Origin of the sequence: Flavobacterium polysaccharolyticum, from assembly GCF_038739875.1 — a bacterium.
Classification (GTDB): domain Bacteria; phylum Bacteroidota; class Bacteroidia; order Flavobacteriales; family Flavobacteriaceae; genus Flavobacterium; species Flavobacterium polysaccharolyticum.
In genome coordinates, this window is sequence record NZ_JBCGDP010000012.1 from 115,343 (window position 1) to 158,301 (window position 42,959).

The following is a 42,959-nucleotide window of genomic DNA, read 5'->3' on the forward strand; positions in this document are numbered from 1 at the left end:
GCCATACGATTCGATTTTTGGTCTAGCCAAGAAGAATAATTACCTTTCCAAGGAATTCCTTCTCCACGATCTAATTCTAAAATCCAACCTGCAACATTATCCAAGAAATAACGGTCGTGTGTCACGGCAATTACGGTTCCAGCATATTGTGCCAAATGTTGCTCTAACCACAATACCGATTCAGCATCTAAGTGGTTGGTTGGCTCATCTAAAAGTAATACGTCAGGTTGTTGCAATAACAAACGACATAAAGCTACACGACGACGCTCTCCACCCGAAAGGTTTTTAATTGGTGTATCACCTTCTGGAGTACGCAAAGCATCCATCGCTATCTCTAATTTGGTATCGATTTCCCAAGCGCCTAAAGCATCAATTTTGTCTTGTAAGGCCGCTTGACGATCCATTAACTTGTCCATTTTGTCTGGATCAGAATAGTTTTCTTCAAGACCAAACAAGTCATTGATTTGGTTGTATTCTTCAAGAACTGCCATAGTTTCTGCAACTCCTTCACGAACAATTTCGATTACTGTTTTGGAATCATCTAAAATTGGTTCTTGCTCTAAATAACCAACCGTATAGCCAGGTTGAAAAACAACATCCCCTTGATAATTTTTATCAACTCCAGCAATAATTTTTAAAAGAGAAGATTTACCAGAGCCATTAAGACCCAAAATACCAATTTTGGCTCCATAAAAGAAACTCAAATAGATGTTTTTTAATACCGGTTTATCCGCACCTTGATAGGTTTTGCTCAATTTCTGCATCGAGAAAATGACCTTCTTATCGTCTGACATATTTTTAGTTTATTTGTTTACTGTTTGTCGTTAATGGTTTGTTGTTTATAATTTGAATTTTAGATATTTTATTGGTAATTCATAAATAATGCTTTAGCTAGATTTTGCTCTTACAATCGACTATAAACAATCAAGAAAAATCTATACTCGCCCCTTTAACGAGCTAAAAACCCAAGCGTTGGCTAAAAAACCTATTCCAACTGCTGCAAATCCCCATCCAGATACATCTCTGTAGCGAAAAGCACCAAGGCCAATTAATAATAATCCCATCAAACCCATTATAAATGCCGCCCATCCCAAGATGGTATTTTTATTCATTCCCATATCGTGGTATTTTTTAATTTTTTTCGGAATTGCAAATATCGTTATTTTTTATAAAATTATTTTAGAAAATCAAAGTATAAATCCTAATTAAGGCTTTAGTTAAAGATATGAAACAACATTTCTTTCAACAAATCTCCATTCGAAAGCGCATTAACTCCTACTCCTTTACTCTTGACGTCGATATCTCGCAAAGCACCAACAATTTGGCTAACTTTCCTCATCGGATAATTTTTAACAGCCACATCATAGTCTTTTAAGAAATAAGGATTAACACCCAACACTGTGGCAACATTTTTTGGATTTTTATCTTTCAACCCGTGATATTTTAGCAATTGCACAAAAAAACTAAAAACCAATCCTGTAGTCATGACCAAAGGATTATCTTTTGGGTTTTGAGCAAAATTCTCAGCAATAGTATACGCTTTTAATTGATTGCGTTCTCCAATGGCTTTTCGCAATTCAAAAACATTAAAATCTTTACTAAAACCAATATTTTCTTCAATATGATGAGCTGTAATGCTACTTCCTGGGGGTAAAATTATCTTGAGCTTTTCTAATTCATTGTTGATTCGGCTCAAATCAGTTCCCAAAAATTCGACTAACATTGCTGAGGCTTTGGGTTCGATAGTGTATTTTTTTCCTGCCAATACTCTTTTGATCCAATCTCCAACTTGATTTTCATACAATTTTTTGCTCTCGTAAACCAAACCATTTTTAGCCAAAACTTTGGTCACTTTTTTTCGTTTATCCAACGTTTTGTACTTGTAGCAAAACACCAAAACGGTTGTTGGCATTGGATTTTCAGCATAGGTTTCTAATTTATCTATGGTTCTCGAAAGTTCTTGAGCTTCTTTTACAATCACTACTTGACGTTCGGCCATCATTGGATAACGTTTGGCGGTGCTTACAATATCATCTATAGAAACATCACGACCGTACAAAACGGTTTGATTGAATCCTTTTTCCTCTTCGGTTAAAATTGTTTCCTCAATATAATCAGATAATTTATCAATATAATAAGGTTCTTCACCCATCAAAAAATAAATAGGTTTAATAGTACCTGCTTTTATATCGTTTACAATCTTAATTACTTCGTCCATTCTAATTTTATTGGAGTTTCTAATTTCTGGTCTTGTTTCAACAACATGAAACTTTAAACTCAAAACCTAAAACAATTTTATATTTTTGCAATATGCAAGAACTTAATTTTCCTTCTTACTCTTTTCGATTCAAAAATAGCGAAAATAAAGTGTCTATTTTTGATGAAATTCGGAAAAAATTTATCATCCTCACTCCTGAGGAATGGGTACGTCAGCATGTAGTTCAATTTTTAATGAAAGAAAAAAAATACCCAAAATCCTTAATAAATGTAGAAAAGGTGCTACATGTTAATGGTTTACGAAAGCGCTATGATATTGTAATTTTTAATCCTAATGGAGCTATTTTTGCATTAATAGAGTGTAAAGCACCACATATTTCTATCAGCCAAGCTACTTTTGATCAAATTGCACAATATAATATGACATTGCAATCCAAATATTTGATGGTGACCAATGGCTTAAACCATTATTATTGTACAATGGATTTCGAAAATGAAAAATACGAATTCCTTCGATCAATCCCGGAATATGGTCCTATATCTCAACAAACTTCTTAAATACACCAATGAAACTAGCCGTAGTTATACTGAATTGGAATGGTAAAAATCTTTTAGAACAATTTCTTCCAACTATTATTCAATATTCACCTGAAGCAACGATTTATGTAGCTGATAATGCCTCAACAGACGATTCTGTGGTCTATATAAAAGCAAATTTTCCTTCAGTTAAAATCATTATCAATAAAGCTAATTATGGATTTGCTGGGGGGTACAACGAGGCTTTACAACAAGTAGATGCTGATGTATATGCTTTAGTAAATTCAGATATAGAAGTCACAGAAAATTGGCTTCAACCAATCATAACAACTTTTGAAAACGAGCTCAATACAGTAATAATTCAACCCAAAATAGTAGACTTTAAAAATAAAGAATACTTTGAATATGCAGGTGCCGCAGGTGGATTCATCGATAAATATGGTTATCCTTTTTGTAGAGGACGCATCTTTGATACCATTGAAAAAGATAACAGCCAATATGATGATAGTATCGAAATCTTTTGGGCTTCGGGTGCTTGTTTTTTTATCAAAGCTACAGTTTATCATGATTTAAAAGGATTTGATGCAGATTTTTTTGCCCATCAGGAAGAAATCGACTTGTGCTGGAGAGCTATTAATTTAGGTCATGTTATAAAATATGTCCCTAATTCAGTTGTCTATCATGTAGGAGGAGCTACATTACAACAAGGAAACCCTAAAAAAACCGAATTGAATTTCCGAAATTCCTTGTTTATGCTAACTAAAAACCTACCAAAATCGGTTTTGTTTCGTCGTCTATTCATCAGAATGATACTTGATGGTGTAGCAGGAATACAATTTTTAACAAAAGGCAAACCCAAACATTTTTTAGCTATTTTGAAAGCACATTTAGCTTTTTATCAGAATTTTAACAAGCATTTTAAAAAGAGAAGTGATTTTCAAAAAGAGTCATATTACAAAGTAAAAAGCATCGTATTTACTTATTTTGTTAAGAGTGGCACCATTTTTGAAAAGCTAGTTTAACAATATTTTATACCTAGGTATCCATATTAAGATTTAACTTTGTAAAACATCATTAAAATAAAGATTATGAGAAAAATAGTAATTGTTTTGTCCGTTTTAACTTTGCTTACTTCCTGTGTTTCCAAAAAGAAATATGCTGATTTGGAGGCTAAAAACAAAGAAACCCAAGATTTATTGAATACTGCTACAGTAAAATTGAACTCTTGCTTAGAAGAAAAGGCTGGTTTAGCAGCAACTGTTGAAGGATTAAAAGAGAAAAATCAATTATTGATAAACACTTCAAAAGATATGACAGTTCTTACCACAAAAGGAGCTGAAAACATTGAAAAAGCCTTAGAAACAATCAAAGAAAAAGATTTAAAGATTAGTAGAATGCAAGACGCTTTAACCAAAAAGGATAGTGTTACTCTTGCTTTAGTAACTAGTCTTAAAAGTTCTGTAGGTATCTCTGATCCAGATATTGAAATTAATGTAGAAAAAGGAGTTGTTTTTATATCTATTGCTGATAAGTTATTATTTAAAAGTGGTAGCTACGAAGTAACTGATAAAGCTAAAGCCGTTTTAGCTAAAGTTGCCAAAGTAGTGAATGACAAACCTGATTTTGAATGTATGGTAGAAGGTCACACCGATAATGTTCCTTACAGAAGTAACGGAGTATTGTTAGACAACTGGGATTTAAGTGTAAAACGTTCTACTTCTATTATTCGAGTATTAACAAATGATTTGGGTGTTAAACCTGCTCAATTAATAGCAGCTGGTAGAAGTTCATATATACCATTGGTAGAAAATGATACACCAGAAAATCGTTCTAAAAACAGAAGAACTCGAATTGTAGTATTGCCAAAAATTGACCAATTCTACGATATGATCGAAAAAGAAATGAAGAAACAACAACAGTAAATTCAATTCTTTATCAAAATTTTTAAAGCGTCTTTAAAAGGCGCTTTTTTTATACAAAAAAGACTGGTCTTTCGACCTGTCATCATATTAATCATACTACCTCTTTTAAAATTTGATTTTATAAAAAAAAAGAATGTTTTTTATAAAATATCTAAACTACCTTTACCTTCCCTTACAACAACTGGCTCATAATCTGATAAATCAACAATAGTTGATCCAATATTATCGCCATATCCACCATCAATCACAACATCTACTAAATTCTGCCATTTTTCAAAAATCAATTCAGGATCTGTGGTATACTCAATTACATCATCCTCATCACGAATAGAAGTAGAAACTATGGGATTCCCAAGTTGACGAACCATTTCCAAAATAATAGAATTATCCGGTATCCTGATTCCCACAGTTGTTTTTTTCTTGAATTCTTTAGGGAGATTATTGTTTCCGGGTAAAATAAAGGTATATGGCCCTGGCAATGCTCTTTTTAAAATTTTAAAAGTAGCCGTATCAATTTGTCGAACATAATCTGAAAGATTACTTAAGTCATGACAAATAAAGGACCAATTGGCTTTTTCTAATTTGATCCCTTTGATTTTCGCAATCTTTTCTAACGCCCTAGAATTGGTAATATCACACCCCAAACCATACACCGTATCGGTTGGATAAATGACTAATCCTCCATCTTTTAAAACCTTGACCACTTTAGCAATAGCAGCTTCACTGGGTTTATCTTCGTATATTTTAATAAATTGTGCCATCTCGGATTATGTTTTTATTTGAAAAATCGAATTTACACCAGTAAGTTACAGATTTAATAAGTAAAAAAAGTACAAATCCCTCGAAACTTATACTGTTTTAACCAATAACTTCCAATTTTGCAAAACGCAATAATAATTTTTTAATTCCTCCAACTTCAAACTTAATTTCTGCTTTTTTATCGGCTCCTACCCCTTCTAAATTAAGGATTTGTCCCTTTCCAAAGCGTTCATGCATCACTACATTTCCTACTACTAATTGATTGTCAAATAAATTGGTACTTCCTGAGGAACTAGTATTTCCCATTGGCTTTAACTTACGAATAACAGCTTCAGGTTTTGGTTCATTATTAGTAATATACTTAGGAGGAGTCCCAGCAACTGGTTTTGCTAATCTTAATTTTGACTTATCTACATCACCAAAAATATCACTGTCTATTTGAGGTTTATAGCGATAATTGCTTTCTGCGGGAGTTAAATATTCCAGATACTGTCCTTCTATTTCTTCAATAAATCTAGACGGTTCGCTATCAGTTAATTTTCCCCATCGGTAACGAGATTGCGCATAGGTCAAATAGGCTTGATGCTCCGCACGAGTTAAAGCAACATAAAACAATCTTCGCTCTTCTTCTAATTCACTTCGAGTACTCATACTCATGGCTGATGGGAACAGATCTTCTTCCATTCCTACTACGAAAACATGAGGAAACTCCAATCCTTTTGCTAAGTGAATCGTCATTAAAGCTACACGATCTTCATCGCTGGTATCTTTATCTAGGTCGGTGGCTAAGGCTACATCTTCCATGAATTCTGATAACGCTCCTCGAGCACCATCAATTTCTTTCTGTCCTTCAGTAAAATCTTTAATACCGTTCAAGAGTTCTTCAATATTCTGAATTTTTGCCATTCCTTCTGGAGTAGCATCTTTTTTCAATTCTTGAACCAAGCCTGTTTTTTTCGCCACATGATCTGTAATGTAAAAAGCATCTTGATTTTCATTAATGACTTGAAAACTCTGAATCATGGTCACAAAATCGGCTAATTTTTGTTTTGTACCCGAGTTTAATTTCAAATCAATTTTATCTACATTCTGCATGACTTCCCAAATCGAACGCTTATAGTGATTCGCAGCAATAGTCAATTTTTCGATAGTAGTATCCCCTATCCCTCTTGCCGGATAATTAATGACACGAATCAAGGCTTCTTCATCTTTAGGATTAATTACTAAGCGTAAATAACACAAGACATCTTTGATTTCTTTCCTTTGATAAAAAGATAATCCACCGTAAATACGATACGGAATATCTCTTTTTCTCAAAGCATCTTCCATGGCTCTAGATTGCGCATTGGTTCTATACAAAATAGCAAAAGCACCATTATGCAACTGATTTTGCATTTTTTGCTCAAAAATAGTACTCGCTACAAATCGACCTTCTTCTGCATCGGTTAAACTGCGGTGTACTTTTATTTTTGGACCAAAGTCATTGGCTGTCCAAACCACTTTGTCCAACTTGGTTTTATTTTTATCAATAATAGTGTTAGCAGCCTCTACAATATTTCGGGTAGAACGATAATTTTGTTCCAAACGAAATGTTTTTACTCCTTCGTAATCTTTTTGAAAATTCAAAATATTGTTAATATTAGCACCTCGAAAAGCATAAATACTCTGTGCATCATCACCAACCACGCATATATTTTGAAAACGATCTGAAAGTGCTCGAACAATTAAATACTGAGAATGATTAGTATCTTGATACTCATCAACTAGAATGTATCGAAAGCGATTTTGATATTTGGCCAAAATTTCTGGAAATCGAGTCAACAACTCATTGGTTTTTAGCAATAAATCATCGAAATCCATAGCACCAGCTTTGAAACATCGTTCTACATATTGCTGATATATTTCTCCCAAACGTGGTTTTTTAGCCATAGCATCGGCCTCTATCAATTCAGGATTATTGAAATACGCTTTAACTGTAATCAAACTATTTTTATAACTCGAAATACGACTCAAAACCTGTTTGGGTTTGTATATGTCACGATCCAATTGCATTTCTTTGATAATTGACGAAATCAATCGGGCTGAATCTTGAGAATCATAAATCGTAAAGTTGGAAGGGTAACCCAAATGATCCGACTCAGCTCTTAAAATTCGAGCAAAAACAGAATGAAACGTTCCCATCCATAAATTCTTAGCTTCCCCAGAACCAACAATTTGGGAAATACGATTTTTCATCTCCCTCGCGGCTTTATTGGTAAAAGTTAAGGATAAAATATTGAAAGCATCAATGCCTTGATGCATCAAATAAGCAATACGAATAGTAAGAACCCTTGTTTTTCCTGAGCCTGCACCAGCGATAATAATCATTGGTCCATCTTTTTGAAGTACGGGTTCTCGTTGTGCTTCGTTGAGCTGATCGATATATTGGTGCATGTTGTTTTTATTAAAGGTAGGCAAAAATAAGGATTTAAGTAGGAATTCCGAATGCCTGTTTCTAATTTACGAAATTAAAAAGAAATGCTTTTGATTGTCATATTCATTATAATAAACCATAAGTGAAATAGTAAAAAATTTTAATAGAAATAGTAGTGAATAGTGCATTTGAAATAAAGAATAGAGTGGATTTGTAGTTTGATCAAAAAAACACCATCCATTGAATATCAAAAAATAACTCTAAATCAAACACAATTAATAATAAAAAGCCTATCTTTCATATTAAATTAATTGCCCCCTAAATCTAATTTTAACAAACCTATTAAAAAATGTTTATGAAAAAAACTACCGTACGGGATCTATATCCCGTCATTTCTGCGTTGTTTATTTTTTTCTCTGGCTTACTTTACGGCCAAGGCTCCATCCCTTTTACCATTCAAAACACGTCTACATTTAATGACAACGAGTTGTATGTAGCGATTGTCGGAGAAGATTATACTACTGGTAATTATGTTTGGGTAAATGCAAAAACTAGTCAAGTACTCCCAATGAATCCTTCCTATAACACAGTGGTTGGACCAACAATTGGAGGAAACACTGGACCTGGATTAAACTCGAAGTATGCCAATTGTTTTGTGAAGTTGAGTGAAATCCCAAACAAGACTTTTACTTTACCACAAATTGCTGGTTGTCGTATTTTTATTTCAAAAGGGTCACAATTGTATTTTTATTTTTTTGGAGCATCAGGACCTATTAAAGGATATACCTCACCAAATCCTTTGAATGCAACCGATCCCAATCAAGGAATTTTATATGAGATAATAGAAGTAACAAACAACCAATTTGGTTTCTTTGGTAATCCATCAAGAGTTGATTCATATAAATATCCCATGGGACTAGAATTGTTTGGTGCAAATGGTTATCAAAAACGTGTTGGAGAACTATTAAAACACGAGGACATAATTACTTCGTTTAAAAACAATGTCCCAGCCGAATTTCAGGGTTGTGTAAACAATAGCACGGGAGAAATTACTGCACCATCAAAAACACCCGCATTTGCTGACGGAACTGGAGGAACTACTGTTGGTCCACAAGCCAATTATTTAAAATCATACATAGATGCTATTTGGAACAAATATAAAAATGAGGATTTGATATTCTATGCTGGTGACGCAGGAGTCTTTAAAGGACGAATCATTGGCGAACAGCTCGTAATGGTTGGACAATCAGGAGGATTTGTAGGTCGAACTGGAAGAGTACAAAATAGACCTTCAACACAAGAAGCACTTGAAGGAAAAGGTGTTTTGGACAGGAGAATAAATGATGGTGATTTAGATCTTGTCATACAAGCACAATTGACCGCTGCCATAAATCGACATATGGTAAATGTAACTACACCAAACCCTGGGCAACAAAATTGGTATGATGCTACTAAATTCTACCAAAGCAATCCAACGAATCATTATGCGAAATTTTGGCATTTACCTGGCATCAGTGTAGACAATTTATCTTATGGTTTTGCATATGATGATGTAGCCGATCAATCCCCATCACTACATTCTCCAAAACCAACAAAAGTTATAGCGAGTTTTGGTGGCTATGCTAATTCAGCTCCAGCAATTCCTTCCACTACAGATGTGATAACGGTGTATAAGGATTGTAATTACGCTGGTTTTTCTGGTGGATTATCATTGGGTGAATACAATTTGGCGGCATTAAAAACGCTGGGGATTGATGAAAATGTAATATCCTCAATACGAGTAACTGAAGGCTTTCAAGCAATTCTTTTTCAAGAAGATAATTTTGCGGGTAGTTCTACATTGATAAATGCAAACAACACTTGTCTAAACTCCACTTGGAATGACAAAGTAAAATCGATACGAATTATTTCCAACGGAACAGATACTTTGGGCAATACTACTTATTATTTACAAAACAGACATAGTGGTTTATATATGGAAGTAACAGCTGCTAGTACTTCAAATAATGCAAATATTGCCCAAGCCACTCTCAACAATGGAGACCATCAAAAATTTGTCTTTACTCATTTAGGAAATGGAACATACAAAATTATTGCTAAACATAGTGGTTTATCAATGGATGTAAAAGCCTTTGACAAAGCTAATGGTGCCAATGTTGAACAATATGCCTATGGAGGAACCACCAATCAAAAATTTATCTTAGTTCCTACTGGAGATGGTTATTACAAAATTATTGCAGGTCACAGCGGTAAATTAGTCGAAGTCTCCGCTTTTAGCACTGCAAATGGTGGTAATATTCAACAATGGGAAAGTGCAAATCAAACTAGTGGTCAATGGAAATTGATTCCATACGTTGCTACACCTTCAGTATTGGTGCAAGCAGAATCGTTTTCGAGCATGAATGGTATACAAACCGAAGCTACTACGGATACCGATGGAGGTCTTAATGTAGGCTATACAGATACTGGAGATTGGATGGCTTACAATAATATAAATTTCCCAACAACGGGTTCTTATTTAATTGAATATCGAGTGGCAAGCGCCGTAAATGGAGCAAAAATATCGTCAGATTTAAATGCTGGTTCGATCGTATTAGGAAGTGTGACCATTCCAAACACAGGAGGTTGGCAAAAATGGCAAACCATTTCGCAGACAGTAACTGTAAACGCAGGTACTTACAACTTTGGAATTTACATACAAAATTCAGGAGTAAACCTCAACTGGTTTAAAATTACTCAGCTGGTGACTACTAAAACATCTGAAGAAAAAGAAAATCAAAAAGAAATAGCAATTACAGTTTACCCAAATCCTACAAAAGATATACTTTATTTTAAAACGGATTTGACAGACGCTAATTTAACTGTGATTTCTTCTTCAGGAAATGTTATGGTAAATCAAAAACTTGTAAACAATAGTATTGATGTTTCCAACTTTACTGCTGGATTGTATTTTATCACTATCCAAAAGAATGACGGAACCAAACAAGTAATAAAATTCCTAAAAGAATAAAATAAAATTCATGACCATCCCTTACATTCATTACAAATAGGGATCAAATTGCATTGATCCTGAGCAAAAAATGATTTATTTATTGGGCAATTAATTGTTTTACAAATCATGTTTGTAATGGATGGTCATAATTGTATTAAAAAGCAAAACCATAATAGTTAAGTAGAATTGTTTAAATTTATCCAAAACAATTATTATTTAACAACTATGACTAAAAAAAGCTTTCATTTTCTTGTTGTAATACTCATGGTCCTTTCTGTCCAAGCGCAAAACAGCAACAAAACACTTACCTCAACCGATTATGAACAAGCGGTAAAATATTTAGGATTCAATACCAACAAATTAGTTTTCAATAGTAACGTAAACCCAAATTGGTTGCCCAATGGTGATTTTTGGTACAACATCACCACTTCCAAAGGAAAAGAAATAGTAGTGATCCATACAGTTGATGGCACTCGAAAAACAGGGTCAGATTTAAAATCGTTGCTCCCTGAAAACAATACAGTTACTACCCCAACTTATACAGTTACTCCTTTTGAAGTAAAATCTCCAGACGGTAAAAAAGCCGCTTTTATCAAAGACTGGAATCTATGGATCAAAGATTTGGCTTCACAAAAAGAAACCCAACTGACTTACGATGGCGTAAAAGATTACGGCTATGCCACCGATAATGCGGGATGGAAACACAGTAATAAAGCCATTTTATTATGGTCTCCCGATTCTAAAAAAATTGCGACCTTTCAACAAGATCAACGTCACGTAAAAGATATGTATTTGGTTTCAACCAATGTAGGAACTCCTAAATTAGAAGCTTGGAAATATCCGCTACCTGGTGATGAAAAAATAATTCAAATTGAGCGTGTAATTATCGAAGTCGAAACGCCAAAAGTTATTCGTTTCAATATGGCTCCCGATCCGCGAAGAGGAACCTTGTGCGATGATATTTCGTGTTCTGGTTCTTTTGATGATAACGAATGGAATGCTGATGGAACGAAATTAGCCTTTGTTTCTACTTCACGAGATCATAAAGAAGCCAAAGTCAGAATTTCCGATGCGCTAACAGGAGCTGTAAAGGACATTTTTGAAGAAAAAGTGGCCACACAATACGAAAGTGGTCAAGGAAAAGTAAATTGGCATTATTTAGAAAGTTCCAATGAAATCATTTGGTACAGTGAACGTGACGATTGGGGACATTTATATTTGTATGATGCCAAAACTGGTAAATTAAAATCACAAATTACCAAAGGGAATTTTGTAGTAACCCAACTTTTAAAAGTAGACGAAAAAAATCGAGTACTTTATTTTGAAGCTAATGGAAGAGAAACGGGTCGTGATCCTTATTTCAGTCATTTTTACCGAATTGATTTCAACGGAAAAAATCTTCAATTACTTACTCCAGAAGATGGGAACCACAACATCTCATTATCACCCAATGGAGACTATTTTGTTGATACTTATTCGCAACCCAATGTAGAACCAGTTTCGGTTTTGAGAGCTACAAATGGAAAACTAATTGCAACACTTGAAAAAGCGGATATCTCAAAACTAGAGGCAACAGGTTGGAAAGCACCAGAACCCATCAAAGTAAAATCAAGAGATGGAAAATGGGATTTATACGGATTACTCTTTACGCCTACTCATTTGGATCCAACTAAAAAATATCCTGTAGTTAATTATATTTATCCCGGACCTCAAGGTGGCGGTGTAGGCAGTCGTAATTTTTTCTCAGCACGAAGTGATCATCAGGCTTTAGCCGAATTAGGTTTTGTAGTTGTTATCATTGATGGAACTTGTAATCCAGACCGTTCTAAATCATTTCACGATGCTTGTTATGGCAATATGGCGGATAACACTTTAGAAGATCAAATTTCGGGAATTAAACAATTAGCCACTAAATACCCATTTATGGATTTGGACAAAGTGGGGATTTGGGGGCATTCAGGTGGTGGTTATGCTACAGCTGCAGCCTTGTTCCGATATCCAGAGTTTTACAAAGTGGGTATCTCCGAATCTGGTAATCATGAAAACCGAAATTATGAAGACGATTGGGGAGAACGATATATAGGGCTTTTGACCAAAGATGCCAATGGGAAATCAAACTATGAAGATCAAGCCAATGCTAATTTTGCTGCAAATCTAAAAGGAAAATTATTATTAGCGCATGGCGGAATGGATGACAATGTACCTCCTTACAACACTTATCTAGTGATTCAAGCTTTACAAAAAGCCAATAAAGATTTTGATTTCATCCTTTTCCCTAATGCACGTCATGGTTTTGGTGGAGACACTTTTTATATGATGCGCAAACGATGGGATTATTTCGTAACCCATTTGCTGCAAGCACAACCTCCGAAAGAATTTTTGATTCAACCTAAATAACTAAAAAAGCAATGTGAGAACATTGCTTTCTTTTGTTTACAAAAATGTATTTTTAAAACTATTTTTTTAGCTCAAATACTAAATAAGCGTTTATACCTAAAAAAATAACTCTTGTCACACTAATATTGCTTCTCATACCATTTAATTAAATCGCTACAGCAAGTCGATGTATTTTTAGTATTGAAAACAAACTATGGTTTTCATTCAAATAAAAAAATATGGACACTACAAATGATATTATCGTTGGATTTGCTCTCTATCAAGGATGCACTCTTGTCGATTTTGCTGGAGCAACTCAAGTTTTCAGTTCTTGTGATGGTTTTAAAACCATTTGGTTGGCCACAGAAGAAACCATTACTACAACCGAGGGAGTTAGCGTTGTATCTAATTATACTTTTTCTAACGCTCCAAAAGTAGACATTCTTTTTGTACCTGGCGGTGGACCAGATGGCGTAGTTGGCACCATGCAAAATGAAACGTATCTAAACTACATTAGAAAAATTGCCGAAACCACAATTTGGAATGGTTCTGTATGCACTGGCGCTTTTATACTTGCAGCGGCAGGAATCTTAAAAAACTGTTTGGCCACCACTTATTGGTCACAAATTCCAACATTAGGATTACTATCTGATTACTTACAATTAAAAATTCCTCCAAGCTATCCTCGTTTTTCGATAGATATGGAACGTAAAATATTTACTGGTGGTGGTATTTCTTCTTCATTAGATCTTGCCTTAGAAATGGTACTAATTCTTAAAGGACTTGAGGCTGCTCAAACCACACAATTGTTCATACAATACCAACCCAATCCCCCAATAGATGCAGGTGATCCAGATCATGCACCTCAATACATTACTGACAAAATGAGGAAAGAGGACGAAGGTTTTTCTGAGGCTTTAACACTTCAAATAGAGAAAATTATTAACTAACCCGATAGAATTATGACACAAAAAATCACTCCCACATTAGGCTCTGGAGTATGGACTTACAGAAGTCTACTCAACAATCCTGATTTATCTGTGGCTTTTGATACCCTTGAATTTGGAAGAGGTAACCTTCAAATAATCACAACCGAAGACGGAAATTTAACAGGTAAAATATACGATACTGGTTGGGAACTTGAATTGAAAGGTTCCTTTCAATACGGCAATCCAGCTTGTCTTTGGTTTCAAGGAAGCGGAATCGTTGGTGGATCACTTTGGGTCTATGACTACCTCTGTTATGTAGTACCTCAAATTCCAAACGGAGTAAACCAAATTCCAGCCTTGGTAGGAAGTGTTACGCGAGCCATTCCACATCCAGACGGCCAAGGAGGTACAAGCCCAGCAGGAGTCGTTTGTTCTTTTTATGCTGTATTGCAACCTGAAAACAAATAGCAACTATAACTTAAAAAAAGAGATTATGAACGATACATTTTCAAATACGAATAACTGCTGTTGCCATCATAAAAAAACAGAGGAGTTAAAAAAAGAAATACTTGAGCAAGACAAACCCAACTTTAGATTCAAATCCTTATCCTCTGTTGCTCTGAGTGTTCTTATTGCTTTCTTTCCAAAATGTCCACTATGTTGGGCTGCCTACATGAGCTTATTTGGCTTTCTAGGTTTATCACAGTTGCCTTATATGTCTTGGTTACTTCCGGTATTACTAGTATTCTTGGGAATCTATCTGGTTATTCTATATAGAAAATCTCATAAAAATGGATACATCCCTTTTCAATTAAGTCTTACTGGTGCGATTCTTCTACTCATAGGAAAACTTTTTTTTCCCCTCGAAAAATGGATTGCAGTACTAGGAATGATTTTTATAATCTCTAGTTCATTATGGCTAAGCTTTGGTGTACAAGTAATTGGCTATTTACTCTCTAGACAAAACAATAAACTTAAATCAATAAACTAACCTCAAATAAAATGTCAGCAACAAATCAAATACGAGTACGAAAATCGATTCTAGAAATCCAAAGAGATTACGAGAACGGTTTCACTACAGAATTAGAAAACTTAATGACGGCTTGGGCTGGAATTAAAGCTTTAGATCCAAGTGATCTTAACTCCTTTTTTGTAATCGGAGGTTATCACGGAGAACCTTTTAGAGGAGCGGGTTACGGAAATAGTCAATGGTGGGGCGGATGGTGCAATCATGGTAATGTATTGTTCCCAACTTGGCACAGGATGTACTTGGTACGTTTAGAAGAAGCCTTGCAAAGTATTCCAGGTTGCGAAAATGTAATGTTACCGTACTGGGACGAAACAGATGAGTATTCCTTAAAACATGGAATCCCAAGTTGTTTGACCGATGACACCTTTAAATATGCTGATGGAACTGTAATCCCTAATCCATTGGTTTCCTTTACTTTTCCAGTAACCATTACAGATAATGTTTCCTCAGATCAAGCCAATGGCGGTGGATTATATACCAAAGAGGTAGGCTACACTACTGTAAGATATCCTTACTCTGGTTTGGTGGGTACTCCTGAAGATCAAAAACAAACTGCCATTCATAATGCCCAATGGCCGACATCGGCTGAAGGAAATGCGGTATTGAATCAAAATGTAGTGAATTGGCTTAATCTTTCTGTAGTGCCTATTGCACCAGATGGCGTAAACAATACCCAACCCACAACTTTTCCAGCTGGTGTTCATCAAGCCTATAAAGATTGCTTAAACGCACCAAACTATACTGTTTTCTCTAACACCACCTCAAGTCAAGCTTATAATGATTTACTACCCACTGGTGCAGTTTCTGTAGTACCATTAGAGCAACCACACAATGACATTCATTTGGCTGTTGGTGGAGCAGACATAACGACTGTTCCTGGTCAAAATTTTGATGCATCACCAATTGTTGGAGCAAATGGAGATATGGGCGAAAATGATACAGCAGGGCTAGATCCTATTTTCTTTTTCCATCATTGTAATGTGGATCGTATGTTTTGGGTTTGGCAGAAAAAAACCGGAAATCTTGACACTTTAGAGGTGATCCCAGAATATCCAGGAACCAATTCTGTAGATAGTCAAGGGCCAACACCAGGTGTATCAGGGAACGTATGGCTTTCTATGGATTCCCCATTAATGCCATTCACAGATGCTAACGGAAATCCTTATAATTCCACTCATGTGGTGAATATTGAAAAGCAACTCAACTACACCTACTCCATTGGTTCTTTGGATCAGCCGTTCTGGCCTGAAAGCTCAACAAATGAAGTACAGTTCATGAAAGTTTCTGAAACCTATAGCAATAAAACATTAATTGTTTCTGGTGCCAATAAAGCTGCCATTAGTGGATCTTTTATTATTGCTGCACACGCTACCGTAAATGGTGAAAAACATTTGGTTGGAGTAAAATCAGTATTGAGCAGAAATGCTATTCAAGGGTGTGCCAATTGCCAAACGCATTTGGGTGTCAAAGCGCATTTTAGTCTCAACCATTTATCGCCTGAGATCGTTTCAAATGAAACAATAGAATTCACTGCAGAAGTTATTGGACACAAACCATCTAATGCTGGTAAAACTCTAAAAGAGGCAATGGAAACTGTACCAAATAAAACTTTAAAAACAAGCATTAGATAAAACTAAAAAACTAAATTTTGCTACAAATGAAAACTTCAAAAACAAAAATAGCAGTCGGACTTTTTATAACCACTGGATTAATCCTTTTGGGATGTAAAAAAGATGCCGACATCGAAGCCAGTTACCTACCATTGGACGTAGAAAAAACATGTACCGTTTCTAAAACTGATTTTGATAGTTGGTTTGCCAGTGGTAAAGCCACCGAAAACGGATTAGTTTCTCCCGCCAATAGCGTAACTTTTCCACATCAAAACAATTGCGATTTTTACAAATGGTCACACCAAATGTTCCTTTGGATTACCTCTCCTTCTTCAGGAGGTTATGGAAACAGTGGAACAGTTATGGAATCTCCAGTATTTTACAACGTTTCACCTCCTTTTGATGTAAGCAAACAAAATCCTCACGGCATTCGAAAATTAGTACCACATACTCCTGGAGAGTTATTGAGAGTAACCCCTCACATTAGTCAAAATGGTCCGAACAAACTTCCAGTAATTATGGACAAGCAAGGAAGAATGTTTGAAGTGGAAACTAGTCAAGACAACGAAGTAACTTTTCTTAAAAATGCCAAAAACGAATTGGTAGCTATCAAAAGTTTGGTCAATAACGAAAAAAGAGGCATTGATTTTTTAGATGCAAAAGGAAAAGTTATTGAAGGGCCTAAAGCCGTGATAAAAAGCAAAATCAATCCTAATCGTGTGGTGCATAGCTTCAAACTCGGAAAAAAACAAATTTTCCTAGACGCCTCAGGAAATCAAATCGAAACCGAGCAAGGACAAGCAGGTTCCAATGGAGCATTAATGGCCGAAAACAAATCACTGGTGTACTACATTACTATGGTAAACGATGTATATGCGTATTACCTAAGTGGTGTCAACGAAGGAAAATTGAATAATTCTCAATTTCCAACGACACAAAAAGAGCTCAACAGTATTTTGGCTTACGCTAAAGCAAAAGGATTACCCAATCCTCCAGATGCCGATGCCTTGGCAATGGAATTGAAAACCTCTTGGGTAGAAACCACCAACCTGCCTAATGCCAAAAGTTATGTTACCATCAAAGCAATCATTCCAACCTACAACAAATCCAATCCAAATAAATGGGTGGTAAACGGCGAAAGAACCGCTACGTTGGCTTTGGTAGGAATGCACGTTGTAGGTAGTGTCGCTGGACATCCAGAAATGATTTGGGCTACTTTTGAACATCAAAAAAATACACCAAACGAGGCGTATTCTTATAAAGACACCAAAGGACAAATCAAAGAAGTACCAGCTGATAAAGGAACAGGATGGTTGTTTAATGCGAATGCTTCTGACCAAGGTGCACAACAAAACTTCCAAAATATGACCGTAAGTGGTGATACCATTTTAATTACTAACCCAGAAGTTTATAGTCCTGGTGCTAGAAGAATCATGGCTTGGGGAAGTGCTTCCAACACTGTACCTAATCCAGAAGACAAAACTCCTGCTGATGCCAATAGTCAGGTTATTTCTATCAACAACGACATTCGTAGTTTATTGGTAGGTAACGACATTCGAAAAAATTATCTTTTGATTGGTGCTACTTGGACTTTTGGTGGCAATGCGCCCAATGGTGCTAGTTATCCTTATGCGCCACAAGTGAATAATCAAACACCGATCGATTCTATACCTACACCAACTCCGCTTGGAGATGCCATTGGTACGGCGCAATTGTCTAACAGTACGATGGAAACATATGTACAATCGCCCTCCTCAGCATCGACTTCGGCGAATTCTATTTCTTGTTTTTCTTGTCACAACAACAATAATGGCTTAGCGCCTAGCGACCTTAGTCACGTTTTTGGAGAAACGAAAACCATTTTACCTATCGTAAACACCAAAGGAAAAAAATAAACAAAACCTAAACTAAACCAAAAAAACGCGCTACTCGACTCAAACTTCTGAGTGTGTAGCGCGTTTTGTTATTGTTGGAGAATTTCGAAAGCTAGTTACTTTCCTACTTCTTTCTGAGCGTTAAGACTAAAATAACTGGTCAAGTTCAACATAAAACCAATAGCGGTAATGCCGCCAGCAATTACTCCCATTCTTTCTGAATCTAGATATTCGGACAATAAAAAAAAGGCAACGCCTACTAACAGTAAACTTACGATGTAACTGATTGTTCTCATATATTATTTTTTGGTTGTTTATTAAATCATATTTTGTGATTTAACTATTAAAAAGAATCCATATAAAATACAACATCGCTTGCAACCATTTCAAATTCGTCTGTTTCTTTATTATAGACAAATTCAACAGACTTATTATTATGCAAATGTATATTATCTGAACTTCTAGAGCCTTCTGTAAACTTAACCCAAACTCTTGCAGAAGCAATGATTTTGGTAACGATTATTTTATCACGATCTTCATTTTCCTTATCAATTTCAAAATCTAATATGTTTAAGGTCTCAACAGAATCGATTACTAGTCCATTCTGATTCTTATAATTGTCTAATAATTTTCCTGTAATGACTTCTATTAAATCACTAACGATTTTTTCTGAATCTTTTTTTCTCATAATATTACTTTTTGGTTGGTACTTAGCACAATTTTTCAGCATTGCCTTAACGTTACTGGGATTCACGAAGTGGCGAACTTCGTAAGCGATTATTTTTTTATTATGATAAAATTTCTTGGAGGAAATAAACGTGAATTTATAATAAATTTCGCCATTTTGATCTTGCTGTTAGTGGAAGTTTTTTTCTATACTAAATTCCAACTGGTAAATCCTCATCGTTATCGGGGAATAAGTTACTCAATGTTTCAAGTTTCAAATCTTCTGTATAAAAATCTTTTGCCCTTTTATTGAATACCTTTATCTGTCCAACATCAATTAGAAGTTTATCTGAAATTTCTTTTTGAATTTCTTTATCATTTTTTCCGTCATCAAAGACATTAACAACTAACCTTTTATTTTTGTTTTCAGCAAAACCGTGTTTGATAACATCGTTAATATGACCGTCGAAAAAACCATATCCTGAACAAATCACAAGTTCTGCTTTAATACAATGAATTCTAAATTCATAGAAATAAAACAAGTATGGGTCGTAGGATTGCAATTTATTGCTAATACCAAATATTATTGCTAAATCTTCTGGACTTATTTCGCCATTAAATTGAGTAAGTTGTTCTTCTTTCTTCTTTTTCCAATCAATTGAACCGTGAAGTTTATAAAGATAATAATCACTTTGAGTATTTTCATAGTCATAGCGTTTGGAATTCCATTTGTCAAATTCATCAAATCCGCATTCAATTTTTTCTTCTTTTAAGTTTTGCTCAACACATTTATCATAATTTAAAGTGAAAATTTTTAATGAATTACCATCATATTCTTTTTTAAAATCAATGAGCTTTTTAAAATATATGGAGTTTTCAATCCAATTATTTGGCATAAGCCAATCACCACGCAAAGATTTAATAATACGTTCTCTAAAATTTGTGGCTAAATGTTTTGATTTTTCTTCAGTAATAAAAGGTTGCAAATCTTTTTCCCAACTACCAACAAATGAGTAAATATCTAATTTTTTGTCTTTTATTGAAATTATGATATTTAATAAACTTACAAGGCTCTCAATATTGAAGTTTACTTCATATACTGAAGATCCTTTATGTAGTTGTTTTTGATAGTACACACTTTTAATATAATTATATAGTTCGGCATATATTTTCCAATCTTCATTTGTTTTTAACTGGTTTTCTATATCTGTAATAATTTGGTTAGAATTCTTTATACCTGCATCGCAACTTGTACCTGCACCTAACAAAACCAGTATTTCATCTTCCTTAAAACTTCTCATAAAAACCAAGGCTTTAAATTATCAATGCTAATATTGTCATAATTGTACTCTTCAAATTTAGTTAAAAATTCAGATATTTTTTGGCAGTAAAAAATTGAAACTGGCAATTGCTTTGCTTTAAATCCACGCCAGTTTGCACCTGATAAATTAATGCAATCTTGTAAAAGTTTGTTTCTGAAATTCAAATTTTTCAAATTAGCCATATTGTTTGAATACCAAAAATTTATGTAAATAGGGCTTCCTATTGGTTTTGTAAATGCAGAATTATTAAACTGTAATCCTTCAAACCAAACTAAATATTCAAACTCTGATATAGCAACACAGCTACTTTCATATGGAACTAATGAGTTCTTAGTTAAATCGAAACCAAAGTATTTATGCTTATCGTTAATTATTATGATAGATATTAAAATATCATTTGGAATATTCTTAAATACTTTATCCCAAACTTTTTCTTTACTAATTCTATGCGGCGTATGAACTACAATATTTTTATTGCCTTCCGTTATTGCTATCTCAACAATTGATTTTAGTTTTTGAACTAATTTAGAATAATAATTTTCTTCTTGTTCGTCTTCACTTAAAATTTGTATTTCTTTAAATATTCCACTACTGTCTGTTAATACTGAATAAGTAAAATATTTTTCAATTTTCTTTATCCATTTCTTTTCGTCAATTTCAATGAAAGTTTCTTTGTTCTTATTTCCAATGCCGATTATTAAACAATCATTTATTGCTGGTTTAATCTTCCAAGGTTTCCCACCAGATTTAGCGAAAATTTGAAGTCCAATATTACTTAATGAATACTTAAGAGTGTATGAATTATTTACAAGTTCTTTTGTAACAACTTGACAAGCAATATTATTAGAGGTGAAACAATGTTTTATTTTGTAGTAAAGTTTTTCATCAAGCTCACTTGTTTTGGAATTGGTCAAAATTATCGGAAGTAAATTGATGGAACTTTCCTTAATTTCCTTAACCAAGTCATTCAATACTTCATCATTTATCTCATTTACTTTTTTTCCCGTAATATTGTTGTTGTTAAATTTAATTCTAAACAATTTTTCAATTCCTGCAAATTGTTGAGGAAAACTCTCGCCTTTTAAACCTTTTAATAAATCAATAGCAATATTTCTATCGCTATCTTTAAATACAAAAATGAAATTTGTATCATTCAAAGGTTTTTGAAGAGGTGGAAATGCTTGAAGTCCAAAATAGGGTGATTTATTTTCTCTTTCATTTTCAAATTGATAGATTTTTGCATCTAACAAAAAAGAGTTCAATTCTAATAATTTGTTTGAAATAGCAAAACTTGAATTAAACCCAAATTGATTAATCAAAGAATAAAACTTAGTTAAGAATTGTTTTATTTTTTCTTGTTTAAAGATATAAAACTCTTTGTTTGACTTTCCATAATTATCAAGTGTGCCTGATAATTGTAAAATTCTTCTATCTACAGGACTTGCTATACTTTTTTTATATTCTTCGTCTACAAAGAACTTAAAGTCCAACAAAAATCCAAAAGAATTAGTTTTAGATAAAAAGTAAGGTTCAAGCCAAATAGTTTCTGTGCCTTCTTTGTGTTTATTGAGGATAAAATATAATCTGTTGTATTTGTCTTTGTTTGTTTCAAACAAGTCGTCGTTTTTGCATTTTTGAAAAATTGCTTTAAACAAAAATTGCTTTGTAATATCTAAATTGAAATTTTGAGAACAAATTTTTTCTTTAAAACTTTCTTGCGGTTCAAAAACGATAGCCACTTTCTCATACTTTTCGTCTTCTTCTTTAAGTTTAATATTTCGGATATAAAAAGTCTTGTGTTGATCTTCGGGAATTTCACTTAATTTTTTCCAATGAAATTTGACTTCAAACTCCATTGGTTCAATTTCTAAAAAGTTAAGTGAAATATTTGAGTTAGTCATATCTTTATGTTTCGTTGTTTCTCTGTTTTGAATTGTTTCGGTTAAATTACCACTAACTAATACAAATACGAAACAAACTTTCGCATATAGGTTCATTATGCAGTTAGATAATCGAAGGCTTGTTATGTATTACTTATTTTCAAATATATTCATTTCTCTTCAAAAAACATACAATTTTTCTGAATTTTACCTAAGAAATAAATTCTAAATAGTAACTAACAAAAAACCAAAAAAACACGCTACTCCATTCAAACTTCTGAGTGTGTAGTGCGTTGTTCTCTTTAAGAGTTTGTCTTAAGGGCTATATTGTATGGAAATAAAAATCACCCATTGCGTTCTATCAATAACTTGATATTATTTTGTAATTTAGGACTAAATTTAAATAACAAAAAATAGAAAACATGAAAAACAATTTTTGGATTTACATGATTATTTCATGTTTGGGATTAACAAGCTGCAAAAAAGAGGGAGACAATTCAAAAGCAATTGAGCAAAAACCTTTACAAGTAACCTGTTACCAAGCAGTCTATGAAAAAGACACAGTTTCGTTAAAACTTAGCACCTTAAAAGATGGAACCATCACTGGCAATTTGGTGATGAAAGAATTTGATGCTCCCGTTAAAAATGGCGAAATCATTGGGAAGTTTAGTGGAGACACCTTACTGGTTGATTACAGTTATGTTGAAGGTGTAACTGATAAAACAACCTTTAAAAACCCATTGGCCTTACTCAAAAAAGGAAAGGAACTCATCCTCGGTAATGGCAAAATAGAAACGTATTTAGGGAAAACCTATTTTGTCAAAGGTCAACCTATCGATTATGAAAACGTAAAATACAAATTCTCTGAAACGGATTGTAAAGAATAATTAGCACAAAAAAGGAGATAAATTTCTCCTTTTTTTATTTATAAAAAACGTCATAGGCAAATCGGACTAACGTGCCAATGACTACCACCAGAAAAAAGATTCGGATAAAACCATTGCCTTTGTTGATGGCCAATTTGGCGCCCAACCATCCACCGAGTGCATTGCTAGCCGCCATAGGAATCGCAATCGCCCAAATGATTTTGCCTTTGAGTATAAACAAGCAAATCGAACCAAAATTGGTCGCTAGGTTGACCATTTTCGCATTCGCAGAAGCGTGCAAAAAATCGAAACCCATAATGGCAATAAACGCCACAACCAAAAAACTTCCTGTGCCTGGACCAATAAATCCGTCATACAGACCCACTACAAAACTGATGGCAACAGCGTTGATTACTTGGCGTTGAGCAGAAATATTTTTTTCTATATGTTGGCCAAAATTTTTCTTGGCATAGGTATAGATTACCAAAAACGACAGCACAACCAACAAAAGCGGTTTCATAAAATCATTGCTCACATACGTCAGCAAAGTCGACCCCAAAAACGCGGACGGAAATGCCAAAAGCATCATAATTCCGAGTAATTTCCAGTTTAAATCCACTTTTTTCAAGTATTGAAAAGCTGCAAAAGAGGTACCACTGAAGGCAGGTACTTTTAAGGTTCCAATTACCGTTGCTACCGGAAGACTGGGCAACAAAATAAGTCCAACGGGGGTCTGTATGAGTCCACCTCCTCCTACTATAGCATCTATAAATCCCGCGGCAAAAGCGGCTAAACAAAGTAAAAGTAAGATGGTAACGTCCATTGAGCGGTGGTTTTGTATTGGTTGCGGCAAAAATAGGAGTATCGAATGATTTTGAGTATCAATTGATGAAGAAAATTTAATTTTTAACCGTTAGATATAAACATATAAGTAATAACAGTTTTTTCATTTAACTCTTTTTTTGAACCATATAAGACAAATAAGGACATAGAAGTAGCTATCTATGGAATTTGTGTATAGTACTTAACCGCAAAGAGCGCAAAAGGTTTACGTAAGGGTCGCAAAGAAAGCTATATAACTTTGTATTGCTTCGTGGTAAAAAATTTAACCGCAAAGAGCGCAAAGGTTTACGCAAAGGTCGCTAAGAGAATTATAAAATTTTGTGTTTCTTGGTGCGTTCTTTGTGTTCTTAGTGGTTAAAAATTTAACCGCAAAGGACGCAAGGATTTACGCAAGGGTCGCAAAGAGAATTATAAAACTTTGGGTTGCTTGGTGCCTTCTTTGTGTTCTTAGTGGTAAAAAAATTAACAGCAAAGGTCTCTAAGAGAATTATAAAACTTTGTGTTTCTTAGTGTCTTCTTTGTGTTTCTTTGTGGTGAAAAAATTTAACCGCAAGGGGCGAAAAGTTTAACCAAATTTATAACTGTAAAAATCCGTAGCATCCGTAAAATCCGTGGCTGAATTTACTACAAAGTTTAACCAATTAACCAATAATTCAGCTAAGCAACTAAACAATTCTAATCCAAAAAAGTTTATTTTTGTGCCCCAAACCCAATTATACTTATGGACGCAACAAGAATTATTGAACTAGCTAGTTACACTTTACCCTCGCTAATTACTGGAGTGGTGGCCTATCAATTTTTTAATTTACATACGAAAGACGAGGCTGGACGCCGTCGTTTTTTATTGCATAGAGAAGCTCAAAAAACAGCTTTACCCATCCGTTTGCAGGCGTATGAGCGTATGACTTTGTTTTTGGAGCGCATTAGTTTGAATCAGTTATTGATTCGCATTGCTCCTATTTCGACCATAAAAACGGATTACGAACAATTGGTTATCGCGCATATCGAACAAGAATTTGAACACAATTTAACCCAACAAGTGTATATGTCCGATGAATGCTGGAGTATCATTTTAACGGCTAAAAACGCTACTATTCAAATGATTCGAATGGCGGCTCAAAAAGAAACTGTAGAAAACGCCAATCAAATGCGTGAGTTAATATTGAATGATTTGTTAGAAAAACAATCGCCTAGTAACGCGGCTTTGGCATTTATCAAACAAGAAGTAAGTGATTTATGGTAAAATGATTTCACTGTAGTTTTCATTTTTACTTTTGGCATAATCAAAACCTATTTTCCACCATTTTTGCATTTCAGTCCGATCAAATACTAATGCATTGTCGGTAAGTTGTATAGGTGTATAATACAAGTTGAGTTGTACATTTTTGATGGAAGCCATCATTTTACCTAAAGTAATGTCATAGCGTTCTATTTGGTCGAGTGTCACTCTAAATATATCTATCAACAACGAAAAAGGGTTTCTCCCGATACCAATTCGATTGCATTGATGTTCAGACTCCAAGATGATTACATCAATTTCTGTAGCTCCTCTTGCAATAGCTTCGTTAATAGGTACCAAATTAGAAAAACCACCGTCACCATACTCACAACCGTTTTTCTTCACCAAACTCATAAAAGGAATATAATTACAAGAAATCCAAATCCATTCACAGTATTCTTCATAAGTACATTCGTGGATGGATTTGTATTCTGAGGTGTTAGTCGAAATATTCGTCACGGTAATAACCACATCTGCCTCTCGAACTTGAAGGGCCTGAAATTCTTCGCGAGTTAAATTATTTTGAATAAAATGCAATAGGTTTTTACTTTCTCCAAAAGTTCGTCTTCTTTTAAGAAATTGAAGCAAAACATTAAAGTGATTGATTGAAACGGAGGTAAAACCTCTTTCTTTTTTGATTTTAAAAGGATTGATATTAAAAATATCACTCATTCCAACATTAGTATAAATCTCTTTGATTTTGTCCACTTTTCCAACAGCCAAATGAGAAATCAGCAAACTACCCGTTGAAGTACCAATGTACATATCGTAGTGCTGCTTTTTAATATTCAATAAAAACTCGGCAACTCCTCCTGCGAATGCCCCTTTACTTCCACCTCCAGAAATCACTAGTGCCCTCATATTGGCTTATTACTCGTTCAACAATCTATTGATAATTTCTTGTTCTTTTGGTGGCAAATCCAAAGCCACTTCTTGTAAAGCCTTCCTTTTATTTTCTTGTTTGATTTGCTTTCGGATGGCATCTCTAGCGAATTTAGAAAATTGCCATAAATGATGCGTAGTAGCATTTGCTAAATTTTTCCAAACAGTTGTGTTAAAAAAATCTAAGAAAATCAAACTCTCTAATGCATTCTGACGTGTGCTCGCTTCAAAATCAAGACTAGAATACTGAATTAGTTCTTTAGACAAAGCGGCAGCATCTGCATTGTAATTGGGTGTATTCAAAGCCAAAGCCAACCACAAAATTCTCAAGTTATAATCGTTAAAACCTTTCCAATTCTTGGTTTGGTCCAAATAACGAATTCGGTCATTCTCGAAACTATTCCACAATTGAAACAAGGCAATTTCTTGCGTTTGATAAGAAGCATCGGTTAGCAAGGTTTCATAATCGGCTTTGAAGGCTTCTGGAACTTTAGGAAATAGATTTGCGATTTTCTGTCGGATAGACCAATTCTTAGTCGCCATAGCCACAGCTAACAACTCCTTTATATCGTCGTAGGACTCTTTTCGAAGCTGAAAAATCACACTTTCTTTGACCGTATAATAGACATCCGATTGCAAAACTTTCATCAAAAAATCTTTCTTTTCTGCCAAAGGAGTGTTGCGCAATTGGTCTAGTTCTAACTGGACTTTTATTGCCGCATTTTTTTTAAGTAAATCATTAGCTTCTAGAGTATTGAATTTATAATCCTCAAGCCATACTTTAGAAAATAATTTCGTATCAAAAGCGGCAACTTTTTCAATTTCAGCAAAAAAATCATTGGTGTTTACCGTTTGAAAAGCGTGCTTCTTGAGATAGTTTTTTATTGCTTTTTTAAAAGCCTTATCTCCTATTTTCTGATGCAAAACAAATAAAGCCCAAGCACCTTTTTCGTAGAAGGTCAAAGAACTCGCTTTGGCATTCAACACCGGAATAGTATCCGTACGAGAAGCAAATTTGAGCTGCTGTGCTTTTTCGTATAAATAACTATAGAAATAATCTTCACCGTACAATTCCTTCTCGGCCAACAGCGCATAATAGGTTGCAAAACCTTCTTGTAACCAATGATGTTTGCCGCTCTCGGCAGTTACCAAATCACCAAACCACTGATGTGCCAACTCGTGTGCATTGACATTGGTATATTTTCGGTCGTTAAACCCAACAGAATCCACCACATACCTACTCGAAAAAGTGGTTGCCGAAGTGTTCTCCATTCCTGCATATAAAAAATCTCTAACAGGAACTTGCTTGTAATTCCCCCAAGGGTATTTCACTCCTATTTCTTTCTCCAAAAAATTAAAAATAGCCTCCGAATGGCGATAGGTTGGTTCAAAAAACGCTGCATCTTTAGGTTCATAATACCATTCTAAAGGCACGCCAGAATTGGATTGTTGCGTTTTTTTATCAAATTTACCAATAGCCATCATCAACAAGTACGAACTCATAGGCTTTTGCATTCTATAGCGCCAGTAAGTGTTATTGCCATTCGTTATTTTCTCTTTCAAGGTTCCATTGGCAATGACTTGATAGTTTTTATCAAAGATAATTTCCAAGTTAAAAACCACTTTTTCATTCACATCATCAAAACTCGGAAACCAATGGCTGGTGTATTTCCCTTGTCCTTGCGTCCAAATCTGTAAATTAGCATTCGCTTCAGAACCTATAAAGTATAAGGTTTGCTTAGGTTTGGCTTCATAAAAAAACTGCACCCATTTTTTACCTTTTTTAAACGGATAAATTAACAACAATTGTTTTCCATTGGTAACAAAAGAAATCGGTTTGTCGTTCAATTTCACATTGGTAAACTGCATATTTTGCGCATCAATCTTAATCGTATCGATGGGTCGCAACACATTAAAATGATAGGTAATAGTCCCCGCAATCGTTTTGTCCTTTGGGTTTACAAACAATTGTCCCTTAGCTATTTTAAAGTCAACCGATTGCGTTTGTTGCGCAAAAATAAATGAGGTTAAAAAAAGAAAAATATATTTCATCTAAACAGATTTTCGATAGGATTTGAATTTCAAAGTTACAAACCTTTGGCCTATCCATCGTACAAAATGTGTAAGTTTGCAACCAAAACAAACCCCAATTGAAAACAAAAGCTTTATTTAACTGGAGCAGCGGCAAAGACTCTGCACTTGCTTTATACAAAACACTACAAAATCCCGAGTTCGAAATCGACTGTCTTTTGACGAGTGTCAACCAAAAATACCAACGCGTTTCTATGCACGGTCTTCGTGTTGAATTGCTGCAATCGCAAGCTCAAAGCATCGGCTTACCGCTAGAAATCGTCGAAATTCCTGAAATGCCTACGATGGAAGTTTACGAAAATGCCTTAGCCGCAACCTTAACACAACTCAAAACCAGAGGCATCACCCACTCGATTTTTGGCGATATTTTCCTCGAAGATTTACGCCAATACCGCGAAGACAAACTCGCCACGATGGATTTGCAAGGTGTTTTCCCCTTATGGAAAATACCAACAAAAGACTTGATTCAAGAATTTATTGATTTAGGCTTCAAAACCATCGTCGTTTGCGTCAACGAGCGCTATTTGGACAAAAGTTTTGTGGGCCGCATCATTGACCAAGATTTCATCAACGATTTACCAGAAAACGTCGATGTTTGTGGCGAAAACGGCGAATTCCACACCTTTACTTTCGACGGTCCATTGTTCAAACAGCCCATTGATTTTGAAATCGGAGAAGTAGTCTACCGAAAATACGAAAAACCAGCCACCACAGATACGTCCGATACCGCTTGCGACACCAGCGCCTCAGATGCCTTTGACTACGGCTTTTGGTATTGCGATTTAATTCCTAATTAAGCGTTGTATTAGGAGCAGGAAGAATGGGACTTTTTAGCCATCAATGGTCCCGTGATTCGCTATATCTTTGCTTTTCTAAAGAAAAAAAGCAAAGGATGCCGCTACTCCCGGGGCTAAAAGGCAACATCCGTACTTTTTGGGTAAATGGTCTTAAAAAAAAGAGAACAATAAAGCAAAAGCTCTAGAGTTCTCTTTAAGGTGCCGTCATAATTGAAATTAACCAAAAAATCAAATTATAAACAATTTAAGCTGTAGCCCAAAGTAGTCATTGTGGTAACAATTGTATCCTACTACAAACCGCATCTCTTAGCTTAGATTGTCATAATCGAAAAAGGTTGCGTCAATTATTTTATTTTTTTTAAAATTTTATCTTTCTTCGAACAACTTAAGAAGCTGAGTCACTGTATTCCAGTTTCTTATCGTAGCAATCAGGTTTAATTTTTTTTCAATATATTTTTGGTCGAATCTCGTTTTCCCAGCGCCAACAGCGTATTTAATGTAAATTCTACTAGCATCAATCTGTGCTTCATCGGGTTTTACTTGACTCATTTTTAAATCATTGATACTATCACTTTTCAATTCCATCGAAATAAAAGCCACATACAATTTTTTCAAATCCACTTCTTTTTCCTTCAAAAAAGAATTGTTGGCAAAACAAGCCTCCAAATCCGATTTTCCTATCACCACCACAGGAACTTCAAGACCAAGAGCTTTAAATAGTTCTTGCTTTATCATAAAACCTACCTTGGCAGGATTTTCCTCTTCGCTATCAACAAAAACATTTCCAGACTGAATATAGGTTTGTACGTTCTTAAAACCAACGGCTTCAAGAGTTGCTTTCAAAACCTCCATTTTAATCATATTATGTCCAGAAACATTGATGCCACGGAGGAGTGCTAAGTGTGTTGTCATTATTTTTTGAATTAAATTTTAACCTTCACCACTACTTTCTTCACTTTCGAAACCACACCAGCTTTTACACAAGGGCGATGCAAATCTTCAGGAAAAAACAATGTAAACATCCCTTCTTCCACTCGCAATAACGAAGTGTCACCTTCATAAAATGTATAATCCTTTTCTAAGTCTTCTTCCACCATTTTCTGGTTGGTCAAAGGCGCAAATCCCATCAACTCAACTCCACTGATTACGTATTGAATATCAATATATTTGTGGTGCCCTTCCAGGACACATTCGGATTCGTCTTTGGTATCATATTCTTGTACAATCGCAAAAACAGCCTCGCCATCAATTTCGTGCTTTCCTGAGGCAATAGCCTTTAAATCGGTGGTAGTTATAAACTCAAAACCTTTGGCCAAATGTTTGGTCAATTGGCTGTATAGTCTGTAATTCTCAATTTTATCAATAACCATATCTCTAGTATTTAGTTTCCAAAGATATTGTGAATTGAAGGAATTTCCTAAACAAACCCATTTCCAAATCTAGAAACAATCTAGTATCTTCGCTTTGCGAATTAAAAATTCAAAGTAACTCATAACTGACAACTCATAACTCATAACCGATAACTCAAAAATGTCCAACAATCTCCTAGAAACTCCCATTGAATATTTGAAAGGCGTTGGCCCCACTCGCGGGACATTGCTTCGCAAAGAATTAGGGATTCATAAGTATGGAGATTTGGTCAATTTTTATCCCAATCGCTACATTGACCGTACTCGATATTACAAAATCAATGAATTGCAAGGCACCACCGCCGAGGTGCAAATTATTGGTAAAATCATCCATATCAAAACGGTGGAGTTTGGTAAAAACCAAAAGCGTTTAGTAGCTACTTTCATTGACGAGACGGGACAAATGGATTTGAATTGGTTCCAAGGTCACAAATGGATTAAGGAGAGCTTAAAACTCAATGAAATGTGTGTTGTTTTTGGGAAATGTACCCAATACGGCAGTCAGTTCAGTATAGCGCATCCCGAGATTGAGTTACTCGCTGAGCATCAACAAAGCTTGCGTTCGGCTATGCAACCCGTGTATCCCTCTACCGAAACTTTGACCAACAGAGGGATTAGCAACAGAGTCATCAACAAAATGATGCAGCAATTGTTTTTAGAAACACAGGCTTTGTTTACCGAGACTTTACCGAAATATTTGCTTGAAGAATTGAAATTGATTCCAAAGAATGCTGCATTATTCAATATTCACTTTCCAAAAAGCAGCGAGGCCCTAGCCAAAGTACAATTTCGTCTGAAGTTTGAAGAATTATTCTACATTCAGCTGCAATTGATTACCAAAAATTTGATTCGCAAACACAAAATCAAAGGACATCCCTTTTCAAAAGTAGGGGAATTATTCAACGATTTTTATCAAAATCACTTGCCTTTTGATTTGACGAATGCACAAAAAAGAGTAATCAAGGAAATCCGAACCGATATGGGTAGCAATGCCCAAATGAACCGTTTGTTGCAAGGAGATGTGGGCTCAGGCAAAACGATTGTGGCTTTTATGAGTATGCTTTTGGCTTTAGACAATGGTTTTCAGGCTTGCTTGATGGCGCCCACAGAGATTTTGGCCAATCAACATTTTATCGGACTTTCAGAATTTGCAAATACTTTAAATATCAACATTAAAATACTAACAGGTTCAACCAAAACTGCAGCACGTAAAATCATTCACGAAGAACTCGAAAATGGAAGTTTGCAAATCTTAATTGGTACGCACGCGCTATTGGAAGACAAAGTGCAGTTTCAAAATTTAGGCTTAGCCGTAATTGATGAACAACATCGTTTTGGCGTAGAACAAAGGTCTAAATTGTGGAAAAAGAACTCCATTCCACCACACGTTTTGGTGATGACGGCTACACCTATTCCTAGAACTTTGGCGATGAGTTTGTATGGCGATTTAGATGTTTCGGTTATTGATGAATTGCCTCCTGGTCGAAAACCCATTCAAACTGTGCATCGTTTTGACTCCAACCGTTTGAAAGTTTGGAAATTTATTCGAGATGAAATCGCTTTGGGGCGACAAATTTATATTGTGTATCCTTTAATTCAGGAATCCGAAAAAATGGATTTCAAAGATTTGATGGATGGTTACGAGAGTATTTCTAGAGACTTCCCCCTACCCGACTATTCCATTTCGATTTTGCACGGTAAAATGAAACCTGCTGAAAAAGATGCCGAAATGAAGCGCTTTGCCGAAGGAAAAACAAATATTATGGTAGCCACTACTGTAATTGAAGTTGGTGTAAATGTGCCAAATGCCAGCGTAATGATTATTGAGAGTGCCGAACGCTTTGGACTCTCTCAACTCCATCAATTGCGTGGTCGCGTAGGTCGTGGTGCTGAACAAAGTTATTGCATCTTGATGACTTCTCACAAACTGACTAGCGATAGTAAAATTAGAATGGAAACTATGGTCAATAGCAACGACGGATTTGAAATTGCCGAGGTAGACTTGAAATTACGCGGACCAGGAGATATAATGGGAACCCAACAAAGTGGGGTTTTAAACCTTCAAATTGCGGATTTGGTCAAAGACAAAGACATATTGCTTTTGGCTAGAAATTACGCTTTCAAAGTATTGAATGACGACCCTTCTATGCAAAAACCAGAAAACACTATCCTTAGAATGGTTTTTATAGAACTTACCAAGAAAAAAAATATTTGGAACTATATTAGTTAAATCTATTATTAAATTCTCTTTGTTTTTAAGAATTTATGATTTAAAACGAAACGATTCCGAGTTGTTTTATTAATTTGTATGTACAAATGTTAAATTATTTTTTCTTATTATCGCTTTCTTACAAATGCTTTACTTTTGTTTTTGAACTTTTTTTAAAAACCAATTAAACCATTGATTATTTATGATGTCTCATCTAATTAATTGATAAAAAAGCAAGTTTAAAATTCAATTTATCTTACTTTAGAAGGTTAAAAAAAACTGCTTTCCACACCCAAAGAATTACCAAAAAAAATAAATAACCTTATGAAAATAAAAAACCTTGTTTACACGCTTTTAGTTCTTATCATTGGAGGTTTTATAGCCTACAGAGTCGTTTCGAATTCTAAAAAAGGAGGAGATTCAAAAGACAAAGGAGGAAAAGACAAACCGATGAACGTAAGTGGAATCGTTATTAAAACCCAAGTTTTTAAAAACAATTTATCGCTTTCAGGTTCTATCGAAGCCAATGAACAAGTTGAAATTAGAAGTGAAGTTTCTGGTATTGTAGAAGCCATTTCGTTTCAAGAAGGAAGTTTTGTAAACAAAGGTCAAGTTTTATTTAAAGTCAACGACCAAGAATTAAAAGCCCAACTCATTCAAGCAACAACTAAAGAAGGTTTAGCCGCAGAAAATTCTAGAAGAGCTAAATTGCTTTTGCAAAAAGAAGCCATCAGCCAAGAAGAATATGATGTGGCAAGAGCCGAGCACAAATCAACACAAGCCCAAGTGCAATTAATTAGAGCTCAAATTGCAAAAACATCCGTAAGAGCTCCTTTTTCTGGAAAAATAGGATTGCGTTCTATCTCTCCAGGAACCTACATTACACCTACTACTCTAGTTGCGAATTTGGTTAATATCGGGAAATTAAAAATTACCTTTTCAGTTCCAGAAAAATATGCTTCTCAAATTAAGTTAAATACCAACATCACTTTTTCTGTTTCTGGTACCACTCAAAAATACCACGGTGTTGTTTATGCTATTGAACCTGAAGTAGCAACCGCAACTCGCACATTACAAGTTAGAGCTATTGCCGATAACAAAGAAGGAAAGCTTTTCCCTGGGACTTTTGCTAATGTCGAATTACCATTAGATGTCATTAACGATGCAATAGTTGTTCCAACTGAAGCAATAGTTCCGATTCAAAATGGTAAAAAAGTATTCATTTCCGAAAAAGGAATGGCAAAAGAAGTAAAAGTAGAAGCTTCTACCAGAACAGATGCTTCCATCTTGATTCTTTCAGGATTAAAAGCAGGAGATACTTTACTGACCACAGGCGTAATGGCTTTGAAAGACGAAACACCAGTAAAAGTTAAAATTAAGTAGTGTTTATAGTAATTAGTAATTATTCCTAGTGATTAGCTAAAGAGTTTAGTAGTTAGTAATTAGTACCTAGTCCTTAGTAATTAGTCATAAACAACTGAAGATTATAAACTAAAAACCAAGAACTAAGCACTGAGCACTAAAAACTAAGAACTAAAAACTAAGAAATAAGGACTGAGGACTAACCGCTAAGGACTTTAAAAGAAAAAATAAAACAAATGAGTTTATCCACCATAAGCATAAAAAGACCCGTTCTAACAATAGTTTTAAACCTAACTATTATTTTGTTTGGAGTCATTGGTTACACTTTTTTGGGTGTTAGAGAATTCCCTTCTATCGACCCTGCTCAAGTTTCGGTGAGAACGAATTATACTGGAGCGAATTCAGATATTATCGAATCTCAAATTACTGAACCTTTAGAAAAAGCCATTAACTCTATAGATGGTATTCGAAATGTTACTTCTTCGAGTATTCAAGGAAGTAGTAACATTACTATTGAATTTGATTTGAACAAAGATTTAGAGGAAGCTGCAAATGATGTTCGTGATAAAGTATCACAAGCCGTTCGAAGCTTACCGCAAGATATTGATGCTCCTCCTGTAGTTTCTAAAGCTGATGCCAATGGGGAATCCATTATTTCTATGACGGTACAAAGTGATTCTAGAAATGAATTAGAGTTAAGTGATTATGCAGAAAATGTAATTGCGCAACGTCTAGAAACCATTCCTGGCGTAAGTGGTGTGCAGATTTGGGGGCAAAAAAGATACGCCATGCGTTTGTGGATTGACCCCGTAAAATTAGCAGCTTATGGGTGTACTGTAGCTGAAGTTCGTACGGCATTAAATAAACAAAACGTAGAATTGCCTTCAGGAAAATTAACAGGAAACAATACTGATTTGACCGTAAAAACAGTAGGAAACCTAACCAAACCTGAAGAGTTTAACAATATCATCATTCGTAGTGAGGGCGATAGAATTGTCCGTTTTAGCGATATTGGAAACGCTACTTTAGGACCAGAAAATCTAGAAACCAGAATGAGTCAATCAGGGCTTCCGCTGTTGGGTGTGGCGATAGTTCCGCTTCCTGGGGCTAATTATTTAGATATTTCAAAAGAATTTTATAAAGTCTATAATTCATTACAAAAAGATTTACCAAAGGATATCAAATTAAACATTGCGATTGACAGTACGATTTTTGTAAAAAAATCGGTGGTTGAGGTAGCTGAGACTCTTGGTATTTCGATCATTCTGGTAATTTTGATTATTTACTTATTCTTTAGAGATTGGGCCATTGCCTTCCGTCCGTTGATTGATATTCCCGTTTCCTTAATTGCAACATTCTTTATTATGTGGCTTTTTGGATTTTCAATTAATGTATTGACCTTGTTGGCAATTGTTTTGGCTACAGGATTAGTAGTGGATGATGGAATTGTAGTAACAGAGAATATTTTCAAAAAGGTAGAAGAAGGAATGTCGCCTATTGAAGCAGCAATAAAAGGATCGAATGAAATCTTTTTTGCGGTAATTTCAATTTCGATTACGTTGGCTGCAGTATTTCTTCCTGTAATATTTTTGGAAGGCTTTGTTGGCCGATTGTTTAGGGAATTTGGAGTGGTGATTGGTGCAGCAGTACTAATTTCAGCTTTTGTTTCTTTGACTTTGACGCCTATGCTAAATGCCTATTTAATGAAAGGTGGCGTTCAAAAGAAATCCAAATTCTATTTGATGACCGAACCTTATTTTGAAAAATTAAACAGTAACTATGCAGAATCATTAGGCCGTTTTATGAAAAAGAAATGGTTGAGTTTCCCTATTTTGATTGCTTGTTTTGGATTGATTTACCTTTTCTTTTCGCTTTTGAAAAAAGAAACAGCTCCTTATGATGACAGAAGTGCCATTGTAATGTCAATGACTACTCCAGAAGGCGCTTCTTATGAATATACTGACCGTTTTATGCAGGAAGTCTCTAAAATTGTAGACGATTCCATTCCAGAGAAAAATGTTTCGCTTATCATAACATCACCAGGTTTTGGAGCCTCTACTGTAAACAGCGGACGTGTTCGTATTGCCTTGAAAGCACCAGAAGAAAGAAAGCGTTCTCAAAAGGAAATTGCAGAACAATTAACCAAAATCACCAAACAATTTCCTGAAGCTAAAACAGCAGTTATTGAGCAACCAACAATTGCCGTGAACCGTCGTGGAGGATTGCCTATTCAATACATTATTCAGGCGCCAAACTTTAAAAAATTAGAAGAGAAAATTCCATTGTTTATGGAAGAAGCTGCTAAAGACTCTACTTTTGCGATTACCGATGTGAACCTGAAATTCAACAAACCTGAAGTCACTGTTACTATCGACAGAGAAAAAGCAGAAAGCTTAGGGATTTCTGTTTTGGATATTGCACAAACTTTACAACTTTCGTTGAGCGGACAACGTTTTGGTTATTTTATGCAAAACGGGAAACAATACCAAGTCATTGGACAATTCAACCAAGAAGACCGTACCAAACCACTTGATATTGCTTCTATGTTTGTCAAAAACAACAAAGGAGAATTGATTCAAATGGACAATGTAGTGACCATCCAAGAACAAAGTAATCCACCGCAATTGTATCACAACAACCGTTATATGTCGGCCACTGTTTCGGCGGGATTAGCGCCAGGCAAAAGTTTGGGCGAAGGAATTGAAGCGATGAATAGAATCAAAGCCAAAGTTTTGGACGATACATTTACGACCGACTTAGGTGGAGAATCTCGAGATTTTGTGGAAAGTAGTTCAAATACTTCCTTTGCTTTTGGATTGGCTTTAATCTTGATATTTTTGATTTTGGCTGCACAATTTGAAAGTTTTATTGACCCGTTTATTATCATTTTGACAGTTCCGATGGCGGTAGCTGGAGCTTTATTTTCGTTGTGGTTGTTCAATCAAACTTGGAATATTTTCAGTCAGATTGGAACCGTAATGTTGATTGGGTTGGTGACCAAAAACGGTATTTTGATTGTAGAATTTGCGAATCAATTACGAGAACAAGGCAAACCAAAATTTGAAGCGATTATGGAAGCTTCTGAAGCGCGTTTGCGTCCTATTTTGATGACGAGTTTGGCGATTTCGTTAGGAGCGTTACCAATTGCTTTGTCACTTGGAGCAGCTTCGACTAGTAGAATTGGTATGGGAGTCGTGATTGTTGGAGGAACCATTTTTTCGTTGGTATTGACTTTATTTGTAATTCCAGCGTTGTATTTGATGTGGTCAAAAGCCAGAAAACATTATCCTGAATTTGACCATATTGCAGAATACGAAGCCGAATCGAAATAGTCGTTGATTCGTCTTATGAAAAAGAGAAGTCTCCTCTAGCCCCGATTGCTTCGCCAGTTCGCTTCGCTCGTGTGCAGCGGCATCCTTTTTTTATTTTTCTTTTCAAAAATAAAAAAAGATATAGCGGATAGCGGGAGGAATCGTGTTTTGAAAACAGATGTGATGCTCCTTGAATTAGAAAATTAGAATTTAATTGGTAGTTGAAAATAAGAAATGAGAAAAAATATAATTGCATTTTTGTTATTGCTTGGTAGTGTTCTAGGAAACGCTCAAGAAGTTTTGACGATAAAAGATGCGGTGGCTATAGCCTTGGACAATAATTTTGAAATAAAAATTGCCAACAATAACCTGAACATAGACAAGGTTAATATGTCTGAGGGAAATGCTGGAATGTTGCCCTCAGTAACTGCTTCGGTGGTGGATAATAACCGAATTCAGAATAGTTCTCAAACCTTGCAAACAGGGCAAGTAAACTCGCTAAAAAATGCCAAAAACAATAGTCTGAATTATGGTGTGAGCTTGGATTGGACAATCTTTGACGGATTGAGAATGTTTGCTAGATACGACCAGTTAAAGAAATTACAACAGTTAGGCGAAACTAGATTGAAACAAACTATTTTGATTAAAATTGCTGAAGTGAATGCGACCTACTTTGATTTGGTACAACAACAGCAACAGCTGATGGCGATTGATAGTACCTTATTGATTTCGACTCAAAGATTGCAATTGGCAGAAAACCGTTTTAAAATTGGAAAAGCGTCTAAATTAGAAGTTTTGAATGCTCAAGTGGATTTGAATACCGATAAAGTGACCTTGTTGAGACAACAGGAATTATTTGCAAATACTAAAATAAAATTGAATCAAATTTTAGCAAGAGACCCAAAAACTGCATTCAAAATCTTGGACGAAATTAAAGTTGACAACACACTTTTATTACCCACTTTGATAGAACTTGCCAAACAACAAAATCCACAATTACAGACGCAAATCATTGCCAAAAATGTCTCGGAATTGCAACTAAAACAAGTCAAAGCCGCTAGATATCCTGTAGTGAGTTTGAATACAGGTTACAATTTTCAAAACACCGAATCGAGTTTGGGATTCACGAGAGAATCATCTGCTAGAGGATTGAATTATGGTTTTTCAGCAACCTTAAATGTGTTTGACGGTTTTGCCCAAAATAGAAATGAAAAAATAGCCAAACTCGAATTAGAGAATACAAAGCTTGCTATTGAACAGCAATCCCAATTGTTAGAATCGCAACTGTCTACTTTTTATCAAACGTATTTGACCAATTTAGAATTGATTAATTTGGAGCAAAATAACGAAGCGATTGCCAAACAAAATCTTGCTATTACAATTGATAAACTAAAAATTGGTACCATAACTACCATCGAATTTAGAGCCGCTCAATTAAATTATGTGAATGCAAGAGTTAGAAATAGCAATGCACAATACCAAGCGAAATTATCTGAAATTGCGCTAAAAGAATTGGCAGGAAATATTGCGTATTAATTTTTCATTCTACCAAAATGACTTCCTATAACCCCAAAAATTGGATTCAATTTATATTTTTCTTTAGTAAAGGTGATACCTTTAGAAAACTAGCACCTATTATGTTTTTGATTGGTGCTTATTCGGCAGCGATAGGATATTTAGAAATTGAATATTGGCATTTACCCGATGACAGTCACGTCAAAAACATCTCAATGATGCACAGTATGCTAGGATTCGTGATTTCGTTGTTACTAGCATACCGAACCAATACAGCCTATGATAGATGGTGGGAAGGTCGAAAAATGTGGGGTGGATTGGTAAACAATAGTAGAAACCTAGCTATTAAATTGTCTGCTATTTTGCAAGACGAGAAGGATAAAGTGTTTTTTAGAAAAATGATTCCTGGTTATGCTTCGATTGTGCAAAAGCATCTCAATGATGAAGAAACGGCTCAACAACTGTTTGATGATGTAGATTTAGAAATTGACCATCACAGACACCGCCCTAATCAAATAGCACAAATGCTGTTTCAAAAAATCAATGATTTGTATATTTCCAAAAAAATAACTGGCAATCAGCTGATTATTCTAAATAACGAAATTCAATCATTTACAGATATCTGTGGAGCTTGCGAACGCATAAAAAACACACCTATCCCCTATTCTTACAGTGCATTTATCAAGAAATTCATTTTCATCTATGTGCTTACTTTGCCTTTTGGTTATGTTTTTAGCTTAGGGTATTATGTAGTTCCTGTAGTCGTATTTATTTTTTATGTCTTGGCAAGTTTAGAATTGATTGCTGAAGAAATTGAGGACCCTTTTGGTTCTGATGCGAATGATTTGCCAACTGCAAAGATTGCTTCCAACATTAAAAAACATATTGAGGAGTTGTTGTAACTACAATTTATACTTCCTCCGTTTCCAAAAAACAATAAAAATGTTTCTATCTCCAAACAGCAATCCTTATATTTGCATTCTTATTAAAAATGACAAATGAAAATATCATATAACTGGTTAAAACAATTCATTAAAATAGATTGGAATTCTGAAGAAACTGCTGCATTACTTACAGATTTAGGACTTGAAGTAGAAACGGTAGACAAATACCAATCTGTAAAAGGAGGTTTAGAAGGCATTGTAGTAGGACACGTACTTACTTGTGTACCGCACCCAGATGCTGATAGATTAAAGGTTACAACTGTTGATTTAGGAGATGGGACTCCCGTTCAAATTGTATGTGGAGCAAGTAATGTAGGTGCTGGACAAAAAGTACCTGTTGCAACTATAGGAACGGTTTTATATGATAAAGAAGGAAATCCATTTACGATAAAAAAGGGAAAAATACGCGGACAAGAAAGCCACGGAATGATTTGCGCAGAAGATGAATTAGGTCTTGGCGAAAGTCATGATGGAATTATGATTTTAGATGAAACTTTGGTTCCAGGAACTAAAGCTGCCACAGTATTTAAAATTGAAAATGACGAAGTTTTTGAAATAGGATTAACACCTAATCGTGCTGATGCTATGAGTCATCTTGGAACCGCAAGAGACCTAAGAGCAGGAATGCTACAAAGTGGTGTTAACGTAGAGTTAATCACACCATCTGTTAGTAATTTTAGAGTTGATAAACGCACTTTAAAAATAGATGTTGATGTAAAAGAGAGCAAATTAGTACCAAGATATTGCGGGGTTACGATATCCGGAATTACCGTAAAAACTTCGCCTGAGTGGTTACAAAATCGCTTAAAAGCAATAGGAATCAATCCCAAAAACAACATTGTTGACGTAACCAATTATGTTTTACACGATTTAGGACAACCTCTTCACGCTTTTGATGCTAACAAAATAAATGGAAAAGTACAGGTAAAAACGTTGCCTACAGGAACAAAATTCACTACTCTTGATGATGTCGAAAGAACTTTGCATGAAGAAGATGTAATGATTTGTGATGACAAAGGACCAATGTGTATCGCAGGTGTATTTGGAGGAAAAAATTCTGGTGTATCCGAAAACACAACAGCAATTTTCCTTGAAAGTGCTTACTTTAACCCAGTAAGCGTTCGAAAAACAGCCAAAAGACATCAATTAAACACCGATGCCTCTTTCCGTTTTGAGCGTGGAATAGACCCAACCATCACAGAATATGCTTTAAAAAGAGCGGCACTTTTGATTCAAGAAGTGGCAGGTGGAGAAATTACATCTGATATTGTGGATGTATATCCAAAGAAAATAGAAGACTTTACGGTATTCTTAAACTTTAGCAAAGTTGCTAAAATCATTGGTCAAGAATTACCAAAAGATACCATCAAACAAATTTTGGCTTCTTTAGAAATAAAAGTAAACAGTGTTTCTGATGCTGGTTTGGGATTAACAATTCCAGCTTATCGAGTTGATGTTCAAAGAGAAATAGATGTAATCGAAGAAATCCTTCGTGTTTATGGGTACAACAATATTAGTTTATCCAAAAAAATCAATGCATCTGTAGCCAATTCTCCAAGAACAGAAGATTATAAAGTTCAAAACACCATTGCCTCACAATTGAACGCACAAGGCTTTCATGAAATGATGGCCAATTCGTTGACTACAGCTGCTTATGCAGAACTTTCAACTGTACTTAAAGAAGAACACAATGTAACGATGCTAAATCCATTAAGCAGTGATTTAGCAACAATGCGACAATCCTTGTTGTTTTCAGGATTAGAAGCGTTGGCTTACAACATCAACAGAAAAAATGCCGATTTAAAACTATTTGAATTCGGGAAATCATACCACAACTACCCTTCTGGTTACGAAGAAATCAAACATTTGACTTTGTTCCAAACCGGAAATAGAAATCAAGAAAGTTGGACACAAGCATCTCAACCATCCAATTTCTTCTTATTTAAAGGTTTTGTTACTGCAATTTTAGAAAAATTAGGAATTCAAAAAACCAATTGTATTCCTGTAACTTCTGATGTTTTTTCAGAAGGAATTGCTTTTGGTTTAGGTCAAGAAACTTTAGTTGAATTTGGTGTAGTTAAAAAATCAATTCTAAAGCATTTTGGAATTAAACAAGAAGTTTTTTATGCAGATTTCAATTGGGCACTTGTTTTAAAATTAGTGTCAAGCAAAATTAAATTTACCGATATTCCAAAATATCCTGAAGTGCGTAGAGATTTAGCTTTGTTATTAGACAACGAAGTCTCTTATGATGCTATTTATAAAATTGCAAGACAAACTGAAAAATCATTGCTAAAAGAAATCAACTTGTTTGATGTTTATGCGGGGTCAAATTTACCTGAAGGCAAAAAATCATATGCCTTAAGTTTTACAATTCAAGATACTGCAAAGACTCTAGAAGATGTTCAAATTGACAAAATCATGTCTAAATTGCAAAAGAATTTTGAGACAGAACTAGGAGCTGTTTTGAGATAGTTTATTTATATAGTTTTCTATCATTATAGATTTTAAAATAAAAAAATTGACAGGTATTACCTGTCAATTTTTTTTATGTATATTATTATACCAAAAGATTGATTAAAAAGATAAAGAAAATTAAACAAACCTTCATTTCCAAATCTATTGAAATACAAATTCAGCTTCAGAATCTTTTAATGCAAAAAAAAAGCCTTTAGAAGTCAGTTTAGAGGGGTAATAAAAATAGATTTCTTCTTATTCAGATTATCCAATCTTTTTGCTTAATCCCCAACTTTTGGACTTGATCCCTTATTTTGCGGATTAAAAAACATAAACGCACAAAAAACCCCTTCATCATCTGATGAAGGGGTTCTTTAAAGAAAGGCGGCGACATACTCTCCCACAAATTGCAGTACCATCTGCGCAGGCGGGCTTAACTTCTCTGTTCGGAATGGGAAGAGGTGAGC

The 42,959-nt window shown here is 34.9% G+C and carries 33 protein-coding genes and 1 rRNA gene (1 of these 34 cut by a window edge); 19 read left to right on the forward strand and 15 right to left on the reverse strand.

Annotated elements, in window-relative coordinates; all coding sequences use genetic code 11:
- From ettA to holA, 3 genes are all read right to left on the reverse strand, one after another.
- Positions 1-794 carry the start of an energy-dependent translational throttle protein EttA gene (gene ettA / locus WFZ86_RS12985; protein ID WP_342692318.1) on the reverse strand. 901 nt of this gene lie to the left of the window's left edge, so 794 of the gene's 1,695 nt are visible here — the first part of the coding sequence; it begins with the start codon at positions 792-794; its stop codon lies beyond the left edge, outside the window.
- Between the two features lie 141 nt (positions 795-935).
- Entirely contained in the window at positions 936-1,118 is a 183-nt protein-coding gene (locus WFZ86_RS12990) for a CAL67264 family membrane protein (RefSeq protein ID WP_315175325.1), read from the reverse strand.
- Positions 1,119-1,213: 95 nt separating this feature from the next.
- Positions 1,214-2,218 (reverse strand): DNA polymerase III subunit delta, encoded by a 1,005-nt coding sequence (gene holA / locus WFZ86_RS12995; protein WP_342692319.1) that lies wholly within the window; start codon positions 2,216-2,218, stop codon positions 1,214-1,216.
- Positions 2,219-2,310: 92 nt separating this feature from the next.
- Here holA and WFZ86_RS13000 point away from each other — a divergent pair, with 92 nt between their 5' ends.
- The 3 genes from WFZ86_RS13000 (at position 2,311) to WFZ86_RS13010 (ending at position 4,676) form a co-directional block, all read left to right on the forward strand.
- Positions 2,311-2,775, forward strand: a complete 465-nt coding sequence (locus WFZ86_RS13000) for a type I restriction enzyme HsdR N-terminal domain-containing protein (protein ID WP_342692320.1) — start codon at positions 2,311-2,313, stop codon at positions 2,773-2,775.
- An 8-nt stretch (positions 2,776-2,783) separates the two neighbouring features.
- On the forward strand, positions 2,784-3,776 hold the full coding sequence (locus tag WFZ86_RS13005) for a glycosyltransferase family 2 protein (protein ID WP_342692321.1): 993 nt from the start codon (positions 2,784-2,786) through the stop codon (positions 3,774-3,776).
- A 66-nt stretch (positions 3,777-3,842) separates the two neighbouring features.
- Entirely contained in the window at positions 3,843-4,676 is an 834-nt protein-coding gene (locus tag WFZ86_RS13010) for an OmpA/MotB family protein (protein WP_342692322.1), read from the forward strand.
- 140 nt (positions 4,677-4,816) lie between these two features.
- On the opposite strand, the gene WFZ86_RS13015 is transcribed toward WFZ86_RS13010, so the two are convergent.
- Complete coding sequence (locus tag WFZ86_RS13015) at positions 4,817-5,437, reverse strand: L-threonylcarbamoyladenylate synthase (RefSeq protein WP_342692323.1); 621 nt, start codon at positions 5,435-5,437, stop codon at positions 4,817-4,819.
- Positions 5,438-5,534: 97 nt separating this feature from the next.
- The gene (locus WFZ86_RS13020; RefSeq protein WP_342692324.1) at positions 5,535-7,868 is read right to left on the reverse strand and encodes an ATP-dependent helicase; all 2,334 of its coding nucleotides are present in this window, start codon (positions 7,866-7,868) and stop codon (positions 5,535-5,537) included.
- A gap of 335 nt (positions 7,869-8,203) precedes the next feature.
- Between WFZ86_RS13020 and WFZ86_RS13025 the strand changes: the two genes are divergently transcribed.
- The 7 genes from WFZ86_RS13025 to WFZ86_RS13055 all read left to right on the forward strand — a co-directional run bounded on the left by WFZ86_RS13025 (position 8,204) and on the right by WFZ86_RS13055 (position 18,680).
- Complete coding sequence (locus tag WFZ86_RS13025; protein ID WP_342692325.1) at positions 8,204-10,858, forward strand: beta-1,3-glucanase family protein; 2,655 nt, start codon at positions 8,204-8,206, stop codon at positions 10,856-10,858.
- 246 nt (positions 10,859-11,104) lie between these two features.
- Positions 11,105-13,237 (forward strand): S9 family peptidase, encoded by a 2,133-nt coding sequence (locus WFZ86_RS13030; protein WP_342692326.1) that lies wholly within the window; start codon positions 11,105-11,107, stop codon positions 13,235-13,237.
- A 218-nt stretch (positions 13,238-13,455) separates the two neighbouring features.
- Positions 13,456-14,166, forward strand: a complete 711-nt coding sequence (locus WFZ86_RS13035) for a DJ-1/PfpI family protein (protein ID WP_342692327.1) — start codon at positions 13,456-13,458, stop codon at positions 14,164-14,166.
- A gap of 12 nt (positions 14,167-14,178) precedes the next feature.
- A complete protein-coding gene (locus tag WFZ86_RS13040; RefSeq protein WP_342692328.1) occupies positions 14,179-14,613 on the forward strand; it encodes a hypothetical protein in 435 nt (144 codons plus the stop codon).
- Positions 14,614-14,638: 25 nt separating this feature from the next.
- Complete coding sequence (locus WFZ86_RS13045; protein ID WP_342692329.1) at positions 14,639-15,136, forward strand: hypothetical protein; 498 nt, start codon at positions 14,639-14,641, stop codon at positions 15,134-15,136.
- Between the two features lie 11 nt (positions 15,137-15,147).
- A complete protein-coding gene (locus tag WFZ86_RS13050; protein ID WP_342692330.1) occupies positions 15,148-16,806 on the forward strand; it encodes a tyrosinase family protein in 1,659 nt (552 codons plus the stop codon).
- A gap of 26 nt (positions 16,807-16,832) precedes the next feature.
- Positions 16,833-18,680 carry a hypothetical protein gene (locus WFZ86_RS13055; RefSeq protein ID WP_342692331.1) on the forward strand — a complete coding sequence of 616 codons (1,848 nt, stop codon included), beginning with the start codon at positions 16,833-16,835 and terminating at the stop codon, positions 18,678-18,680.
- A 95-nt stretch (positions 18,681-18,775) separates the two neighbouring features.
- Here WFZ86_RS13055 and WFZ86_RS13060 read toward each other — a convergent pair whose 3' ends face one another.
- From WFZ86_RS13060 to WFZ86_RS13075, 4 genes are all read right to left on the reverse strand, one after another.
- Positions 18,776-18,955 (reverse strand): hypothetical protein, encoded by a 180-nt coding sequence (locus WFZ86_RS13060; protein WP_342692332.1) that lies wholly within the window; start codon positions 18,953-18,955, stop codon positions 18,776-18,778.
- 47 nt (positions 18,956-19,002) lie between these two features.
- Entirely contained in the window at positions 19,003-19,389 is a 387-nt protein-coding gene (locus WFZ86_RS13065) for a hypothetical protein (protein ID WP_342692333.1), read from the reverse strand.
- Positions 19,390-19,537: 148 nt separating this feature from the next.
- Entirely contained in the window at positions 19,538-20,626 is a 1,089-nt protein-coding gene (locus WFZ86_RS13070) for an SIR2 family protein (protein ID WP_342692334.1), read from the reverse strand.
- On the reverse strand, positions 20,623-22,548 hold the full coding sequence (locus tag WFZ86_RS13075; protein WP_342692335.1) for an argonaute/piwi family protein: 1,926 nt from the start codon (positions 22,546-22,548) through the stop codon (positions 20,623-20,625). Before WFZ86_RS13075 ends, WFZ86_RS13070 begins: the two co-directional genes overlap by 4 nt.
- Before the next feature lie 401 nt (positions 22,549-22,949).
- On the opposite strand from WFZ86_RS13075, the gene WFZ86_RS13080 reads away from it, so the two are divergent.
- Positions 22,950-23,414, forward strand: coding sequence for a hypothetical protein (locus WFZ86_RS13080; protein WP_342692336.1), 465 nt, complete (start codon positions 22,950-22,952; stop codon positions 23,412-23,414).
- Between the two features lie 34 nt (positions 23,415-23,448).
- Here WFZ86_RS13080 and WFZ86_RS13085 read toward each other — a convergent pair whose 3' ends face one another.
- Positions 23,449-24,216 (reverse strand): sulfite exporter TauE/SafE family protein, encoded by a 768-nt coding sequence (locus WFZ86_RS13085; protein WP_342692337.1) that lies wholly within the window; start codon positions 24,214-24,216, stop codon positions 23,449-23,451.
- A gap of 741 nt (positions 24,217-24,957) precedes the next feature.
- Between WFZ86_RS13085 and WFZ86_RS13090 the strand changes: the two genes are divergently transcribed.
- A complete protein-coding gene (locus WFZ86_RS13090) occupies positions 24,958-25,479 on the forward strand; it encodes a DUF7935 family protein (RefSeq protein WP_342692338.1) in 522 nt (173 codons plus the stop codon).
- On the opposite strand, the gene WFZ86_RS13095 is transcribed toward WFZ86_RS13090, so the two are convergent.
- Both WFZ86_RS13095 and WFZ86_RS13100 read right to left on the reverse strand, forming a co-directional pair.
- Positions 25,471-26,376 carry a patatin-like phospholipase family protein gene (locus tag WFZ86_RS13095; RefSeq protein ID WP_342692339.1) on the reverse strand — a complete coding sequence of 302 codons (906 nt, stop codon included), beginning with the start codon at positions 26,374-26,376 and terminating at the stop codon, positions 25,471-25,473. The genes WFZ86_RS13090 and WFZ86_RS13095 overlap by 9 nt on opposite strands.
- A 9-nt stretch (positions 26,377-26,385) precedes the next feature.
- On the reverse strand, positions 26,386-28,449 hold the full coding sequence (locus tag WFZ86_RS13100) for a M1 family metallopeptidase (RefSeq protein WP_342692340.1): 2,064 nt from the start codon (positions 28,447-28,449) through the stop codon (positions 26,386-26,388).
- Positions 28,450-28,547: 98 nt separating this feature from the next.
- Between WFZ86_RS13100 and WFZ86_RS13105 the strand changes: the two genes are divergently transcribed.
- Entirely contained in the window at positions 28,548-29,285 is a 738-nt protein-coding gene (locus WFZ86_RS13105) for a Dph6-related ATP pyrophosphatase (RefSeq protein ID WP_342692341.1), read from the forward strand.
- Positions 29,286-29,651: 366 nt separating this feature from the next.
- On the opposite strand, the gene WFZ86_RS13110 is transcribed toward WFZ86_RS13105, so the two are convergent.
- Complete coding sequence (locus tag WFZ86_RS13110; protein WP_342692342.1) at positions 29,652-30,197, reverse strand: DUF1697 domain-containing protein; 546 nt, start codon at positions 30,195-30,197, stop codon at positions 29,652-29,654.
- A gap of 11 nt (positions 30,198-30,208) precedes the next feature.
- Positions 30,209-30,655 (reverse strand): NanQ anomerase/TabA/YiaL family protein, encoded by a 447-nt coding sequence (locus WFZ86_RS13115; RefSeq protein WP_342692343.1) that lies wholly within the window; start codon positions 30,653-30,655, stop codon positions 30,209-30,211.
- 160 nt (positions 30,656-30,815) lie between these two features.
- Here WFZ86_RS13115 and recG point away from each other — a divergent pair, with 160 nt between their 5' ends.
- The 6 genes from recG to pheT all read left to right on the forward strand — a co-directional run bounded on the left by recG (position 30,816) and on the right by pheT (position 42,510).
- Positions 30,816-32,924 (forward strand): ATP-dependent DNA helicase RecG, encoded by a 2,109-nt coding sequence (gene recG / locus WFZ86_RS13120; RefSeq protein WP_342692344.1) that lies wholly within the window; start codon positions 30,816-30,818, stop codon positions 32,922-32,924.
- A gap of 303 nt (positions 32,925-33,227) precedes the next feature.
- Entirely contained in the window at positions 33,228-34,286 is a 1,059-nt protein-coding gene (locus WFZ86_RS13125; protein ID WP_342692345.1) for an efflux RND transporter periplasmic adaptor subunit, read from the forward strand.
- A gap of 215 nt (positions 34,287-34,501) precedes the next feature.
- Entirely contained in the window at positions 34,502-37,597 is a 3,096-nt protein-coding gene (locus WFZ86_RS13130) for an efflux RND transporter permease subunit (protein ID WP_342692346.1), read from the forward strand.
- Between the two features lie 213 nt (positions 37,598-37,810).
- Positions 37,811-39,112, forward strand: coding sequence for a TolC family protein (locus WFZ86_RS13135; protein WP_342692347.1), 1,302 nt, complete (start codon positions 37,811-37,813; stop codon positions 39,110-39,112).
- Positions 39,113-39,129: 17 nt separating this feature from the next.
- Positions 39,130-39,993 carry a bestrophin family protein gene (locus tag WFZ86_RS13140; RefSeq protein ID WP_342692348.1) on the forward strand — a complete coding sequence of 288 codons (864 nt, stop codon included), beginning with the start codon at positions 39,130-39,132 and terminating at the stop codon, positions 39,991-39,993.
- A 96-nt stretch (positions 39,994-40,089) separates the two neighbouring features.
- A complete protein-coding gene (pheT, locus tag WFZ86_RS13145; protein WP_342692349.1) occupies positions 40,090-42,510 on the forward strand; it encodes a phenylalanine--tRNA ligase subunit beta in 2,421 nt (806 codons plus the stop codon).
- Between the two features lie 361 nt (positions 42,511-42,871).
- Here pheT and rrf read toward each other — a convergent pair.
- Positions 42,872-42,959: ribosomal RNA gene (rrf, locus tag WFZ86_RS13150) — 5S ribosomal RNA — on the reverse strand; the annotation flags it as partial.

What these genes read in the sequence shown, in the direction of transcription:
- WFZ86_RS12990 (WP_315175325.1), bottom strand. Translation starts at nt 1,118, where the DNA reads ATGGGAATGAATAAAAATACCATCTTGGGATGGGCGGCATTTATAATG.
- holA (WP_342692319.1), bottom strand. Translation starts at nt 2,218, where the DNA reads ATGGACGAAGTAATTAAGATTGTAAACGATATAAAAGCAGGTACTATT.
- WFZ86_RS13000 (WP_342692320.1), top strand. Translation starts at nt 2,311, where the DNA reads ATGCAAGAACTTAATTTTCCTTCTTACTCTTTTCGATTCAAAAATAGC.
- WFZ86_RS13005 (WP_342692321.1), top strand. Translation starts at nt 2,784, where the DNA reads ATGAAACTAGCCGTAGTTATACTGAATTGGAATGGTAAAAATCTTTTA.
- WFZ86_RS13010 (WP_342692322.1), top strand. Translation starts at nt 3,843, where the DNA reads ATGAGAAAAATAGTAATTGTTTTGTCCGTTTTAACTTTGCTTACTTCC.
- WFZ86_RS13015 (WP_342692323.1), bottom strand. Translation starts at nt 5,437, where the DNA reads ATGGCACAATTTATTAAAATATACGAAGATAAACCCAGTGAAGCTGCT.
- WFZ86_RS13020 (WP_342692324.1), bottom strand. Translation starts at nt 7,868, where the DNA reads ATGCACCAATATATCGATCAGCTCAACGAAGCACAACGAGAACCCGTA.
- WFZ86_RS13025 (WP_342692325.1), top strand. Translation starts at nt 8,204, where the DNA reads ATGAAAAAAACTACCGTACGGGATCTATATCCCGTCATTTCTGCGTTG.
- WFZ86_RS13030 (WP_342692326.1), top strand. Translation starts at nt 11,105, where the DNA reads ATGGTCCTTTCTGTCCAAGCGCAAAACAGCAACAAAACACTTACCTCA.
- WFZ86_RS13035 (WP_342692327.1), top strand. Translation starts at nt 13,456, where the DNA reads ATGGACACTACAAATGATATTATCGTTGGATTTGCTCTCTATCAAGGA.
- WFZ86_RS13040 (WP_342692328.1), top strand. Translation starts at nt 14,179, where the DNA reads ATGACACAAAAAATCACTCCCACATTAGGCTCTGGAGTATGGACTTAC.
- WFZ86_RS13045 (WP_342692329.1), top strand. Translation starts at nt 14,639, where the DNA reads ATGAACGATACATTTTCAAATACGAATAACTGCTGTTGCCATCATAAA.
- WFZ86_RS13050 (WP_342692330.1), top strand. Translation starts at nt 15,148, where the DNA reads ATGTCAGCAACAAATCAAATACGAGTACGAAAATCGATTCTAGAAATC.
- WFZ86_RS13055 (WP_342692331.1), top strand. Translation starts at nt 16,833, where the DNA reads ATGAAAACTTCAAAAACAAAAATAGCAGTCGGACTTTTTATAACCACT.
- WFZ86_RS13060 (WP_342692332.1), bottom strand. Translation starts at nt 18,955, where the DNA reads ATGAGAACAATCAGTTACATCGTAAGTTTACTGTTAGTAGGCGTTGCC.
- WFZ86_RS13065 (WP_342692333.1), bottom strand. Translation starts at nt 19,389, where the DNA reads ATGCTGAAAAATTGTGCTAAGTACCAACCAAAAAGTAATATTATGAGA.
- WFZ86_RS13070 (WP_342692334.1), bottom strand. Translation starts at nt 20,626, where the DNA reads ATGAGAAGTTTTAAGGAAGATGAAATACTGGTTTTGTTAGGTGCAGGT.
- WFZ86_RS13075 (WP_342692335.1), bottom strand. Translation starts at nt 22,548, where the DNA reads ATGACTAACTCAAATATTTCACTTAACTTTTTAGAAATTGAACCAATG.
- WFZ86_RS13080 (WP_342692336.1), top strand. Translation starts at nt 22,950, where the DNA reads ATGAAAAACAATTTTTGGATTTACATGATTATTTCATGTTTGGGATTA.
- WFZ86_RS13085 (WP_342692337.1), bottom strand. Translation starts at nt 24,216, where the DNA reads ATGGACGTTACCATCTTACTTTTACTTTGTTTAGCCGCTTTTGCCGCG.
- WFZ86_RS13090 (WP_342692338.1), top strand. Translation starts at nt 24,958, where the DNA reads ATGGACGCAACAAGAATTATTGAACTAGCTAGTTACACTTTACCCTCG.
- WFZ86_RS13095 (WP_342692339.1), bottom strand. Translation starts at nt 26,376, where the DNA reads ATGAGGGCACTAGTGATTTCTGGAGGTGGAAGTAAAGGGGCATTCGCA.
- WFZ86_RS13100 (WP_342692340.1), bottom strand. Translation starts at nt 28,449, where the DNA reads ATGAAATATATTTTTCTTTTTTTAACCTCATTTATTTTTGCGCAACAA.
- WFZ86_RS13110 (WP_342692342.1), bottom strand. Translation starts at nt 30,197, where the DNA reads ATGACAACACACTTAGCACTCCTCCGTGGCATCAATGTTTCTGGACAT.
- WFZ86_RS13115 (WP_342692343.1), bottom strand. Translation starts at nt 30,655, where the DNA reads ATGGTTATTGATAAAATTGAGAATTACAGACTATACAGCCAATTGACC.
- recG (WP_342692344.1), top strand. Translation starts at nt 30,816, where the DNA reads ATGTCCAACAATCTCCTAGAAACTCCCATTGAATATTTGAAAGGCGTT.
- WFZ86_RS13125 (WP_342692345.1), top strand. Translation starts at nt 33,228, where the DNA reads ATGAAAATAAAAAACCTTGTTTACACGCTTTTAGTTCTTATCATTGGA.
- WFZ86_RS13130 (WP_342692346.1), top strand. Translation starts at nt 34,502, where the DNA reads ATGAGTTTATCCACCATAAGCATAAAAAGACCCGTTCTAACAATAGTT.
- WFZ86_RS13135 (WP_342692347.1), top strand. Translation starts at nt 37,811, where the DNA reads ATGAGAAAAAATATAATTGCATTTTTGTTATTGCTTGGTAGTGTTCTA.
- WFZ86_RS13140 (WP_342692348.1), top strand. Translation starts at nt 39,130, where the DNA reads ATGACTTCCTATAACCCCAAAAATTGGATTCAATTTATATTTTTCTTT.
- pheT (WP_342692349.1), top strand. Translation starts at nt 40,090, where the DNA reads ATGAAAATATCATATAACTGGTTAAAACAATTCATTAAAATAGATTGG.